The following is a 55667-nucleotide window of genomic DNA, read 5'->3' as shown; positions in this document are numbered from 1 at the left end:
CTCGGCCAGTTGCAGGAATTTCATGGTGCCCCACGGCGTTTCGTTGGACAGGCCGATATGACGGATCTTGCCCGCACGTACCTGCTCGTCGAGCACCTGGAGGGTTTCTTCCAGTGGGGTGAAGTGATCCTGCGGCAGGTGCTGGTAGCCCAGCTTGCCGAAGAAGTTGGTGCTGCGCTCTGGCCAGTGCAACTGGTACAGGTCGATCCGGTCGGTCTGCAGGCGCTTCAGGCTTTCGTCCAGCGCCGCGACGATGTGCTGACGGTTGTGCTTGAGCTGCCCGTCGCGGATATGGCTGATGCCGTTGCCCGGGCCTGCAACCTTGCTGGCCAGGATCCACGCGTCGCGGTCGCCATGTTCACGGAACCAGTTGCCGATGATGCGCTCGGTGGCTGCGTAGGTTTCCGGGCGTGGAGGGACCGGGTACATCTCGGCGGTGTCGATGAAGTTGACCCCGGCGGCCTTGGCCCGGGCAATTTGTGCGAAGGCCTCGGCCTGGATGTTCTGCTCGCCCCAGGTCATGGTGCCCAGGCACAGGGCGCTGACGTTGAGATCGGTACGGCCGAGCTGGCGGTATTCCATCGGTTAGTCACTCCTTGGCAATAGATGCTCATCAAAGCAGGTTGAAATTTTTCGCGCAATCTGGATAATTCAGCCCCTCTCCGCGTGGCGGAAGTGATGCACCATCACGCAGGAAGAACCCCGTCGAACATTGGCGTGCCCGACCCGAGCCCCCAAAAGCGTCTGTGTTCGGCTGCGCGCTTGCCCTTGGCAAGCTGTGCACTATCCAGTAAGATTCGCCGTCTATTTTTCGCTGGGCGGCCTCTGAGGCTTTAGAGAATGAAAACTTTTACTGCTAAACCGGAAACAGTAAAGCGCGAGTGGTTCGTAGTCGACGCCGCTGGCCAGACCCTGGGTCGTCTGGCTACCGAAATCGCTACCCGTCTGCGTGGCAAACACAAACCAGAATACACCCCTCACGTTGACACCGGCGACTACATCGTCGTTATCAACGCCGAGCAGGTTCGTGTAACTGGTGCCAAGTCTTCCGACAAAATGTACTACTCCCACTCCGGTTTCCCAGGCGGTATCAAGGAAATCAACTTCGAGAAGTTGATCGCCAAGGCCCCTGAGCGTGTTATCGAAACTGCGGTCAAGGGCATGCTGCCTAAGAACCCGCTGGGTCGCGACATGTACCGCAAGCTGAAAGTGTACGCGGGTGCTGCTCACCCACACACTGCTCAGCAGCCTCAAGAACTGAAGATCTAACGGGATAGTTCATTATGTCGGCGACTCAAAATTACGGCACTGGCCGTCGCAAGACCGCAACCGCTCGCGTATTCCTGCGTCCGGGTACTGGTAACATTTCCATCAACAACCGTTCTCTGGACGTGTTCTTCGGTCGCGAAACCGCTCGCATGGTTGTTCGCCAGCCGCTCGAGCTGACTGAATCCGTTGAGAAATTCGACATCTACGTCACCGTTTCCGGTGGTGGTGTCAGCGGTCAAGCCGGTGCGATCCGTCACGGTATCACCCGCGCTCTGATGGAATACGACGAAACCCTGCGTGGCGCTCTGCGTCGTGCTGGCTACGTCACCCGCGACGCTCGTGAAGTTGAGCGTAAGAAAGTGGGTCTGCGTAAAGCGCGTAAGCGTCCTCAGTACTCCAAGCGTTAATACCGCTTCGGCAGTCGAAAAAAGCCCGGTTCCTTGGAACCGGGCTTTTTTTTTAGGCTTGAACTAACCTGTCAGCAGTCAGTGGCCGCTTGTCGCATAGACGCAGATCAAGCAAAGCGCGGGTTGTCGCCCTTGCCGGGGTAATCACCTTGTCAGTGTGTGGATTTGTTTCTTACCATGGCGGCCAATTTTTAGTGCCATTGACACAACCTAAGTACAGGCCAGGTCCAACTGGCCAAGCAAGCTGATGGGAGAGGACTGAATGAGCAATGACGGCGTCAACGCAGGCCGGCGCCGCTTCCTCGTAGCCGCGACATCCGTGGTCGGGGCAGCGGGGGCAGTGGGGGCTGCGGTACCGTTCGTGGGGTCATGGTTTCCCAGTGCCAAGGCGAAAGCCGCAGGTGCACCGGTGAAGGTCAACGTCGCCAAGGTCGAGGCAGGGCAGCAGATGGTGGCCGAGTGGCGTGGCCAGCCCGTATTCATCGTGCGGCGAACTGAGGAAATCCTTGGCAATCTGAAAAAAATCACGGCTGACCTGTCCGATCCCGAGTCCAAGGCCTCGGTACAGCCGGCGTACGTCGACCCTGAGGTTCGCTCGATCAAGCCGGAAATTCTCATTCTCGTCGGCCTGTGCACGCACCTGGGCTGTTCGCCCCTCTTTCGGCCGGAAGTGGCACCCGCTGACCTCGGGCCGAAATGGGTAGGTGGTTATTTCTGCCCGTGCCACGGCTCCCGCTATGACCTGGCTGGTCGTGTCTACAAGTCCCAGCCGGCGCCTCTCAACCTGCCCGTGCCACCGCACTCTTATGAGTCGGACGAGATCATCGTCATTGGCGTCGACCAGGAGAAAGCATGATGAGCAAGTTCATGGACTGGATTGATGCTCGCTTCCCCGCCACCAAGATGTGGGAAGACCACCTGAGCAAGTATTACGCACCCAAGAACTTCAACTTCCTGTACTTCTTTGGCTCGCTGGCATTGCTGGTGCTGGTCAACCAGATCGTGACCGGCGTGTGGCTGACCATGAGCTTCACGCCCTCGGCGGAAGAGGCGTTTGCCTCGGTCGAGTACATCATGCGTGACGTGGAATACGGCTGGATCCTGCGCTACCTGCACTCCACGGGTGCGTCAGCGTTCTTCATCGTGGTCTACCTGCACATGTTCCGCGGCCTGCTCTACGGCTCTTATCAGAAGCCGCGCGAGCTGGTCTGGCTGTTCGGTATGCTGATCTATCTGGCGCTGATGGCTGAAGCGTTCATGGGCTACCTGCTGCCATGGGGGCAAATGTCGTACTGGGGCGCCCAGGTGATCATTTCGCTGTTCGGTGCCATTCCGGTGATCGGTGGTGACCTTACTCAGTGGATCCGCGGTGACTACCTGATCTCGGGTATCACCCTGAACCGCTTCTTCGCCCTGCACGTGGTTGCCCTGCCAATCGTGATTCTTGGCCTGGTGGTGCTGCACATCCTCGCCCTGCACGAAGTGGGTTCGAACAACCCTGATGGTGTCGACATCAAGAAGAAAAAGGACGAAAACGGTATTCCGCTGGATGGCATTCCGTTCCACCCGTACTACACCGTCAAGGACATTGTCGGCGTGGTGGTTTTCCTCTTCGTGTTCTGCGCCGTGGTGTTCTTCTTCCCTGAAATGGGCGGTTACTTCCTGGAGAAACCGAACTTCGAGCAGGCCAACGCTTTCAAGACGCCAGCGCACATCGCGCCGGTGTGGTACTTCACACCGTTCTACGCAATCCTGCGCGCGGTGCCTGACAAGTTGATGGGCGTCATTGCCATGGGTGCGGCCATCGCCGTGCTGTTCGTGCTGCCCTGGCTCGACCGCAGCCCGGTACGTTCCATGCGTTACAAGGGTTGGATCAGCAAGGCCTTCCTGCTGGTGTTCTGCGTGGCCTTCGTCATCCTCGGTGTGCTGGGCGTACTGGCACCGACACCTGGGCGTACCTTGTTGTCGCAGGTGTGCACGGTGCTGTACTTCGCCTACTTCCTGCTGATGCCGTTCTACACAAGGCTCGAGAAGACCAAACCGGTTCCGGAAAGGGTGACTGGCTGATGAAAAAGTTGATTGCAGTATTGTTGCTGGCAGTGATGCCTGCCTTTTCCTTCGCTGCCGAAGAGGGCATGGAGCTGGACAAGGTCGATATCGACCTGACTGACAAAGCCGCCATGCAGGACGGTGCGCGCACCTTCGCCAACTATTGCATGGGTTGCCACAGTGCCAAGTTCCAGCGTTACGAGCGGGTGGCTGATGACCTGGGCATCCCGCATGAACTGATGCTCGAGAAGCTGGTGTTCACGGGTGCCAAGATTGGTGACCACATGCAGATCGGCATGAAGCCCAGCGATGCCAAGACCTGGTTCGGTGCCGCGCCGCCCGACCTGACCCTGGTGGCCCGCGTACGCGGTACCGACTGGCTTTACACCTACCTGCGCAGCTTCTATGAGGATCCATCGCGCCCTTACGGGGTGAACAACAAGGTGTTCCCGAACGTCGGCATGCCTAACGTGCTGGTTGGTCTGCAAGGCAATCAGGTGGTAGGTTGCAAGCAGGTGCAGACTGTGGTCGATGGCAAGAAGCAATTCGACCCGTTGACCGGCAGCCCGTTGACCCATGAAGCTTGCGATCAGCTGACCATTACGCCGAATTCCGGTACCCTGACGACCGAGCAGTTCGACGAGAAGGTCAAGAACCTTGTGACCTTCCTGGCCTATTCGGCCAACCCAGTCAAGCTGGAAAGCCAGCGCATCGGTACCTATGTGCTGCTGTACCTGGCTTTCTTCTTCGTATTCGCCTACTTGCTCAAGCGTGAATACTGGAAGGACGTGCACTGATCACGCAGTAGTTTCTGGTTGTTGAACGCGCCCGGGGTGGCCTAGCAGTATTGCCAGGCCACCCCGGGCGCGTTTTCATTTAAAGTTGCACAAGCATCCGTGCGAGGAGCCGCTACATGGGCGCAACCAACAGGTTAGCCTGCTATTCCGATCCCGCTGATCACTATTCTCATCGGGTGCGCCTGGTTCTGGCCGAGAAGGGCGTCAGCGTGCAGTTTATCGATGTCGATCCCGCCCGCCTGCCGCCGAAGCTGGCCGAGGTCAATCCTTACGGCAGCGTGCCGACCTTGGTCGACCGTGACCTGGCGTTGTATGAATCGACCGTGGTAATGGAATACCTTGAGGAACGTTACCCGCACCCGCCGCTGATGCCGGTATACCCGGTTGCGCGTGGCAACAGCCGTCTGCTGATGCACCGCATCCAGCGCGACTGGTGTGCCTTGGCTGATACCGTGCTTGACCCGCGTAGCAGTGAAGCTGCCCGAACCGAGGCGCGCAAGGCCTTGCGCGAAAGCCTGACCGGGGTCTCGCCGTTGTTCAGCGAGTTCGCCTGCTTCATGAGTGATGAGCAAAGCCTGGTCGATTGCTGTCTATTACCCATACTCTGGCGTTTGCCGGTGTTGGGTATCGAGTTGCCGCGGCAAGCCAAGCCGCTGCTGGATTACATGGAGCGCCAGTTCGCCCGCGAGCCTTTCCAGGCGAGCCTGTCCTCCGTAGAACGTGAAATGCGCAAGCTTTAAGGAGCCGTTGATGAACTCCAGTCGCCCCTATCTGGTTCGAGCACTGTACGAGTGGATCGTCGACAACGATTGCACGCCCCATATGCTGGTCAATGCCGAATTCCCGAGAGTTCAGGTGCCGGATGGTTTCGCCAGTGATGGCCAGATCGTCTTGAATATCTCGCCAAGTGCCGTGCGCAGCCTGCACATGGACAATGACGCGGTCAGCTTTGAGGGGCGCTTCAGTGGCGTGGCTCACTCGCTGTTCGTGCCGGTTGGTGCCATCCTGGGTATCTACGCCCGCGAAAATGGCCAGGGTATGGTCTTCGAGCTGGAGCCGTCTTTGATGGATGGCGACGAGCTGGAAGACGATGATGTGCAGCCGGATGACGATGGCCCGCCAGACGATGGAGGGCAGCCGCCGCGTCCGAGTGGTCGGCCAAGCCTGAAAGTGGTCAAGTAACAAAAAAGGCGATCCAGAAGGATCGCCTTTTTGCTGGCAGTGAGTTTTCTGGCGCCTGTGAGCCCGGGCGTCGCCCGCGTGGCGCATCGCGCGCAGCCGCCTTGGTAGCACAGGACGCAATATCGAGTCATGCGCCAAGGCGTTCGCGTGCAGATCCCACAGGGTTAATTGGCCCGAAACAAACGTAGGAGCGAGCGCCAGCTCGCGATGCGCCGCGCGGGCGGCGCCCGCTCTCACAGGCGCTATAAATCTCAACGCAGACCAATCAGTCGATGTACTCAAACAGCTTGACGATCTTCTGCACCCCCGACACGCCCTGCACTACGGCAGTGGCCGAGTTGGCTTCTTGGCGGGTGACCAGGCCAAGCAGGTAGACGATGCCGTTTTCGGTAATCACCTTGATGCGCGAGCTGGGCACGGCACTGTCAGTCAGCATCTGGGTCTTGATCTTGGTAGTCAGCCAGGCGTCGTTGTTGCGCGCCAGAATGGAGGAAGGCTGCATCACTTGCAGCTCGTTGTGCACTCTCTTGACTCGCTGTACCTGGCTGGCGGTTTGCTCAGCGAGGCTCTTGAGGTCGGCGCGCGGGGTCTGGCCGGCCAGCAGGACGATGCCGTTGTAGCTGCTGACAACGATGTGCGAGCCCTTGTCCAGGTCTGGGCTGGCCTTGGAAATGTTCACGGCGGCCTTGGTTTCGATCAGCGAGTCGTCGATCTTGCTGCCAATGGTGCGCGTGCCGCGATCGTCCTCGATCGGCGAATTGCGGGTAGAGGTGAGTACCGAGCTGCAACCAGTGACGCTCAGGCACAGGGTCAGGGCCATCAGGCCGAGGCGCATAGGGGTCATTCTTCACTCCCGAACAGTTGGCTGTCGATCAGATCGCAAAGGCAGTGGATCGCCAGCAGGTGGACTTCCTGGATGCGCGCAGTAACTGTCGAAGGCACGCGGATTTCCACGTCCTCGGGCAGCAGCAGCGAAGCCATGCCGCCGCCGTCGCGACCAGTCAATGCTACGACAATCATTTCACGGTCATGCGCGGCCTGGATCGCCTGGATCACGTTGGCCGAATTGCCGCTGGTGGAGATCGCCAGCAGAACGTCACCGGGCTGGCCCAGGGCGCGGATCTGCTTGGAAAAGACTTCGTTGTAGCTGTAGTCGTTGGCGATCGAGGTCAGGGTCGAGCTGTCAGTGGTCAGCGCGATGGCTGGCAGGCTGGGACGCTCGCGCTCGAAGCGGTTGAGCAGCTCCGATGAAAAGTGCTGGGCATCGCCGGCCGAGCCGCCGTTGCCGCAGGCGAGCATCTTGCCCTCGTTGAGCAGCGCATTGACCATGACCAGGCTGGCCTGCTCGATGTGCGGTGCCAGGATGTCCATTGCCTGTTGCTTGGTTTCGATGCTGGCCTCGAACAGCCGGCGAATTCGGGATTGCATGTCCATCTGGTGACCTTAAATGGGGCGGTGGCCTTTGCTACGCGCAACTACGACCAGCCCGCGATACATAGAGCAAAAAAAACGAAGTGGGTTCAGCATTCGAAGGCGTTTTTCAGCCATTGAAGCGGTCTGCCTGCATGGTGGCTGCCCTGCAGGGCGACTACGTCGAAGCGGCAGGGGTGGTTGCCCCAGTGGGGCTCCTTCTGCAGGAACAGGCTGGCGGCGAGCACCAACCGTTTCTGCTTGCGCCAGTCGATACTGTCGAGGGCGCCTCCGAAGCCCGCGTGCAACCGGTAGCGGACTTCGACGAATACTACTGTATCGGCGTCGAGCATGACCAGATCAAGCTCGCCGCCTTTGCATCGCCAGTTACGCACCAGCAACTGCAGCCCTTGCCCCTGAAGGTACTCAAGGGCTTGGGTTTCTGCCGCTTGCCCGGCACGGGTAGGCGATGCTGCGGCCATCAACGCACGGTGTCAGGCAGGCGCTTGACTTGGCCGCCGGTAAACTCGGCCCATGGCAACTGGCGCTCGACGCGCTGGTTGGCATTGATGCTCAGGCTGCCCGAAAGCCCCAGGATGCGGTTGTCCGGAAGCGCTTTCAGTTGGCCCAGGCGCGGCGCCAGGCTGTAGGCATCGACGCCCATGGCGTACAGGCGGCCGAGGCTGCCAGCGGCTTGCGGCCACTGCTGTACAACCTGTTGACGCAGACTGTTGCTGGTGTCGAGCAGCCACGGTGTTTCGCAGAAGCGGATGCCGTTCATGTCATTGTACTGGTTGACGTCACCGCTGGCGCTGTACAGGTTCGAGGTGGCATAGACCGGCACGTCACCGGCGTACTGGAAGTTCAGGGTCGGCTTGATCTGCTGCGCCTGTTGCGGGGTCGAGGCGAGGAAGATGAAGTCGATGTCCTGGCGGCGCGACGGTTGTGCCGCGATGCTGCCGCCCACCGTGCTTTGCAGGCTTTTGGCGCGGCCTTCGCTTTGGCGCAACTGGAATAGGTCGGCAATCTGTTGGGCCAGGGCGACCGGCTGAGCGATACGCTCGGCGGCGAGCAGGGTTCCGCCATTGCCTTCCCAGTCCTGACGGAAGGCGGCCAGGACACGGTCACCCCATTCGCCGCTCGGTACCAGGGCTACGGCGCGGACCATGCCGTCGGCGCGGGCGCGGCGGGAGACTTCACGGGCTTCGTCTTCGGCAGCCAGGCCGAACTGGAACAGTTGCGGCGGGGCTTTCTGGCCGGCGTCGGCGTAGTTCAGGGCCAGTGTGGTGATCGGCAATTGCGGTTTGGCGGCCAGCTGCTTGACCAGCGGTTTTTCCAGCGGGCCAATGACCAGTTGCACGCCGGCGGCCTGCGCTTGGCGATAGAAATCGTCCAGCGAGCCGATGCGCGAGCTGTCGAATACCTGCACGGCAGGTGCCGGCTGGCCGGTCTGCTGGGCTTGGAAGTGGGCGGCCATGAAGCCATCGCGCAGGGCGCGGGCAACGCCGGCCAGTGGGCCTTCCTGAGGCAGCAGCAGGGCGATCTTGGTCAGCGGCTGGCTGGCAAGTTCCTTGAGCTTGATCAGGGCCAGCGGCAGTTGCTGAGCGGCAGGGTGGTCCGGATGCTGTTTGACCCAGGTCTCGATGGCCGCTTGCTGCTGCTCCAGGGTGCCGGCGCTTTTCACGGCGAACGCCAGGCTGGTCCAGCCTGCCAGGGCCTGATCGTTGGTTGGTTGCTGCAGTTGCTCTGCAGGCAGCGAGGCGATCAGGGCCCAGATGGCGTTATTGTTGGCGCTGGCGGCCTGGCCGCTGAGCAGTGGCGCCAGCAGTATGCGCTGTTGTGCGGCAGCCAGGGCCTGGCCATCGGCTTCGAGCGCGGCGGCGTGCACGGTGTAGGTACGCGCTTGCAGCTCTGGCGGCAGCTCGGCAAGGCGCTGCAGGCTGGGGTGGGCCAGGGCGGTCAGCGCTGCTTTGGGCTGGTTGCGGCTCATGGCCAGTTCAGCCGCTAGGGTGCTGGCGAACACTTGCTGGGCCGGCTTGAGCGTGTCCAGCGGGACCTGCTCGAGAATGCGTGCGGCGCGTGGGAAGTCCTTCTGCTTGAAGGCCAGGTCGGCCGCGCTCAGGCGCAGCAGGGCGGCGTCTTCTGCAGACTTGCTGGAGGCGGCCTTTTCAAGCAGTTGCTCGATGCTGGCGTCCGGGGTGCGTGGCAGTTCGCCCAGGCTGGATGAGGGCGAGCTGGCGCAGGCTGCCAGCAGGGCGGCGAGGCAGAGGGCTGTGAGCAGCCGCAGGCAAGCGATCATGTAAAGGTCCTGTTACTCGATCAAGTTGGCCGACAATTGTACCCAAGCACTGGCCGGGGCGCGATGTTGCTGTGTCGATCCTTCACTATAGGTGGCTTGTTCCTGATCGCCGGCGAAGTTCTTTACGCCCTGTTGCAGGCGCTCGGGCTACAATGGCGCCTTTGATCCGAATGACAGGTGTGCGCAGTGACTGATGTGGCAGGGGCTTCGAAATCCACGGTGGGGACGCTTTATGTGGTGGCAACTCCCATCGGCAACCTCGACGACATGAGCGCCCGGGCGCTGAAAGTGCTGGCGGACGTGGCCCTGATCGCCGCCGAAGACACCCGTCATTCGATCCGCCTGCTGCAACACTTTGGCATCGACACGCCGTTGGCCGCTTGTCATGAGCACAACGAGCGCGACGAAGGCGGGCGTTTTCTCTCCAAACTGCTGGCGGGTGAAAATGTGGCATTGGTCTCCGATGCCGGCACACCTCTGATTTCCGACCCAGGCTACCACCTGGTGCGTCAGGCGCGTGCCGCAGGGGTGAGCGTGGTGCCGGTGCCTGGCGCCTGTGCCTTGATCGCCGCACTATCGGCGGCAGGCCTGCCGTCGGACCGCTTCATCTTCGAAGGCTTCCTGCCGGCCAAGCAGGCAGGGCGCCGGGCGCGCCTGGAGCAAGTGAGGGAAGAGCCGCGCACGTTGATCTTCTATGAAGCCCCGCATCGAATCCTGGAGTGTCTTGAAGACATGGAGGCGGTATTTGGTGGCGATCGCCCGGCGTTGCTGGCGCGCGAACTGACCAAGACCTTCGAGACCCTCAAGGGCTTGCCGCTGGCTGAGTTGCGGGCTTTCGTAGCTGGCGACAGCAACCAGCAGCGCGGTGAATGCGTGGTGCTGGTCGGCGGTTGGAGCGCGCCGGAGGGCGAGCAGGCCATCAGTGCCGAAGCTCAGCGAGTGCTCGACCTGCTATTGGCGGAGTTGCCACTGAAGCGGGCCGCGGCGCTTGCAGCGGAAATTACCGGGGTGCGCAAGAACCTGTTGTATCAACTTGCCCTGGAAAAGCAGAAAGCTGAGTAGTGGCAGTTTGACATAGATGTCGGTATCGCTTGTTCTTGCGCGCGCGTGCCGGTAACCTTGGCGGCGGAGAGTCGATCGGACAGTCGCTGCCTGTTTTTGTTCCGCAACTTTTTGTTGTGTGAGCAGCAGGGGGAGGAAAGTCCGGGCTCCATAGGGCAGAGTGCCAGGTAACGCCTGGGAGGCGTGAGCCTACGGAAAGTGCCACAGAAAATAACCGCCTAAGCACTTCGGTGCCGGTAAGGGTGAAAAGGTGCGGTAAGAGCGCACCGCACGGCTGGCAACAGTTCGTGGCTAGGTAAACCCCACTCGGAGCAAGACCAAATAGGGTTCCATCAGGCGTGGCCCGCGTCGGAACCGGGTAGGTTGCTAGAGGCGTCCAGTGATGGCCGTCGTAGAGGAATGACTGTCCTCGACAAAACCCGGCTTACAGATCGACTCTCCACCTTTCTTCCCCTGCTTGAATCGATAGCAGAACCCCTCTGGTAATACCGAAAAAATCTTACTCTTAATAAATTACTTTAACTTCGAACTCCATTTGCTTGCGTGGGTTTGATTTTTCTCGTGTTTTTTTCTCTCTGGCAGTCCTTCCACATTCTGTTGTTGCGCTAAATCTCGGTCCTGTAAGGCTTTTCCTTATGAACGTGCCTTGACGGTGCTGCGGGCGGATTCCTATAGTGTGCGCAAGTGGCAGAAAGTGGGATGAAGTGGGTTTTCTGGCACAAAAAAGCTAACATTGTGGGGAATCACAGCCGTGTTCCGCGGAGCCAACGCCGTCAGCCTCGATGCCAAGGGCCGTCTCGCCATGCCGAGCCGGTACCGTGACGAGCTCGACTCACGTTGCAATGGCCAACTGATCGTGACCATTGACGCCGTAGACCCCTGCTTGTGTGTTTATCCCCTCGATGAGTGGGAACAGATAGAAGCCAAGTTGCGTGCCTTGCCATCGTTGCGTGAGGAAAACCGCCGCCTGCAGCGTTTGCTGATCGGTAATGCGGTTGACCTGGAGCTCGATGGCAGCGGGCGTTTCCTGGTGCCGCCCCGCCTGCGTGAGTACGCCAAGCTCGACAAGAAGGCGATGCTGGTGGGGCAACTGAACAAATTCCAGCTGTGGGATGAAGATGCCTGGAACGTGGTTTCGGCAGCCGACCTTGCAGCTATTCAACAACCGGGCGCCATGCCCGACGAATTGCGTGACCTGATCCTGTGACCATAGATAGCGGCTTCAACCACATTACCGTCCTGCTCGACGAAGCTGTCGAGGCATTGGCCCTGCGCCCCGACGGTTGCTATCTGGACGGCACTTTCGGCCGTGGCGGACACAGTCGTCTGATCCTCAGCAAGCTCGGGCCGCAAGGGCGGCTCTTGGGCTTCGACAAAGATCCACAGGCGATTGCCACGGGGCAAGCGCTGGCGGCCGAAGACGGCCGCTTTGTCATTGTGCAGCGCAGTTTTGCCGAACTGGGCACGGAAGTGGCAGCGCGCGGCCTGCACGGCAAGGTCAGTGGTGTATTGCTGGACCTGGGCGTGTCCTCCCCGCAGCTGGATGACCCAGAGCGTGGCTTCAGCTTCCTCAATGATGGCCCGCTGGACATGCGCATGAACCCGGACCAAGGCATCAGTGCCGCCGAGTTCATCGCCACTGCGCCTGTGGAAGAAATCGCCCGGGTCTTCAAGGAGTACGGTGAGGAACGCTTTGCCGGGCGCATGGCGCGTGCAGTGGTCGAGCGCCGCGAAAAACAGCCCTTCACCCGTACCGCCGACCTGGCGGAGGTGCTCAAAGTGGCCAACCCGGCCTGGGAAAAGGGCAAGAATCCGGCTACCCGTGCCTTCCAGGGCCTTCGTATTCACGTCAACAACGAGCTGGGTGATCTGGAGGCTGGCCTTGAGGCTGCGCTGGATGCGCTCGAAGTCGGTGGTCGCTTGGCGGTCATCAGTTTCCACTCGCTGGAAGATCGTATCGTCAAGCTGTTCATGCGCAGGCTGGTGAAGGGGGAGGCCGACAACCTGCCGCGGAACCTGCCGGTTCAGCACAAGGTCTTCGAGCCGAAAATCAAGCTCATCGGCAAGGCCCAGTTCGCTTCCGAGGCCGAGCTCAAGGCCAACCCACGCTCGCGTAGCGCCGTAATGCGCGTGGCGGAGAAGCTGCGGTGAGCAGGCTATTTGCCAAACCCTTGCCAGGCGGAAGCTTCCTGATGCTTCTGCTGTTCATCAGCGTACTGGTTTCGGCCATTGCCGTGTCCTACAGTGCGCACTGGAACCGTCAGCTGCTCAACACCCTGTACGGTGAATTGAACGAGCGCGACAAGGCTCAGGCCGAATGGGGCCGGTTGATTCTTGAGCAGAGTACCTGGACCGCTGCCAGTCGCATCGAGAGCCTGGCCTCCGAGCAATTGAACATGCGCGTGCCGTCAGCTGACGAAGTCCGGATGGTGGCGCCATGATGAAGCTCGAAGGCGCACTCTACCCGTGGCGCTTCCGTGTAGTGATCGGCTTGCTGGCGATCATGGTCGGTGCCATTTGCTGGCGCATCATCGACCTGCAGGTAGTTGACCGTGACTTCCTCAAGGGCCAGGGCGATGCGCGCAGCCTGCGTCACATCCCCATCCCGGCGCACCGCGGTTTGATTACCGACCGCAACGGTGAGCCATTGGCCGTGAGCACCCCGGTCACCACCTTGTGGGCCAACCCCAAAGAGATGCAGGCCTCCAAGGAGCGCTGGCCGCAATTGGCCGCAGCGCTGGGGCAAAACCCGCAGCAGTTGACCGAGCGCCTGACCCAGCAGGCCAACAAAGAGTTCATCTACCTGGTCCGGGGTCTGACCCCCGAGCAAGGCCAGCACGTGCTCGACCTCAAAGTGCCGGGTGTGTATGGCCTGGAAGAATTCCGCCGCTTCTATCCGGCCGGTGATGTGACTGCGCATATGGTCGGCTTTACCGACCTCGATGACCACGGTCGCGAAGGGGTGGAGCTGGCCTATGACGAGTGGCTGGCCGGTGTGCCCGGCAAGCGCCAGGTAATCAAGGACCGGCGCGGCCGGCTGATCAAGGACATTCAGGTAACCAAGAACGCCAAGGCCGGGAAGACCTTGGCGTTGTCCATAGACCTGCGCCTGCAGTACCTGGCTACCCGCGAGCTGCGCAACGCCATTGCCGAGCAGGACGCCAAGGCCGGCAGTCTGGTGATCATGGACGTCAAGACCGGTGAGGTCCTGGCCATGGTCAACCAGCCGACCTACAACCCCAACAACCGCCGTAGCATGTTCCCGTCGGCCATGCGTAACCGGGCGATCATCGACGTGTTCGAGCCGGGCTCCACGGTCAAGCCGATCTCCATGAGTGCAGCGCTGCAGAGCGGCCGCTGGAAGCCGAGCGACAAGGTCGAGGTTTACCCTGGCAGCCTTCAGATCGGTCGTTACACCATCAGGGATGTGTCGCGCAGCGAGGGTCCGATTCTTGATTTGACCGGCATCCTGATCAACTCCAGTAACGTTGGCATGAGCAAGATCGCCTTCGACATCGGCGGCGAGGCCATCTACCGGGTCATGTCCCAGGTCGGCCTGGGCCAGTACACCGGCCTTGGCTTCCCGGGCGAGCGTGTCGGCAACCTGCCCAACCACCGTGAGTGGCGCAAGGCCGAGACCGCGACCCTGTCCTATGGCTACGGCGTATCGGTCACCGCCCTGCAGCTGGTGCATGCCTACGCGGCGCTGGCCAACGACGGCAAGATGGTGCCGCTGTCGATCATCAAGCTCGATAAGACACCAGAAGCGGTGCAGGCCATCCCGAAAGAAGTCGCCGAAACTGTTCAGGGCATGCTGCAGCAGGTGATCGAAGCCCCGCGCGGCGTCTTCCGTGCCCAGGTGCCGTTCTATCACGTGGCCGGCAAGTCCGGCACCGCGCGTAAGGCCACCGTGGGTGCCAAGGGGTACACCGAAAACGCCTACCGCTCGCTGTTCGCCGGCTTCGGGCCAATGAGTGACCCGCGCTACGCCATCGTCGTGGTCATCGACGAGCCGAGAAAGGGGGGGTACTTCGGTGGCCTGGTTTCGGCACCTGTATTCAGCAAGGTCATGTCCGGCACCCTGCGCCTGATGAACGTGCCGCCAGACAACCTGCCGCCACCTGCACCCGCGGTGCAATCGCAAGTCAATGCAGCAGCCGCCAAGGGAGGGCGTGGATGATGACAATGCCATTAAGCAAACTTTTCGCCCACGCCAGCCGTGATCCGTTGATTCGTGAGCTGACCCTGGACAGCCGCAGTGTGCGCCCGGGTGACTTGTTCCTGGCCGTACCGGGCGCCAAGGTCGATGGTCGCGAGCATATTGCCGACGCCCTGGCCCGTGGCGCTGCCGCCGTGGCCTATGAAGAGCAGGGTGCCAACGTGCTGCCGCTGACCGATGTGCCGCTGATTCCGGTCAAAGGGCTGATCGCTCAGTTGTCAGATATCGCCGGGCGCTTCTATGGTGAACCGAGCCGCCAGTTGAATCTGGTCGGCGTGACCGGCACCAACGGCAAGACAAGCGTTACCCAGCTGGTAGCCCAGGCGCTCGACCTGCTTGGCCAGCGCTGCGGCCTGATTGGCACCCTGGGTACTGGCTTCTTCGGCGAGTTGCAGAGCGGTCGCCTGACCACGCCCGACCCGATTGCCGTGCAATCAACCCTCAACGACCTCAAGAAAGGCGGCGCCAAGGCCGTGGCCATGGAAGTGTCTTCCCATGCCCTGGAGCAAGGCCGTGTTGCCGCACTGGAATTCGACATCGCGGTAATGACCAACCTGTCCCGCGACCACCTCGACTATCACGGCAGCATGGAAGCCTATGAGGCCGCCAAGGCCAAGCTGTTCGCCTGGCCGAGCCTGCGTTGCCAGGTGGTCAACCTGGATGACGCCTTTGGTCGTCGTCTGGCCGCCGACTTTGCGCGCCGCCCGAGTGTCGACCATATCGAAACCCGACTGCTGAGCTACAGCCTGGAACGCCCTGAGGCCTCGCTGTTCTGTCGCGAAGCCGTGTTCAGTGACGATGGCGTGCGCGCCACAATCGTCACTGCCCAAGGTGAGCGTATCTTGCGCAGTCAACTACTGGGCCGCTTCAACCTGAGCAACATGCTTGCCGCTGTGGCGACCCTGCTGGCGCTGGACTATGCGCTGGACGAGATCCTCAAGGTCACGCCGCAACTGCAGGGCCCGGTAGGTCGTATGCAGCGCCTGGGTGGCGGCGACAAACCGCTGGTGGTGGTCGACTACGCGCACACACCGGATGCACTTGAAAAAGTACTCGAGGCGCTGCGCCCGCACGCTCGTGGCAAGCTGTTGTGCCTGTTCGGCTGCGGCGGTGACCGTGATCGCGGCAAGCGCCCGCTGATGGCCGAAGTGGCCGAGCGCCTGGCTGACCGCGTACTGGTCACCGACGACAACCCGCGTACTGAAGACCCGTTGCGCATCTTCGATGATATCCGCCCCGGTTTCGCCAGGCCTGACGACGTCGAGTTCGTCGCCGGCCGTGGCGAAGCCATTGCGCACCTGATCGCCACTGCCGCTGCCAACGATGTGATCGTGCTGGCTGGTAAGGGGCACGAGGATTATCAGGAGATCAATGGCGAGCGCCATGATTTCTCCGATTTGACCGAAGCCGAAAAGGCACTTGCAGCCTGGGAGGCTCCACATGCTTAAGCCGCTGTCACTCAGCCAGCTGACCACTGCCCTGAATGGTCAACACATCGGTGCCGACGCCACGTTTACCGGTGTCAGCATCGATAGCCGCAGTGTCAGCGCCGGGCAACTGTTCGTCGCCCTGGCCGGCCCGCGTTTCGATGGCCATGACTACTTGGCAGACGTGAAAGCCAAAGGCGCAGTAGCTGCCCTGGTCGAGCGTGAAGTGGCCGGTGTCGACCTGCCGCAGTTGCTGGTCAAGGATTGCCGGGCAGCACTGGGTCAGCTCGGCGCCCTGAACCGCGCCGCTTTCGACAAGCCTGTAGTGGCCATTACCGGTTCCAGCGGCAAGACCACGGTCAAGGAAATGCTCGCCAGTATCCTGCGCACCCGTGGCCTGGTTCACGCCACCCGCGGCAACTTGAACAATGACCTCGGGGCGCCGCTGACACTGCTGGAGATCGCCCCGGAGCACAGCGCGGCAGTGATCGAGCTGGGCGCCTCGCGCATTGGCGAAATCCGCTACACCGTAGGCCTGACACAACCGCAGGTGGTCATCATCAATAACGCCGGTACTGCCCACGTTGGCGAGTTCGGCGGCCCGGACAAGATCGTCGAAGCCAAGGGCGAAATTCTCGAAGGCCTGGGCGAGGGCGGTATTGCCATCCTCAACCTGGACGACAAAGCTTTTGACATCTGGAAGGCGCGTGCCGGTACGCACAAAGTCGTCAGTTTCGCACGCAGCAACCCGAAGGCCGATTTCCACGCTTCAGACATTGGTCGCGATGCCCGCGGCTGCCCGTCGTTCACCCTGCATGGCGCCACGGAAACGGTAGCCGTACAACTCAATGTTCTGGGTGAACACAACGTCAGCAACGCCCTGGCCGCCGCCGCCGCTGCACATGCCGTTGGTCTGAGCCTGAGCGGCATTGCCGCAGGCCTGGCGGCCGTGCAACCGGTCAAGGGGCGCACCGTGGCGCAGATCGCGCCGAACGGGGTACGGGTTATCGACGACAGTTACAACGCAAATCCCACCTCTATGTGCGCAGCCATTGATATACTCGCCGGCTTTTCCGGGCGCACCGTTCTGGTGCTTGGGGATATCGGCGAATTGGGGCAATGGGCGGAAGAAGGCCACCGTCAGGTGGGTGACTACGCGCGTGGCAAGGTCGACGCCCTGTACGCAGTGGGTTCCAACATGACACATGCGGTCAAGGCGTTCGGCGCCAATGGCCGCCATTTCGCTACTCAAGCTGAGCTGATCGATGCGGTTAGCGCCGAGAATGCCAGTGACACCACTATCTTGATCAAGGGCTCGCGCAGCGCTGCGATGGAAAACGTCGTGGCGGCATTGTGCGGTGCCAGCGGGGAGAAACATTAATGCTGCTGCTGTTGGCCGAGTATCTGCAACAGTTCCACAAAGGCTTCGCGGTCTTTCAGTACCTGTCCCTGCGCGGGATTCTTGGTGTACTGACCGCGTTGTCCCTGGCGCTGTGGCTGGGCCCCTGGATGATCCGTACCCTGCAAATTCGCCAGATCGGCCAGGCCGTGCGTAACGACGGCCCGCAATCGCACCTGTCCAAGTCCGGTACCCCGACCATGGGCGGTGCGCTGATTCTGTCGGCCATTGCCATCAGCACCTTGCTGTGGGCCGACCTGAGCAACCGCTATGTATGGGTTGTGCTGATCGTCACCCTGGCGTTCGGTGCCATTGGCTGGGTCGATGACTACCGCAAGGTGATCGAAAAGAACTCCCGTGGTCTTCCGAGCCGCTGGAAGTACTTCTGGCAGTCGGTGTTCGGCCTGGCGGCGGCGGTGTTCCTGTACAAGACCGCGCCAACCAGCGTCGAGACCACGCTGATCCTGCCGTTCATCAAGGATGTCACCATTCCGCTGGGCGTTGGCTTCGTCGTACTGACCTACTTCGTCATTGTCGGTTCGAGCAACGCGGTCAACCTCACTGATGGCCTCGACGGCCTGGCAATCATGCCGACGGTGATGGTCGGCGGCGCGCTGGGCATCTTCTGCTACCTGTCGGGTAACGTGAAGTTCGCCGAGTACCTGCTGATCCCCTACGTGCCGGGCTCGGGCGAGCTGATCGTGTTCTGCGGCGCGCTGATCGGTGCCGGCCTGGGCTTCCTGTGGTTCAACACTTACCCGGCGCAAGTGTTCATGGGTGACGTCGGCGCGCTGGCGCTGGGCGCCGCGCTGGGCACCATTGCCGTCATCGTGCGCCAGGAAATCGTGCTGTTCATCATGGGCGGCATCTTCGTGGTGGAAACCCTGTCGGTGGTGATACAGGTCGCCTCCTTCAAGCTGACCGGCAAGCGCGTGTTCCGCATGGCGCCGATCCACCACCACTTTGAACTCAAGGGCTGGCCAGAGCCTCGGGTGATCGTCCGATTCTGGATCATCACTGTAATCCTGGTGTTGATTGGCCTTGCAACCCTGAAATTGAGGTAGATGAGCGTGTCTTTGATCGCTTCCGACCAATTCCGCATCGTTGTCGGCCTCGGCAAGAGCGGCATGTCCCTGGTTCGCTTCCTGGCGAGCCGGGGCATTGCCTTTGCGGTCGCCGATACCCGCGAGCAACCGCCGGAACTGGAAACCCTGCGCCGTGATTACCCGCAGGTGGAAGTGCGCTGTGGTGAGCTGGACGTGGACTTCCTGTGCCGCGCCAACGAGTTGTATGTGAGCCCCGGTCTGGCCTTGGCCACGCCGGCCTTGCAGCAGGCGGCCGCGCGAGGGGTGAAGCTGTCTGGCGACATCGAGCTGTTTGCTCGCCATGCCAAGGCGCCGATCATTGCCATCAGCGGTTCCAACGCCAAGAGCACCGTCACAACGCTGGTCGGTGAAATGGCCGCCAAGGCCGGTAAACGTGTGGCCGTGGGCGGTAACCTCGGTACTCCGGCGCTCGACCTGCTGGCCGATGACATCGAGCTGTACGTGCTGGAGCTTTCCAGCTTCCAGCTGGAAACCACTGACCAGCTCAACGCCGAAGTGGCGACCGTTCTGAACATCAGCGAAGACCACATGGACCGCTATAGCGGCCTTCCGGCCTACCACCTGGCCAAGCACCGGATCTTCCGCGGGGCCAGGCAGGTGGTGGTGAACCGTCAGGATGCCCTCAGCCGGCCATTGCCTGTGGAAGGCCGCCCATGCTGGACCTTTGGCCTCAGCCAGCCGGACTTCAAGGCCTTCGGCCTGCGCGAAGTGGGCGGTGAAAAATACCTGGCGTTCGAGTTCCAGGCACTGATGCCGGCGCGTGAACTGAAGGTTCGTGGCGCCCACAACCAGAGCAACGCCCTGGCGGCACTGGCCTTGGGCCATGCTGCCGGTCTGCCGTTCGAGCCGATGCTCGAGGCCCTGCGCGAGTTTGGTGGCCTGGCCCACCGTTGCCAGTGGGTGCGCGAGCGTAACGGCGTCAACTGGTACGACGACTCCAAGGCCACCAACGTCGGTGCTGCCCTGGCCGCCATTGAAGGCTTGGGCGCCGATATCGAAGGCAAGCTGGTGCTAATCGCGGGTGGTGATGGCAAAGGTGCCGAGTTCACTGCGTTGCGCGAACCGGTCAAGCGTTACTGCCGCGCCGTGGTGTTGCTTGGCCGTGATGCCGAGCGCCTGGCCGAGGCCTTGGGCGATGCCGTGCCGCTGGTTCGGGTCAAGACCCTTGACGATGCCGTGCAGCGATGCGCCGAGCTGGCCCAGGACGGCGATGCCGTGCTGCTGTCGCCTGCATGCGCCAGCCTCGACATGTTCAAGAACTTCGAGGAGCGTGGACGCCTGTTCGCCCAGGCAGCGGGAGGTCTTGCATGATCTTCGGCATCTTCAAACCCTATCCGTCGCCGCTGATCAGCGGCCGTGGCGTCGACCTGGACTTCCCGATGCTCGCCGGTTGCCTGGCCTTGCTGGGCCTGGGCCTGGTGATGATCACTTCGGCATCCTCGGAAGTGGCTGCTGTACAGTCGGGCAACCCGCTGTATCACATGTTCCGCCACCTGGTGTACGTGTTCCTTGGCCTGGTGGCCTGTGGTGCGACCCTGCTGGTGCCGATCGCCACTTGGCAGCGCATGGGTTTCATGATGCTGATTGGTGCCTTCGGCCTGCTGGTACTGGTACTGGTGCCGGGCATCGGCCGTGAAGTCAACGGCTCCATGCGCTGGATCGGTTTCAGCTTCTTCAACGTGCAGCCTTCAGAAATCGCCAAGGTGTTCGTGGTCATCTACCTGGCCGGCTACCTGGTACGCCGACAGACTGAGGTGCGCGAAACCTGGATGGGCTTCTTCAAGCCGTTCATCGTGCTGCTGCCCATGGCCGCCTTGCTGCTGATGGAGCCGGACTTTGGCGCCACCGTGGTGATGATGGGCGCGGCGGCGGCCATGTTGTTTCTGGGTGGGGTGGGGCTGTTCCGCTTCAGCCTGATGGTGGCGCTGGCGGTGCTGGCGGTATTTGTCCTGGTACAGGCGCAGCCGTACCGGATGGCGCGCCTTATTACGTTCACCGACCCCTGGGCCGACCAGTTCGGTTCGGGCTACCAGCTGACCCAGGCACTGATTGCCTTCGGCCGTGGCGAGTGGCTGGGTGTTGGTCTGGGCAACAGCGTGCAGAAGCAGTTCTACCTGCCTGAAGCGCACACCGACTTCGTGTTCTCGGTACTGGCGGAAGAACTGGGCGTGGTCGGCTCGCTGGTGACCGTAGCACTGTTCGTGTTCGTTACCGTGCGCGCCCTGTACATCGGCCTGTGGGCCGAGAAAGCCAAACAGTTCTTTGCCGCCTACATGGCGTTCGGCCTGGCTTTCCTGTGGATTGGCCAGTTCCTGATCAACATCGGTGTGAACGTCGGCCTGCTGCCGACCAAGGGCCTGACCCTGCCGTTTCTCAGTTACGGGGGGAGTTCGCTGGTGATCTGTTGCGCCTGCGTAGGGCTGTTGCTGCGCATCGAGTGGGAGAGCCGCACGCACCTGGGCAGTGAGGAGCACGAATTTAGCGAAAGCGATTTTGCCGAGGAGACCAGTCATGGCCGCTGAAGGCAAAAATGTACTGATCATGGCCGGCGGTACCGGGGGGCACGTATTCCCGGCGCTGGCCTGCGCCCGTGAGTTCCAGAAGCGCGGTTACAGCGTGCACTGGCTGGGTACCCCGCGTGGCATTGAGAACGAGCTGGTGCCACAGGCGGGTTTGCCACTGCATCTGATCCAGGTCAGCGGTTTGCGCGGCAAAGGCAAGCTGTCGTTGCTCAAGGCACCGTTCACGTTGGTCAAGGCCGTGCTGCAGGCACGGCGCATCATTCGCCAGCTCAAGCCCGTATGTGTCCTGGGCTTTGGCGGCTATGTGACCGGCCCCGGCGGCGTGGCCGCGCGGCTGTGCGGCGTGCCACTGGTGATCCATGAGCAGAACGCCAGGGCCGGTACCGCCAATCGGTTGCTGGTGCCACTCTCGGCGCGGGTCTGCGAAGCTTTCCCGAACACCTTCGAGGCCAGCGACAAACGTCGCACCACCGGTAACCCGGTGCGCCCGGAGCTCTTCATGGAGGAGCAACGCGCGCCCTTGGGCGAGCGCCGTGCACGCCTGTTGGTACTGGGTGGCAGCCTGGGTGCGGAACCATTGAACAAATTGTTGCCTAAGGCCCTGTCCGAAGTGCCCGCCGCGCTGCGGCCAGAGGTATTCCACCAGGCCGGCAAGCAACACGCGCCGATCACCGCCGAGCGTTATCACGAGGCGGGCGTCGCGGCTCAGGTAGAGCCTTTCATCAAAGACATGGCCCAGGCTTATGGCTGGGCCGACCTGGTGGTGTGCCGGGCCGGTGCCCTGACTGTCAGCGAACTGGCGGCAGCAGGCCTGCCTTCGATGCTGGTGCCTTTGCCCCATGCGATCGACGATCACCAGACCCACAACGCCCAATATCTGGCCCGCGAAGGCGCTGCCTTCCTGATGCCACAAGCGACAACTGGCGCAGCGCAACTCGCTGAACGCCTGAACGAGGTGCTGATGCAACCCGAGAAACTCAACGTCATGGCAGGCACCGCACGGCGCCTGGCCAAACCTGCTGCAACCAGCACCGTGGTCGATATCTGCCTGGAGGTGGCCCATGGTTGAGAGCCAGAAAGCCATGCCCCAGCCGAAGATGGGCCGTATTCGCCGCATTCACTTCGTCGGCATCGGCGGCGTGGGTATGTGCGGTATTGCCGAAGTGTTGCTGAACCTGGGCTATGAAGTGTCCGGTTCGGACCTTAAAGCCTCGCCAGTTACCGAGCGCCTGGAGTCCTTCGGCGCTGAGATCTTCGTCGGCCACCGCGCCGAGAACGCCGCCACCGCCGATGTGCTGGTGGTCTCCAGCGCCATCAACCCGGCCAACCCGGAAGTTGCCACCGCACTGGAGCGGCGCATTCCGGTGGTGCCGCGTGCCGAGATGCTCGCCGAGCTGATGCGTTACCGCCATGGCGTGGCCGTTGCCGGTACTCACGGCAAGACCACCACGACCAGCCTGCTGGCTTCGGTGTTCGCCGCCGGTGGCCTGGACCCGACCTTCGTCATCGGTGGCCGCCTTACCGCTGCCGGTACCAATGCGCAGCTGGGCACCAGCCGCTACCTGATCGCCGAAGCAGACGAAAGCGATGCCAGCTTCCTGCACCTGCAGCCGATGGTGGCGGTGGTCACCAACATCGATGCCGACCACATGGCGACCTACGAAGGTGACTTCAACAAGCTGAAGAAAACCTTCGTCGAGTTCCTGCACAACCTGCCGTTCTATGGCCTGGCGGTGATGTGCCTGGACGACCCGGTGGTTCGCGAGATCCTGCCGCAGGTGAAGCGCCCGACCGTGACCTATGGCTTCAGCGAAGAGGCCGACATCCGCGCCATCAATGTGCGTCAGCAGGGCATGCAGACCCACTTCACCGTGCTGCGCCGTGATCGCGAGCCGTTGGAGGTTTCGGTGAACATGCCCGGCAACCACAACGTGCTCAACGCCCTGGCCACCATTGCCATCGCCACTGACGAAGGCATTACTGACGAGGCCATCATCCAGGGCCTGTCCGGCTTCCAGGGTGTCGGCCGTCGCTTCCAGGTGTACGGCGAGCTGCCGGTCGAAGGCGGCAGTGTGATGCTGGTCGACGACTATGGCCATCACCCGACCGAAGTGGCGGCGGTAATCAAGGCTGTGCGCGGTGGCTGGCCAAGCCGCCGCCTGGTGATCGTCTACCAGCCGCACCGCTACAGCCGCACCCGCGACCTGTACGACGATTTCGTCCAGGTGCTGGGTGATGCCAACGTGCTGCTGCTGATGGAGGTCTACCCGGCCGGCGAAGAGCCGATCCCCGGTGCCGACAGCCGTCAGCTGTGCCACAGCATCCGCCAGCGCGGCAAGCTGGACCCGATCTACATCGAGCGCGGCGCCGAGCTGGCACCGCTGGTCAAGCCACTGCTGCGCGCTGGCGACATCCTGATCTGCCAGGGTGCCGGTGATGTCGGCGGCCTGGCCCCGCAGTTGATGAAAAGCCCGCTGTTCGCAGGCGCCAAGCAGGAGAAGTCGAAATGACCAGCGCCTACGACAAGCTGCACTCGACCCTGGACGTCAAGGCGTTCGGACGCGTCGCCGTGCTGTACGGTGGCAAGAGCGCCGAGCGTGAAGTGTCGCTGAAATCCGGCGCCGCAGTGATCGATGCGCTGAGCACTGCCGGCGTCGACGTGGTCCCCATCGACGTCGGTGATGACCTGCTCGCACGCCTGCAAAGCGAGAAGATCGACCGCGCCTTCATCATTCTTCACGGCCGTGGCGGTGAAGACGGGAGCATGCAAGGCTTGCTGGAGTGCCTGGGCATCCCTTACACCGGCAGCGGCATCCTGGCTTCGGCGCTGGCGATGGACAAGCTGCGCACCAAGCAGGTGTGGCAGAGCCTGGGCATTCCCACACCACGCCACGCGGTGCTGGCGAGCGAAAGCGATTGTTTGCAGGCCAGTACGGAACTGGGCTTCCCGCTTATCGTCAAACCCGCCCATGAAGGCTCTAGCATCGGCATGGCCAAGGTGAACAGCGCCCAGGAACTGGTCGCCGCCTGGCAGGACGCCGCCAAATACGATTCCCAGGTACTGGTGGAGCAGTGGATCCACGGCCCGGAGTTCACCATCGCGGTACTGCGCGGCCAGGTGCTGCCGCCGATCGCCTTGGGTACGCCGCATGTGTTCTACGACTACGACGCCAAGTACATCGCCAACGACACCCAGTACCGCATTCCCTGCGGGCTGGATAGCGTCAAGGAACAAGAGCTGATCGACCTGACCGCGCGCGCCTGCAATGCCATTGGCATTGAGGGCTGGGGGCGGCTGGACGTGATGCAGGACGAGCAGGGCCGGTTCTGGCTGCTCGAAGTCAACACTGCACCGGGCATGACAGATCACAGCCTGGTGCCCATGGCGGCCCGCGCGGCTGGCCTGGACTTCCAGCAACTGGTGCTGGCAATCCTGGCCGAAAGCGTGGCGACGCGAGGCTAATAATCATGCAAGGCGCGATGATACGTCAGCAGCAACCCGTTACCGGCCGTAGCAAGCCGGTGCCGCGTGGTGCCAGCCGGCTGGTGGCCGACGAGCCCGTATCGGCGCGCCTGCCCAGGCCAAGCCTGGGCGGCCTCAAGCGCTTGCTGTGGCCGGTGTTGCTGGTGGCGGCCGGCTTTGGTGCCTACGAGGGCGCCGTTCGCCTGATGCCTTACGCCGACCGCCCGATCACCAAGATCGATGTGCAGGGCGACCTCAGCTACATCAGTCAGCAGTCGGTGCAGCAGCGTATCGCGCCCTATGTGGCGGCGAGCTTCTTCAGCGTCGACCTTCCGGCGATGCGGGCCGAGCTGGAGCAGATGCCGTGGATCGCCCACGCCGAAGTGCGCCGGGTATGGCCCGACGAGGTGGTAATCCGCCTTGAAGAACAGCTGCCGGTGGCACGCTGGGGTGATGCAGCCCTGCTCAACAACCAGGGTCAGGCTTTCGCCCCGCGCGAGCTGGCCAATTATGAGCATTTGCCGCAGCTGGCCGGGCCGCAGCGTGCTCAGCAACAAGTCATGCAGCAGTATCAGGTATTGAGCCAGATGCTGCGCCCCCTGGGCTTTTCCATCGCTCGCCTGGAGCTGCGCGAGCGAGGCAGCTGGTTCCTGACCACCGGTGCGAGCAGTGCCGGGCCAGGCATCGAGTTGCTGCTGGGGCGCGATCATCTGGTGGAGAAGATGCGCCGTTTCATTGCCATTTACGACAAGACACTCAAAGACCAGATCACCACTATCGCCCGCATTGATCTGCGTTATTCCAACGGACTTGCCGTTGGTTGGCGGGAACCGATTGCACCGACGACGGCCCAACCCGCCGTTGCGAAGAATTAGAGAGAGACAGGACCATGGCAAACGCGCATAGCGGCAAAATGATCGTCGGGCTGGACATTGGCACCTCCAAGGTGGTGGCGCTGGTGGGCGAAGTGGGCGAAGACGGCACCCTGGAAATCGTCGGGATCGGCACTCATCCGTCCCGTGGCCTGAAAAAAGGCGTGGTGGTGAACATCGAGTCCACCGTGCAGTCGATCCAGCGCGCCGTGGAAGAGGCGCAACTGATGGCCGGCTGCCGTATCCACTCGGCGTTCGTCGGTGTGGCCGGTAATCACATCCGCAGCCTGAACTCCCACGGCATCGTCGCCATCCGTGACCGCGAGGTCAGCCTGGCCGACCTGGAGCGCGTACTCGACGCCGCCCAGGCCGTGGCGATTCCGGCGGACCAGCGCGTGCTGCACACCTTGCCGCAGGACTACGTGATCGACAACCAGGAAGGCGTGCGCGAGCCGCTGGGCATGTCTGGCGTGCGCCTGGAAGCCAAGGTTCACGTGGTCACTTGCGCAGTCAACGCCGCCCAGAACATCGAGAAGTGTGTGCGCCGCTGCGGCCTGGAAATCGACGACATCATCCTCGAACAGCTGGCTTCGGCCTACTCGGTACTGACCGATGATGAAAAAGAGCTGGGCGTGTGCCTGGTGGACATCGGTGGTGGCACCACCGACATCGCCATCTTCACCGAGGGCGCCATCCGCCACACGGCGGTCATCCCGATTGCTGGCGACCAGGTGACCAACGACATCGCCATGGCCCTGCGTACCCCGACCCAGTACGCCGAAGAAATCAAGATCCGCTACGCCTGTGCCCTGGCCAAACTGGCTGGCGCGGGCGAGACCATCAAGGTGCCGAGCGTGGGCGATCGCCCACCGCGCGAGCTGTCGCGCCAGGCCCTGGCCGAGGTGGTGGAGCCACGTTACGACGAGCTCTTCACCCTGATCCAGGCCGAACTGCGCCGCAGCGGCTACGAAGACCTGGTGCCCGCCGGCATCGTCCTCACCGGCGGCACCGCGAAGATGGAAGGTGCCGTGGAACTGGCCGAAGAAATCTTCCACATGCCGGTACGCCTGGGCGTGCCGCACAGCGTTCGGGGGCTGAGCGACGTGGTGCGCAACCCGATCTATTCCACTGGTGTGGGCTTGCTCACCTACGGCCTGCTCAAGCAGTCCGAGGACTTGGCCCTGACCGGTAACAGCAACAGCAGCAGCAACAGCTATGGCGATGAACCGAAGGCCCCAGTGCTTGAACGTTTCAAGAAGTGGGTCCAGGGCAACTTCTAAGTTTCAAAGCAGTAGTGGTAGGCGCAACAACTAGAGAACTGTAAGGAGAGGGAAAATGTTCGAGCTCGTAGACAACGTCCCGCAAAGCCCGGTCATCAAGGTGATCGGCGTTGGTGGTGGTGGCGGCAACGCCGTCAATCACATGGTCAAGAGCAGCATCGAAGGCGTGGAATTCATCTGCGCCAACACCGATGCCCAGGCGCTGAAAAACATTGGCGCGCGCACCATCCTGCAATTGGGCACTGGCGTGACCAAGGGCCTGGGTGCCGGTGCCAATCCGGAGGTCGGCCGTCAGGCCGCGCTGGAAGACCGTGAGCGCATCGCTGAAGTGCTGCAGGGCACCAACATGGTGTTCATCACCACCGGCATGGGTGGCGGTACCGGTACCGGTGCTGCGCCAATCATTGCCGAAGTGGCCAAGGAAATGGGTATCCTCACCGTTGCAGTGGTGACTCGTCCGTTCCCGTTCGAAGGCCGCAAGCGCATGCAGATCGCCGATGAAGGCATCCGCATGCTGGCTGAAAGCGTCGACTCGTTGATCACCATCCCCAACGAGAAGCTGCTGACCATCCTGGGCAAGGATGCCAGCCTGCTGTCCGCCTTCGCCAAGGCTGACGATGTACTGGCTGGTGCCGTACGCGGTATCTCCGACATCATCAAGCGCCCCGGCATGATCAACGTCGACTTCGCCGACGTGCGTACCGTGATGGGTGAAATGGGCATGGCCATGATGGGTACTGGCTGCGCCAGCGGCCCGAACCGTGCGCGCGAAGCCACCGAGGCAGCTATCCGTAACCCGCTGCTGGAAGACGTCAACCTGCAGGGCGCCCGCGGTATCCTGGTGAACATCACCGCAGGCCCGGACCTGTCGCTGGGTGAGTACTCCGACGTGGGTAGCATCATCGAAGCCTTCGCCTCCGACCACGCGATGGTCAAGGTCGGCACCGTGATCGACCCGGACATGCGCGACGAATTGCACGTGACCGTGGTGGCCACTGGTCTGGGCGCACGCATCGAGAAGCCTGTGAAGGTGGTCGACAATACCCTGCAGACTGCCCAGCAGGCATACGAGGCGTCCAATCCTGCGCCGGTGCGCCAGGAGCAGCCAGCGGTCAACTACCGTGACCTGGAGCGCCCGACCGTCATGCGCAACCAGGCGCATGCAGGTGCTGCCGCAGCCGCTAAACTGAACCCTCAGGATGACCTGGACTACCTCGATATCCCGGCATTCCTGCGTCGTCAGGCTGATTAATGGAATTTATCAGGGGTATAAAGGTGATTGGTATTCATCAAAGGTTGGGTCTGTTATCATCCCCAGCCTTTGTTGATACCTGTTCGCAATTTGCGCTGAAGCGGCCAATGCCATGATTAAACAACGCACCCTGAAGAATACCATCCGTGCCACAGGTGTCGGTCTGCACTCCGGGGAGAAGGTTTACCTGACCCTCAAGCCTGCACCTGTTGACACCGGCATCGTCTTCCGCCGCGCCGACCTCGACCCTGTGGTCGAAATCCCTGCGCGTGCGGCCAACGTCGGCGAGACAACCATGTCGACGACGTTGGTCAACGGTGACGTCAAGGTCGATACGGTCGAGCACCTGCTCTCCGCCATGGCGGGCCTGGGCATCGATAACGCCTACGTCGAGCTCTCCGCCTCGGAAGTGCCGATCATGGATGGCAGCGCCGGTCCTTTTGTATTCCTGATTCAGTCTGCCGGCCTGGAAGAACAGGACGCAGCCAAGAAGTTCATCCGCATCCTGCGTGAGGTAACCGTGGAAGAGGGCGACAAGCGCGCCACGTTCCTGCCTTTCGAAGGTTTCAAGGTGAGCTTCGAGATCGATTTCGATCACCCGGTGCTTCGCAACCGGACCCAGAGCGCCAGCGTCGACTTTTCCAGCACCTCGTTCGTGAAGGAAGTCAGCCGCGCGCGTACTTTTGGCTTCATGCGTGACATCGAGTACCTGCGCAAGCACAACCTTGCGTTGGGTGGCAGTGTCGAGAACGCCATCGTGGTCGATGAGGACGGCGTGCTCAACGAAGACGGCCTTCGTTACGAAGACGAATTCGTCAAGCACAAGATCCTCGACGCCATCGGCGATCTGTACCTGCTGGGCAACAGCTTGATCGGCGAGTTCAAGGGCTTCAAGTCCGGCCACGCGCTGAACAACCAGCTGTTGCGCAAGCTGATTGCTGAAACCGATGCCTGGGAAGTGGTCACTTTCGAAGATGCCAGTACGGCACCGATCTCGTACATGCGCCCTGTTGCGGCCGTGTAAGTTCGAACACTCTCTAGTTCATTAAGGCCACCTTCGGGTGGCCTTTTTTATGGCTTGTCCTGAGCGTGGGCGGCCAAGCGTTCCAGTGCTGCGCGCAGTTTGGGGTCGGTAATGCCCTCGGCGGTGTCGCGCAGGCTCTCGGCCGCGCTGTTCGAAAGCTCGGCAGCATGCCCACCACGCTTGGCCGGCACCAGCGGCGGCTGCACTTTGTACAGGATGCGCCTGAGGTTGCCGAATGCTTCCATGGCCTGCAGTGCCGCCAGCAAACGCTTCTGCTGGTAGCGCAGGCGGGTTGCCCAATGGCCGTCGGTTACCACCAGCAACAAAGTGCCATCGCGCCAGGACGCCACATGGCAGTGCTCGCGGGCGGCCGGTTGCAACTGGCTTTCCAGCAGGCGCTGCAAATGCTCCAGGCGCTCGGCCTGGTTCAGCAGCAGGCGCAGCGGGCGCACCTGGCGCAACAGGGCGGAGGGCGGCTGGGCGGGGGAAGGTTTATAGGCCATGGGGGTACGCGTGAGGTGACGTGGGCACAGTCTAACATCTCCGTTGCCTGTGCCGGCCTCTTCGCGGGTGAACCCGCTCCTACCAGGGTTATCGATATCTTGTAGGAGCGGGTTCACCCGCGAAGAGGCCGGCACAGGCAGCCAAAGACAAGACTGGTTCTCGATAGCTTTCATGTTGCCAAGCCTTGAACTCAGTGAAAATGCCCCTATCTAAAACAGGCCCCTGCCAAAACGCTGTATCAGCATCGTGGAAAACCACCACTTTCCTCACCATCGTTTCCGGGTAGAATGCTCGTTCGCATGCGGCCTATGGGCTGCACGGGCGACTCATGGGGCCGCCCTCCATCCCTACGTGTGGAAGATCCTGCCGATATGTTTGCGCCTTTGTTAAAAAAACTTTTTGGAAGCAAGAACGAGCGTGAAGTCAAACGCATGCTCAAGACGGTGAGTATCGTCAATGCCTTCGAAGAGAAGATGGTGGCCCTCTCCGACGAGCAACTGCGGGGCAAGACCGTAGAGTTCAAGGAGCGCCTGGCCAAAGGCGAGACACTGGACCAATTGCTGCCCGAAGCCTTCGCCGTGGCCCGAGAGGCCGGTAAGCGCGTAATGGGCATGCGCCATTTCGATGTGCAGTTGATCGGCGGCATGACCCTGCACGAGGGTATGATCGCAGAAATGCGCACCGGTGAAGGCAAGACCTTGGTCGGTACCCTGGCCGTTTACCTCAATGCATTGTCCGGCAAGGGCGTGCACGTGGTCACCGTCAACGACTATCTGGCGCGCCGTGACGCCAACTGGATGCGCCCGCTGTACGAATTCCTCGGTCTGTCGGTCGGTATCGTCTCGGCCTTCCAGCCGCCGGAAGAAAAGCGCGCTGCCTATGCCGCCGACATCACCTACGGCACCAACAACGAATTCGGTTTCGACTACCTGCGCGACAACATGGCGTTCAGCCAGGACGAGAAGTTCCAGCGTGAACTGAACTTCGCCGTGATCGACGAAGTCGACTCCATCCTCATCGACGAAGCGCGTACCCCGCTGATCATTTCCGGTCAGGCCGAGGACAGCTCCAAGCTGTACATCGAGATCAACCGCCTGATCCCGCGCCTCACCCAGCACATCGAAGAGGTCGAAGGCCAGGTCACCCAGGAAGGCCACTTCACCATCGACGAGAAGAGTCGCCAGGTGGAATTGAACGAAGCCGGCCACCAGTTCATCGAAGAGATGCTGGCCCAGGCGGGCCTGCTCGCCGAAGGCGAGAGCCTGTACTCCGCGCACAACCTGGGCTTGCTGACACATGTCTACGCCGGTCTTCGTGCACACAAGTTGTTCCACCGCAACGTCGAGTACATCGTTCAGGACGGCCAGGTCCTGCTGATTGACGAACACACCGGCCGTACCATGCCAGGTCGTCGTCTCTCCGAGGGCCTGCACCAGGCCATCGAAGCAAAAGAGAACCTGAACATCCAGGCCGAGAGCCAGACCCTGGCTTCGACCACGTTCCAGAACTATTTCCGCCTGTACACCAAGCTGTCCGGCATGACCGGTACCGCCGACACCGAAGCGTTCGAGTTCCAGTCGATCTACGGCCTGAACGTGATGGTCATTCCGCCGAACAAGCCACTGGCGCGTAAGGACTACAACGACCTGGTGTACCTGACCGCTGACGAGAAATACGCCGCGATCATCGCCGACATCAAGGAAAGCATGAAGCTGGGCCGCCCGGTGCTGGTGGGTACCGCGACCATTGAAACTTCCGAGCACATGTCCAACCTCCTGAAAAAGGAAGGTATCGACCACAAGGTGCTCAACGCCAAGTATCACGAGAAGGAAGCCGAGATTATTGCGCAGGCAGGCGCGCCCGGTGCACTGACCATCGCCACCAACATGGCTGGCCGTGGTACCGATATCCTGCTGGGCGGTAACTGGGAAGCCGAAGTGGCTGCCCTGGAAAACCCGACCGCCGAGCAGATCGCCCAGATCAAGGCCGACTGGCAGAAGCGTCACCAGCAAGTGATCGAAACGGGTGGCCTGCATGTAATCGCTTCCGAGCGCCACGAATCGCGCCGTATCGACAACCAGCTGCGTGGCCGCTCCGGTCGTCAGGGCGACCCGGGCTCCAGCCGCTTCTACCTGTCGCTGGAAGACAGCCTGATGCGCATCTTCGCCTCTGACCGGGTGAAGAACTTCATGAAGGCACTGGGCATGCAGTCGGGCGAGGCCATCGAGCACCGCATGGTCACCAACGCTATCGAGAAAGCCCAGCGCAAGGTCGAAGGCCGCAACTTCGACATTCGTAAGCAATTGCTCGAATATGACGACGTCGCCAACGAGCAGCGCAAGGTGATCTACCACATGCGCAACAGCCTGCTGGCCGCCGAGAACATTGGCGACACCATCGTCGAATTCCGCAAGGAAGTACTGGACGCTACCATCAGCCAGCACATTCCGCCGCAGTCGCTGCCAGAGCAGTGGGACGTAGCCGGCCTGGAGGCTTCGCTGGCCAGCGATTTCGCCATCAAGTTGCCAATCCAGCAATGGCTCGACGAGGACGATCACCTCTACGAAGAGACCTTGCGCGAGAAGCTGCTGAGCGAGATCACCGCTGCCTACACAGAGAAGGAAGACCAGGCTGGTCTCGAAGCCCTGCGAACCTTCGAGAAGCAGATTCTGCTGCGCGTGCTGGACGACCTGTGGAAAGACCACCTGTCGACCATGGACCACCTGCGTCACGGTATTCACCTGCGTGGTTATGCGCAGAAGAACCCGAAGCAGGAGTACAAGCGCGAGTCGTTCAGCCTGTTCCAGGAACTGCTGGAGTCGATCAAGCGCGACACCATCCGTGTGCTGTCGCACGTACAGGTTCGCCGCGAAGACCCAGCCGAAGAAGAAGCCCGCCTGCGCCGCGAGGCCGAAGAGCTGGCTAGCCGCATGCAATTCCAGCACGCCGCTGTATCGGGCCTGGAAAGTGAGCAACTGAGCGAGGAGGGGGCCGAAGTAGCGGTAGCCTCGGCGCCAATACGCAATGACCAGAAGCTGGGCCGCAACGAGCCGTGCTGGTGCGGCTCGGGCAAGAAGTTCAAGCATTGCCATGGTCAGATCGAGTGATCTGAACCGTACGTTGTACAAGCCTGGGGCCGCTTTGCGGCCCTTTCGCGACACAAGGCCGCTCCCACAGGTACCGCGCTCGTCCATCAACGGGCGCGATCCTTGTGGGAGCGGCCTTGTGTCGCGATGGGGCGCGAAGCGGCCCCTTTTTCGAAATCATCGTTTTTTCTAGGAGCGCTCTAATGGCTGTTGGTCTTGGTCCTTTGCCCACCCTGCACCCGGTTCCGGGTTTTGAACTCGGTATCGCTTCTGCCGGTATCAAGCGCCCGGGGCGCAAGGATGTGGTGGTCATGCGCTGTGCCGAAGGCTCCAGCGTGGCGGGTGTGTTCACCCTCAACGCCTTCTGCGCCGCGCCGGTGATCCTGTCCAAGCAGCGTGTACAGGGCACCGTGCGCTACCTGCTGACCAACACAGGTAACGCCAACGCCGGCACCGGCGCGCCGGGCCTGGCCGCCGCCGAGCGTACCTGCGCCAAGCTGGCCGAACTGGCTGGCGTACCGGCCGAGTCGGTACTGCCGTTTTCCACCGGCGTGATCGGTGAGCCGCTGCCGGTCGAGAAGATCGAAGGCGCGCTGCAGGCGGCGCTCGACAACCTGTCGGAAAACAACTGGGCTGAGGCCGCTACCGGCATCATGACCACCGACACCCTGCCCAAGGGGGCCAGCCGCCAGTTCCAGCACGATGGCGTGACCGTTACCGTCACGGGCATCAGCAAGGGGGCAGGCATGATCCGCCCGAACATGGCGACCATGCTGGGTTACATCGCCACCGACGCCAAGGTGGCGCCAAAGGTACTCAAGGACCTGATGCTCGACGGCGCCAACAAGTCGTTCAATCGCATCACTATCGATGGTGACACCTCGACCAACGATTGCTGCATGCTGATCGCTACCGGCAAGGCCGACCTGCCGGAAGTGACCGAAGCCAGCGGCGCGCTCTTCGAAGCGCTGAAAAAGGCCGTGTTCGAGGTGTGCATGGAAGTGGCCCAGGCCATCGTCCGTGACGGCGAAGGCGCGACCAAGTTCGTGACCGTGCAGGTCAACGGTGGTGGCAACCACCAGGAGTGCCTGGACGTCGGTTACGCCGTGGCCCACTCGCCGCTGATCAAGACCGCGCTGTTCGCCTCCGACCCGAACTGGGGCCGCATCCTCGCCGCGGTTGGCCGTGCCGGTGTGCCGGAACTGGATGTGAGCCTGATCGACGTTTACCTGGACAACGTTTGCATTGCGAGCCAAGGCGGCCGCAGCCCGAGCTATACCGAGGCGCAGGGTTCGGCAGTGATGGCCCAGGAAGAGATCACCATCCGTATCGAGCTGGGCCGTGGCCAGTGCAGCGAAACCATCTGGACGACCGACCTGTCCCACGAGTACGTGAAGATCAACGCCGAGTACCGTACCTGATCTACTGATCCGAAAGCCTCTTCGCGGGCACGCCCGCTCCCACAGGTGTTGCAATGCCTGCAGGAGCGGTGCGGTCCCTGTAGGAGCGGGCTTGCCCGCGAAAGGCCGCGCAGCGGCCTGCGGGTTTTGCAATACAAACCTGATGGAGCCGAACCATGAGCTATCACCTGATCATCGGCGACAAGCTGTACTCCTCCTGGTCGCTGCGTGGCGCCTTGGCCCTCGAGCTGGCTGGCATGCCCTACGAAGAAACCCTGATCAAGCTGAACCAGCCTGATACCCGCCAGCGCATCCTCGCTTTCTCCTCCACCGGCAAGGTACCGCTGCTCAAGACCGAGCACGGTGTGATCGCGGACTCGCTGGCCATTGCCGAATACCTCAACGAACGCCACCCCGAAGCCCAGATGTGGCCTGCCGATGTGGCGGCGCGAGCCCAGGCCCGTTCGGCCTGTGCGCAGATGCATAGCGGCTTTTTTGCCCTGCGCGGCGCCATGCCGTTCGACTTGTCGCGCGACCAGGCGCTGGACAACGTGCCGCTGGACGTGCAAATCGACATCGACCGTATCGTTGCGCTGTGGTCCGAATGCCGTCTGGTGGCCAAGGACAGCGGCCCGTTCCTGTTCGGCAAGGCAAGCCTGGCCGATGCCTTCTTTGCCCCGGTGGCCGTGCGCCTGCGCACCTACCGCGTAGAAGTCCCCGCTGAGGCGGCAGCCTACATCGAGACCATTTATCAGTGGCCAGCCTTCCAGGCATGGCAACAGGCAGGCCTGGAGGAGCGTGAAGCGTGAAACGGATTCATGTAGTAGCGGCCGTCATTCGCGGTGCTGATGGCCGTATTCTGATCGCACGTCGTGCCGATACCCAGCACCAGGGCGGCTTGTGGGAGTTTCCCGGTGGCAAGGTGGAGGAAGGCGAGAGCGTCGAAGCGGCGCTTGCCCGCGAGTTGCGCGAGGAGCTGGGCATTGAGGTAACCCGGTCGCGTGCGCTGATCAAGGTCAGCCATGACTACCCGGACAAGCAGGTGCTGCTGGATGTGCGCGAGGTCGAAGCGTTCACTGGCGAACCCCACGGTGCCGAAGGCCAGCCGCTGGAGTGGGTTGCCCCGCGCGATTTGCCGCAGTACGAATTCCCCGAGGCCAACAAGCCGATCGTCGCCGCTGCGCGCCTGCCGGACCAGTACCTGATCACCCCGGATGGCCTGGAGGTGCCGCAGCTGCTCAAGGGCATCCAGAAGGCGGTGGCCAACGGCATTCGCCTTATCCAGTTGCGTGCTCCGGACATGTACGACCCCAAGTACCGCGACGTGGCGGTGGATGCGGTCGGGCTGTGTGCGGGCAAGGCGCAGTTGATGCTTAAAGGGCCACTGGAATGGCTGGGTGATTTCCCAGCGGCAGGTTGGCACCTGACGGCCGCGCAACTGCGCAAGTACGCTGCCAGGGGCCGGCCGTTCCCCAAGGAACGCTGGTTGGCCGCGTCCTGCCACAGTGCCGAGGAGCTGGCGCTGGCTGAGCAGATGGGCGTGGACTTTGTCACCCTGTCGCCAGTGCAGGCAACCCAGACTCATCCGGATGCGGTGCCGCTGGGCTGGGATGAGGCGCAGCGCGTGATTGCCGGGTTCAACAAACCGGTGTATCTGCTGGGTGGGGTAGGGCCGAGTGAGCGCGAGCAGGCTTGGGAAGCGGGTGCACAGGGTGTGGCCGGCATCCGGGCGTTCTGGCCCGAGGTTTGAGTCCCCTGTAACAGGGGCCGCTGCGGGGCCCATTCGCGGGCTTGCCCGCTCCCACAGGAAACTCACAAGCTCCAAGCCTGCTCGAAACCTGTGGGAGCGGGCAAGCCCGCGAATGGGCTGCAAAGCAGCCCCAGAAGTATCAGCCTTGGGGTTTCTCGGCGGGCTGCCACAAAACCTCAGCCACCCCTTGGCGCCGCCCGATGATCCGCGCCGCCACGAACAATAGATCGGAAAGCCGGTTGATATATGTCATCCCAACGCCTTCCAGCGGCTCCATGGCATTCAACTGCTGGCACCGGCGCTCTGCACTGCGCGCCAGGCTGCGGCACACATGCGCCTGCGCCACCAGCGCCGAACCACTGGGCAGAATGAAGTTCTTCAGCGGCCCCAGCTCTTCGTTCCACACATCGATGGCCGCCTCCAGGCGTTCCACTTCCGCCAGGTTCAACGCCTGGTAACTGGGCATCGCCAGCTCGCCACCCAGGTCGAACAAGCGGTGCTGACACGGCGCCAGCACCTCGGTCACTTCATTCAGCCCGTGCTCGGCAAGCCCCGCCAGCAGCAACCCCAACTGGCTGTTCAGGCTGTCCACCTCGCCAATCGCTTCGATCCGCGGGTGGTCCTTGGGCACCCGACGGCCGTCGCCGAGGCCGGTTTCGCCTTTGTCGCCGGTGCGGGTATAGATCTTCGAAAGGCGGTAGCCCATGTCATTGCTCCGTTCTGGCCGGCACCGCCGCTGCCGGCTGGCTGAGGGGCAGGCGCAGGGTAAAGCAGGTGCCTTGGCCTGGCGTGGATTGCACTTCCATCTGCCCCTTGTGGTTGTTGGTGATGATGAAGTACGAGACTGACAGGCCCAGCCCGGTGCCCTGGCCGATTTCCTTGGTGGTGAAGAACGGCTCGAAGGTGCGCTTGCGCACTGCCTCGGGCATGCCGACGCCATTGTCCTCGACCTGGATTTCCGCCCATGGCGGGTTCAGCCGGGTGCGCAGTGTGATGCGCCCGGGCTCGCTGGGTTGCGGGCGCTGGTGGATGGCTTGGGCCGCATTCTTCAGCAAGTTGAGCAGTACTTGTTCCAGCTCGTTGGCGGTGCAGGGCACCGGCCCCAGGTTGGGGTCGAACTGGCGCACGATGGCTTGACCCTTGAAGTCGAAGCCGATGGCCAGGTCGAAGTCATTGCCGGCAATTTCAAGGGCCTGATCGATCAGTGCCGGCAGCTCACATGGCACCAGTTGGCGGTCGCTGCGGCGGCTGAAGCTGAGCATGTGGGTGACGATCTTCGCCGCCCGGGCTCCGGCCTGCTGAATGCCGTCGAGCAGTTGCGGCACCTCGCGGCTGTCCAGATAGCGGTTGATCGTGGCCAGGTCGATGCCCAGCTCTTCGGCCTGTTCCTGGTTGCGCGGCAGGTCGGACGACAGGCGCCGGCGAATGTTCTGCACGTTGTGCAGGATAGCGCCCAGCGGGTTGTTGATTTCATGCGCCATGCCGGCAGCCAGGCCACCGACCGAGAGCATTTTTTCCGACTGCACCATCATCTCTTCCAATGACAGACGCTGGGTGATGTCGTCGATACGAATGACCACGCCGCGCCCACCGCCGCCGGTCAGTGGGTAGAAGGTCAGGGCGTAGTGGCGTAGGTCGTCGCCCTTGGGCCAGGTTACCCGCTCGATCTTCGCCACTCGATGTTTTTCCACGGTCTCCTTCAGCTGCGGGAGGAACGGCTTCAGCGGTTCGAAAGCAATGAACACGGGCTGGTTAAGTGCCTCGTCCAGTGGCGTGCCGGAAAGCACCGTGGCTTCGTGGTTCCATTGGGTCACGTAAAGCTGTTCGTCGAGGGCAATCAGCGCCGAGGGCATCGAGTCGATGATGCTGTTGAGGTAGTTCTGGAAACCGGTGAGTTTTTTCTCGATCTTGCTGCGTACCTGCACTTCCAGTTCCAGCTTGCGGTTGGTGTGGCGGGTTTCCTCAGCAAGGCCCTGAGCCTGGTCGTAGGCGCTCTGGAATTCATCGCGGGCGCTCTTGAGCTGCTGCTCGCGGGCCTCGATGCGCGACAGCATGGTGTTGAAGGCCTCGGCCAGGCTGCCGATTTCATCGTCGTTGCCGCGCTGGGCGCGCAAGGCGTAGCTCTCTTCACGGGTAACCTGGCGGCTGAGTTCCTCAAGCTGGTTGATCGGTTGTGTGATCAGGCGCTTGATCTGCCGGGCGATGACGATCCATAGCAGGACACTGAATACCAGGATACCCAGGCTGGCGCTGAGTGTGCCGGTGTAGAAGGCCATGGGCAGTTCGCTGCTGGCTACCAGCAGCAAGTGTGCCGGTGGGTTGGCATCGCGGGGGATGCGGATCAACTGAGTGCTGCGAAACTCCATCAGGCGCCAGCCGTCGATGTTTCGAAAACGCTTGGGCAGGGCCAGCGGCTCACCATGCTGCAACTGCGCCAGCATCTGCCCATCGCCACCGTAGACGGCGGCGGCACGCAGCGGTGTGTAATTGTCCAGTTCCTTGAGCAGGGCACGGGCGGTGTCCGGGGTGTCGCCGGCGCGGGCTGCAAGCTGTGGATTGGCCACCAGCCGGCCGATGGTCTGCAACGCCTGCGGCGCCATGCTTTCCTGGGTAATCCAGTAGGCGGCGCTGATGAAGGTGAGGTTGGCCACCAGCAAGATGGTCACCAGCAGTACCAGCAGGGCCGCCAGTAGCTTCTGCCCGACCGGGAGGTTTTCCAGGCGTTGGCGCAAGGTCATGGGCAAGGCAATGTCCGTATCCGGTTGAAGGGCCGCGTCAGTCGCAGGGCAAACCACGCACGCGCAGGTTTTCGACCAAGCGCTGCAGCAGGTGTTCCAGCTGCGGCAGCTGCAGGCCATGACGTGTGGCCGCGCGGCAAGCATGGCCGAGCAGGTAGTGCAACTCGGTGCGCCGTCCTGCATGCACGTCCTGGTACATGGAAGAATAGTTGCCTGCGGTGGCGAGGATTACCCGCTGCACTTCTTCGTCCAGCCCCTCGGCTGCTTGCGGCTGGCCGCAACGGTGCAGCAGCCGGGCCAGCTCGACGCACAGGGCCTGAACTTCACCCAGGTGCCCCAGCAGCCCGCCATTCTGGCAATCGTGAAGCACGGTCAGCGGGTTGATGGCGCAATTGAGCGCCAGCTTGCGCCACAGGCGGGTGAGTATGTCCACTGTCCATTCAGCAGGGATACCGGCTTCGTGCAGGTCATCGAACCAGGCGGGGATCATGGGGTTACGTGGGTCGCCCAGCCAGTTGAAGCCATGGCCGGCAAAACGCACCTGCCAGTCCCCCTCGCGGAAGGCGCCTTCGGTGCTGGAGACGAAGATGCAGCGAGCGTGCGGCACAACGTCGGCGACTTCATCCTGGCTGCCCAGGCCATTCTGCAACAGCAGCACTTCGGCGCTCTCGGCCAGCCGCGGCGCTACACCGGCAATCGCCGGGGCTGCGTCATAGGCTTTGCAGGCCACCAGCAGGCGGTGGATCGGGCCTTGCGCCTGGGCGGTTTCGGCAGGTATGGCGTAGTGCCGTGTTTGCTCTTGCTCGACCAAGGTCAGGCCGCCAGCCTGCTGATAAGCCTGCAACCGTTGCCCGTCACGCAGGATCAGGCGCACAGCCTTGCCTGCGCGTGCCAGGCGGCAGGCCCACAGACTGCCCAGGCTACCGGCGCCGAGAATATGCCAGGTGCTGCTCATATGCGTTTCGCAACCCGTTATAATGAGCCCGCATTTTAACCTTCAAACCCAGCGCGCTCCATCTTCAGCCTGAGCGCGCTTTTATTTTGGGAGAACAACCATGCCTTCGTTCGACGTGGTATCGGAACTGGACAAGCACGAAGTGCAGAACGCGGTCGACAACGCCATCAAGGAACTGGACCGCCGCTACGACCTCAAGGGCAAAGGCACCTTCGAGTTCAAGGACAAAGAGCAGACCGTGATGCTCACCGCCGAGGAAGAGTTCCAGCTCGAGGCGATGCTGGAGATCCTGCGCCTGGCGCTGGTCAAGCGCAAGATCGACGTGAAGTGCCTGGAAACCAAGGACCCGTACGCCTCCGGCAAGGAAAAGAAACAGGAAGCCAAGTTCCGCGAAGGCATCGACAAGGACCTGGCGAAAAAGATCGTTGCCACCATCAAGGATGGCAAGTTGAAAGTACAGGCCGCCATCCAGGGTGAGCAGGTACGGGTAACCGGCAAGAAGCGTGACGACCTGCAGGAAGCCATTGCCCTGCTGCGCACCAAGGAATTCGACATGCCGCTGCAGTTCAACAACTTCCGCGACTGATGTGGGGTCGCCCGGAACCCCGATGGCCAAATGATGTCCATGGGGGCCGGGGTTGCGTAATAACACGCGCGGCCTGTTCTACCGTGTACTTGCCGCTCGGCATCAGGAGATGAATATGGATTTGAACGCTGAGGTCGATCAGCTCGTCCGCCAATCCCAGACGTGGATCCCTTTGATCATGGAATACGGCAGCCGTGTGCTGCTGGCACTGCTGACCCTGGCGGTTGGCTGGTGGATCATCAACAAGGTCAGCGCCCGCCTCGGCAAGCTGGTTGGCCTGCGCAACGCCGACCTGGCGCTGCAGGGCTTCATCAGCTCTCTGGCGAACATCGTGCTGAAGGTGCTGCTATTGGTCAGCGTGGCCTCGATGATCGGCATCGAGACCACCTCGTTCGTCGCAGCCATCGGTGCCGCAGGCCTGGCCATCGGCCTGGCCTTGCAGGGCAGCCTGGCGAACTTCGCCGGTGGTGTGCTGATTCTGATGTTCCGCCCGTTCCGTATCGGTGACTGGATCGAGGCGCAGGGCGTTGCCGGCACCGTCGACAGTATCCAGATCTTCCACACCGTGCTCCGCACCGCTGACAACAAGACAGTCATCATGCCCAATGGCAGCCTGTCCAACGGCATCATTACCAACACCAACCGCCAGCCGACGCGCAAGGTGGTGTTCGATGTGGGCGTTGACTACGAGGCCGACCTGCAGACTGCCCGCAATGTGTTGCTGGAGCTGGCGAAGGACCCACGTGTTCTGCAAGACCCGGCACCGCAGGCGGTCGTGTCGACGCTGGGCGACAGCTCGATCACCGTATCGCTGCGCTTGTGGACCAAGACCTCCGATTACTGGGACGTGATGTTCATGCTCAACGAGTATGCGCGTGACCGGTTGAAGGCCGAAGGGATCGACATTCCGTTTCCGCAGCGGGTTATTCGCGTGGTGCAGGAGACTGCAACGCAGTAATACCGCGTCAAAGCCGGGGCCGCAAAGCGGCCCCGACTTTTTTCCTGCCCTGATTACACTTGTTCACAGCAATTTCCGACCATTTCTGGCATATAGCCTGACCCCGCCTGCCACACCCGATACGCCATCATGAAACCACTGCTGTATATCACCCCTCTGCGCGCCTTGCTGTTCGGCCTGACGCTGGCCCTGTTCGAGCTACTGACCTACCTGGCCAGCGACGCGGTCATGCCGGCCATGCCGATTGTGGTCGGCGACCTCGACGCCAGCCCTGAGTACATTCCCCATGCCCTCAACCTTTACCTGCTGGGGGGCGTGGTACTGCAATGGCTGATCGGCCCGCTGGCCGACCGCTATGGACGGCGCCCGCTGCTGCTGGTCGGCTGCGCGTTCTTTGGCTTGGCGTGCCTGGCGACTTTCTGGGTCCAGGACATCGGCCTGTTCAACCTGTTGCGCCTGTTGCAGGGCATTGGCCTGGGTTTTGTGGTCACTGTCAGCTACCCGGCCCTGAACGAGGCTTTCAGCGAGGCTGATGCCGTACGCATGATGGCCCTGCTGGCCAACATCGCCTTGCTGTCGCCCCTGCTCGGGCCGCTGGTGGGCACCTTGCTGCTGCAATGGCTGGACTGGCGCTGGCTGTTCGTGGCGTTCGCCATCGGCGCAGTGCTGGCCTGGCTGCTGTTGTATCGCCTGATGCCGGAAACCCTGGGTGTGGAACGCCGTGACGGCTCGCGGCTGGCGTTCACGCCGATTCACCTGCTGCCACTGTTGGCGGGCTATGGCCAGTTGCTGGCCAACCGCCGCTTCGTTGCAGGGAGCGCCGCCCTTGGGTTGGTCGGTTTACCGCTGATTGGCTGGATCGGTCTGTCGCCGGTGCTGCTGATTCATGATGAGGGATTGAGTACCCTGGAGTATGCGTTGTGGCAGTTGCCTGTGTTTGGCGGGCTGATCCTCGGTAACCTGATCATCAACCGTATTGCTGATCGCTACCCGCTGCCAGCCTTGGTGCGTGGTGCGCTCTGGCCATACCTGGCCGGCCTGTGCCTGATGGTGCTGGCGACCTGGTACTGGCCCAGCGTGACCAGTGTGGTGGCCGGCATGTCGCTGTACGCGCTGGGGTTAGGCGTGGCCAATGCGGTGCTGTACCGCATGACGCTGTTCTCCAGTGAACAGAGCAAGGGGCTGGTTTCGGCCATGCTGGGGATGATCACCATTGCCTTGCTTGGGCTCGGCGGGGCGCTGCTGGCGATGATTGGCGCTGGTGCCAGCTTGCTGCATTTTGCCCTGGCGGCGGGCGTAGCAGGGGCGTTGGCGCTGTGGCCGCTGTGGTTTGTGGTGGGTGGGCGGCCCGGGGAAGGGGCTGTAGCTCGATAATCGGTATTGCCTGTGCCGGCCTCTTCGCGGGTAAACCCGCTCCTACAAGGCAACGCGGCCCGGCCTCTTCGCGGGTAAACCCGTTCCTACAAGGCGACGCGGCCCGGCCTCTGCGCGGGTAAACCCGCTCTTACAAGGCAACGCGGCCCGGCCTCTTCGCGGGTGAACCCGTTCCTACAAGGCGACGCGGCCCGGTGTAGGAGCGGGTTCACCCGCGAAGAGGCCTGCACAGGCAACACAAACCTTCAGGGCCGCTCAGCTGCGGAGTGTTCCTCCGCCACCGGGGTTCCCCGCCCGGCTTCCTGATGCCACTGCAGGGCGATCAGGATCAGCGTAGGCACACCCAGCAAAGCAGTGATCAGGAAGAAGTCGTGGTAGCCGAACTTCTCCACAATAACGCCCGAATACCCGCCGATCAGCCGCGGCAACAGCAGCATGATCGAACTGAGTAGTGCGTACTGGGTCGCCGAGAACTTCAGATTGGTCAGGCTTGACAGGTAGGCCACAAAGGCCGAGGTAGCCATGCCGGAGCTGAAGTTGTCCAGTGAGATGGTCACCACCAGCATTTCCAGGTTCGGACCCATGTCAGCCAGCATCAGGAACAGGATGTTGGTGCCGGCAGAGGCTACGCCGCCGATGAACAGGATGGGCATGATGCCGAAACGTACGATCAGCAGGCCCCCAACTCCGGCGCCGACCAGGGTCATGATCAGACCGAAGATCTTGCTGACGCTGGCAATCTGGTCCTTGGTGAAGCCCATGTCGATATAGAACACGTTGGCCATCACCCCCATCACCGTGTCCGACATGCGATAGGTGGCGATCAGGCCTAGCAGCAGCAGAGCTTGCCAGCGGTAGCGGGTGATGAAGTCGTTGATTGGGGTCAGCACGGGGGCCAGGCCGCGACGACCGAGGCTCGACAGGCAGGCCCAGGACAGCAGCACGTACAGGATCAGGCGCAGGAAGGCGCGGTCTTCCAGCAGCAGGTCGAGCGGCGTGGCATCACCGGAGATCACGCTGGACCAGCCGGTGTTGAACATCTGGGTGAAGCTGGCCGGTACCGAGACCAGCAGGATGATCAGCACGAACACCGAGGCCATCTGGTGCACCAGCCCGTAGCGCGCTGCCGACAACTGGGTGCGCATGGGCACTGGCGGTTCGCGCATGACCAAGGTGGTGAACAGGGCGGGCAGCATCATCACCCCGAACATCACGTACGTGCCGGCCCACGCCTTGTGCAGGTAGCTGAAGCCGGTAGAGCCGAACCACTCGGCGAAGAACAGGGCACCGGCCGTGGCGAGCAAGGCAGCCACCCGGTAGCCGGCCATGTAGCTGGCAGCGAGCGCGGCCTGGCGCTGGTCATCAGCGATTTCCAGGCGGTAGGCGTCGACAGCGATGTCCTGGGTAGCCGAGGCGAAGGCCACCAGTACGGCCATGGCAATCAGCCAGGAGAGGTGTTGTTGCGGGTCGCACAGGCTCATGCCGACCAGCCCGATCACCACCAGCGCTTGCGACAACAGCAGCCACGAGCGCCGGCGCCCGAGGCCGCCAAGCAACGGCAGGCGCCATTGGTCGAGCAGCGGTGACCAGACCCACTTGAAGGCGTAGGCCAAGCCAATCAGGCTGGCGTAACCGATGGTTTCACGGGCAACGCCGGCTTCGCGCAACCATACCGACAGGGTCGAGAACACCAGCATGTACGGCAGGCCGGCGGCGAAACCGAGTAGCAAAAGTACCAAGGTTGACGGGCTGGCATAGGCAGCAAGCGCAGCGCGCCAGGTTTTACGGGGCATGGGCCAACATCTGCCTCAAGTTTTCGAAAACAAAGCGCGCACTCTAACCGCTGTGCTCCATTGGGCGCCAGCCATGGCGCGTCATATCCACACGATTGTTGCTTACATTCACACCTTCCCCGCGTAATCGCGCCCTTTGCTCATCGCCTGACGGTGTACCCAGCGCCAGGCTCAGCCGGCCACCCGCGCCGAGCACCCGATGCCAAGGCAGGCGAGTGTCTGCAGGCAACTGCCCCAGAGTGCGCCCAACCCAGCGCGCCGCACGGCCAAGCCCAGCCAGCTCGGCCAGTTGGCCATAGCTCACCACCTTGCCAGGTGGTACTTGGCCAAGTACGGAATACAGCGCCGTTCGTCGGCCCTCGGCCGAATCAAGGGCGTGCTCATATCCATCAGACATCTCGCCCGCCTTGGGCTGCAGATGAAACCGGACCGGTGGTCCGGCAAATGAGAGTTGAACTCAACGGCATGCTCCCGGTCTGTCCTTGCTCTGGTCGTGGGTATCTGGATAATGCCCGGCTTTTTCGTCAAATCGAACCTTAGTCCGCAAACAAAGCCTGTTTATGAATTCTAGATCCTTGTTGTGCCTTCTTGCTGTTTCCCTGTGCGCCTCTCCGGTGTTCGCCGACACTGTGTGGATGAAGAACGGTGACCGGCTGAGTGGCAAGATCAAGGTCTTCGACGGCGGCAAGCTGCTGCTGGAAACCCCTTATGGCGGGTCCATCGCCCTGGACTGGAAACAGGTCCAGACGCTGGAAAGCGATCAGGAGATGCTGGTCAAGCAGGACGCCTACAGCGGAGAGAAAGCCAAGTCGCTCAAGGCCGCCGAGCCAGGCAAGGTGACCTTGGCCAATGGCGATTCACCGAAGACGGTGGAGCTGGCCAGCATCGAGCAGATCATGAAGCCCAAGCCGTTGGTCGAGGATTTCGTGTGGAAAGGCAATGTCGACGTGGCGCTGGACTACAAGCGCGCCGAGAACGACACCGACGATTATGACGTGGGCTTCAAGACCACTGCCCGCCATGGCCGCTGGCGGCACAACGCCGAGGGTGAGTACAACCGCGAGACCAAGGACGACGTTACCACCACCGACAACTGGAGCGCCGAGTACGCTCTGGACCGCTTCATGACCGAGAAGTGGTTCTGGCAGGGGCGTGCGGAATACAAGCGCGATCACATCGAAGACCTGGCCCGCCAGCGCACCGTGGGTACCGGCCCGGGTTACCAGTTCTGGGACGATGAGCTGGGCGCGTTCTCGCTGGGCTCACTGATCAACCGTACTGACTTCGAGTATCAGGACGGCGGCAAGGACAATTTCTATTCTGCGGCCGTGAAGTGGGATTACACCCGCTACCTGATCGGCAAGAACGTGCAGCTGTTCACCAACGGCGAGTTCGCCAAGCCGCTGGGTGGCGTGGCCGACTACTCGCTGGATGCCGAGGTTGGCCTGCGCTACAAGGTCACCGAGTGGGCCTCGCTCAACCTCAAGGCAGAGAAGGATATCATCACCGGCACGCGTGAAAGTGACCTGGACAAGACACGCTATACCGCGGGCTTTGGCGTTACCTGGTAAGGCATCAGGATGCAGGTCATTGGCACAGGCAGCTGATAATGCTTATCTTGTCCCCAACCCGTCCGCCAGGAGCCGCCCTCAAGTGAGTACCAACGCCATCCGCCCCGCCCGGGAACTGCTGCTCAAGGAATACCGAGGCGTGCTTTCGACCCATTCCAGGTCGATGCCTGGCTACCCCTTTGGTTCGGTCGTGCCGTACTGCCTGGACGCCCAGGGCAACCCGCTGATCCTGATCAGCCGCATTGCCCAGCACACCCATAACCTGCTGAAGGACCCCAAGTGTTCGCTGCTGGTGGGTGAGCGCGGGGCTGAAGATGTGCAGGCGGTAGGGCGCCTGACGGTGATGGCCGAAGCGCACAAGCTGGTCGACGAGGCCGTCATCGAGGCCGCCGCCGAACGCTATTACCGCTATTTCCCGGACGCGGCCAACTACCACAAGGCCCACGACTTCGATTTCTGGGTGCTGCAACCGGTGCGCCACCGCTACATCGGCGGCTTCGGTGCGATCCACTGGCTTGACCATGTGACCTTGGCCAACCCGTTCGCCGGCAAGGCCGAGGGGAGCATGATCGAACACATGAACAGCGATCACGCCAATGCCATTGCCCACTACGTCGAACTGGCCGGGTTGCCACAGCATGTAACGGCGCAGATGGTCGGGGTAGACAGCGAAGGCATGCACCTGCGCATCGGCCAGGCAGTGCACTGGTTGCCTTTCCCGACAACTTGCAACACGCCGACACAAGTCCGCGAGGCCTTGGTTTTGCTGGCTCGCGCTGACAAATGGCCGGTTGTGATGCAAACCGAGGGTTGAAATCCGGAGCGCAGGCATCCATCTGAGGTCTTATTGGAAGGTTATCTTCCGTCGAGGAACCCTTGATGCGTGCTTTTCTACTGCTGTTTCTGATTTTTCCTGTGCTGGAGCTGTTCGTCTTCGTGAAGGTCAGCGCGGCAATCGGTTTCTTTCCGGCGTTGCTGCTGATCATCGCCGGCTCCGCCTTGGGCGTACTGGTCATGCGGGTGGCCGGCCTGGCGACTGCATTGCGCGCCCGTGAAAGCCTGCAGCGCGGTGAATTGCCCGCCGAGGACATGTTCCAGGGCATGATGCTGGCCGTGGGTGGTGGCCTGTTGCTGCTGCCAGGCTTCATCAGCGACGTGTTGGGTGTGCTGTGCCTGCTGCCGTTCACCCGTCGCCTGGCTGCGCGCAAGATGCGCGAGCGTGCCGAGGCCCAGGCCATGCGCCAGCGTGCATTCCAGGACGACCCCTTCCAGGCGCAGCCGCGTGATGGCGGCCACCGCCCGAACGTGATCGAAGGCGAGTACGAGCGCCGCGACAAGTAAAAAGGACCGGGGCCGCACAAGCGGCCCCGGTTTTTTTTGGCCTGATGAAAATTTTTCTATCTCGAGCCTTGTAATTGGATGTGGCGGCCTCATGTATGTGGTCACCGCAAGGTTTCTGGTGGCAACACCAGACATTACACAGGTGGTTCGCTCACAGCGGGCCACCCCCGGCAACGCCGGACAGCATCAAAACCGCCGGTGTCGAACCGGCCGATGAAAACCACAATTTGGGAGAGATCGACAATGAAACTTCGTCCTCTGCATGACCGCGTAGTCATCCGTCGCAGCGAAGAAGAATCGAAAACCGCTGGCGGTATCGTCCTGCCGGGTTCGGCCGCTGAAAAACCAAACCGCGGCGAAGTTGTAGCCGTCGGCACCGGTCGCGTTCTGGACAACGGCGAAGTTCGCGCGCTGGCCGTGAAAGTGGGTGACAAAGTGGTTTTCGGCCCGTACTCGGGCAGCAACACCGTGAAAGTCGATGGCGAAGACCTGCTGGTCATGGCCGAGAACGAAATCCTCGCCGTTGTCGAAGGCTGATTTCCCCCCGACTTCCCGTTACTCCAAAGTTTTTCAAGGATTAAACGATCATGGCTGCTAAAGACGTAAAATTTGGTGATTCCGCTCGTAAGAAAATGCTGGTTGGTGTCAACGTTCTGGCTGACGCGGTAAAAGCGACCCTGGGCCCGAAAGGCCGTAACGTGGTACTGGCCAAGAGCTTCGGCGCCCCGACCATCACCAAGGACGGCGTTTCCGTCGCCAAAGAAATCGAGCTGAAAGACGCTTTCGAAAACATGGGCGCCCAGCTGGTCAAGGAAGTTGCTTCCAAGGCCAACGACGCTGCCGGTGACGGCACCACCACCGCTACCGTTCTGGCTCAGGCCATCGTCAACGAAGGCCTGAAAGCCGTCGCTGCCGGCATGAACCCGATGGACCTGAAGCGCGGTATCGACAAGGCCACTGCTGCCGTTGTTGCCGAGCTGAAGAACCTGTCCAAGCCATGCGCCGACTCCAAGGCCATCGCCCAGGTTGGTACCATCTCTGCCAACTCCGACAACTCCATCGGTGAAATCATCGCCGAAGCCATGGAAAAAGTCGGTAAAGAAGGCGTGATCACCGTTGAAGAAGGCTCGGGCCTGGAAAACGAACTGTCCGTCGTAGAAGGCATGCAGTTCGACCGTGGCTACCTGTCGCCGTACTTCGTCAACAAGCCGGACACCATGGTTGCCGAGCTGGAAAGCCCGCTGCTGCTGCTGGTCGACAAGAAAATCTCCAACATCCGTGAGCTGCTGCCAGTTCTGGAAGCCGTTGCCAAGGCCGGCCGCCCACTGCTGATCGTTGCCGAGGACGTTGAAGGTGAAGCGCTGGCTACCCTGGTAGTCAACAACATGCGCGGCATCGTCAAGGTTGCTGCAGTCAAGGCTCCGGGCTTCGGCGATCGCCGCAAGGCCATGCTGCAGGACATCGCCGTCCTGACTGGCGGCCAGGTCATCTCCGAAGAAATCGGCCTGTCCCTGGAAACCGCTACCCTGGAGCACCTGGGTAACGCCAAGCGCGTCATCCTGTCCAAGGAAAACACCACCATCATCGACGGTGCTGGTGCTGACACCGAGATCGAAGCACGCGTCAAGCAGATCCGTGCCCAGATCGAAGAAACTTCCTCGGACTACGACCGTGAGAAGCTGCAAGAGCGTCTGGCCAAGCTGGCTGGCGGTGTTGCCGTAATCAAGGTGGGTGCCGGCACTGAAGTTGAAATGAAAGAGAAGAAAGCCCGCGTTGAAGACGCCCTGCACGCTACCCGTGCAGCCGTTGAAGAAGGCGTGGTGCCTGGCGGTGGTGTTGCCCTGGTTCGCGCCCTGGCAGCCATCGTCGACCTGAAAGGCGACAACGAAGACCAGAACGTCGGTATCGCGCTGCTGCGTCGCGCTGTTGAATCCCCGCTGCGCCAGATCACAGCCAACGCCGGTGATGAGCCAAGCGTGGTTGCTGACAAGGTCAAGCAAGGTTCGGGCAACTACGGCTACAACGCTGCTACCGGTGAATACGGCGACATGATCGAGATGGGCATCCTGGACCCAGCCAAGGTTACTCGCTCGGCGCTGCAAGCTGCTGCTTCGATCGGCGGTCTGATGATCACCACCGAAGCCATGGTTGCCGACCTGCCGGAAGACAAGCCAGCTGCTGGCATGCCTGATATGGGCGGTATGGGTGGCATGGGCGGCATGATGTAAGCCAGCCTTACCCCCTGCACCATCAAAAAGCCCCGGTTCGCGAGAACCGGGGCTTTTTGTTGTTCCTGTCGGGGCCTCTTCACAGCACAAGGCTGCTCTTGAGCCTTGTGCTGTGAAAAGAGTGGATCAACCGACCAGCGGATCACCGACGTGCAGGATCTTCATGCCGTTGGTGCCACCGATGGTGTGGTAGCTGTCACCCTTGGTCAGGATCACCCAGTCACCTTGCTCCACCAGGCCACGTTTGAGCAGCTCGTCGACCGCTGCCTGGCTCACCTTGTCGGCCGGCAGCGCGGCCGGGTCGAAGGCAATCGGGTACACACCACGGAACATCGAGGCGCGCGCCTGGGTAGCGCGACGCGGCGACAGGGCGAAGATCGGTACATGCGAACGCAGGCGCGACATGATCAGCGGGGTGTAGCCGCTTTCGGTCAGGGCGATGATCGCCTTTACGCCCGGGAAGTGGTTGGCAGTGTACATGGCCGCCAAGGCGATGCTTTCGTCGCAGCGCTCGAAGGTGGTGTGCAGGCGATGGCTGGACTTCTGGCTGGTCGGGTGCTTTTCGGCACCCAGGCAGATGCGTGCCATGGCCTGGACCGCTTCGATCGGGTAGGAACCGGCGGCGCTTTCGGCCGACAGCATCACCGCATCGGTGTTGTCCAGCACGGCGTTGGCCACGTCGGACACCTCAGCGCGGGTCGGCATCGGGTTCTGGATCATCGACTCCATCATCTGGGTCGCCACGATCACTGCCTTGTTGTTGCGGCGGGCGTGCTGGATGATCTTCTTCTGGATGGCGATCAGCTCGGCGTCGCCGATTTCCACGCCGAGGTCACCACGGGCAACCATCACCGCGTCGGAGGCGGCGATCAGCTTGTCGAGGGTCTCGTCATCGGCAACTGCTTCGGCGCGTTCGATCTTGGCCACCAGCCAGGCGCTGCCGCCGGCTTCGTCACGCAACTTGCGCGCGTATTCCATGTCGCTGGCGTCACGCGGGAAGGACACGGCCAGGTAGTCCAGGTCCATTTCCGCAGCCAGCTTGATGTCGGCCTTGTCCTTTTCGGTCAGGGCCGGTGCGGTCAGGCCACCCCCTTTACGGTTGATGCCTTTGTGGTCCGACAGCGGGCCACCGATGATCACCACGCAGTGCAGGGCGTCTGCAGTGGCGGTTTCGACGCGCATGACCACGCGGCCATCGTCGAGCAGCAGTTCGTCACCAACGCCGCAGTCCTTGACCAGGTCGGGGTAGTCGATACCGACGATGTCCTGGTTGCCTTCGGTCAGCGGGTGGGCGGTGGAGAAGGTGAACTTGTCACCGATCTTCAGTTCGATGCGCTTGTTGGCGAACTTGGCGATGCGGATCTTCGGACCCTGCAGGTCGCCCAGCAGTGCAACATGGCGGCCGTTCTTGGCGGCGATGTCACGAATCAGGCGCGCGCGGGCCTTGTGCTCGTCCGGCGTGCCGTGGGAGAAGTTCAGACGTGCCACGTCCAGGCCGGCGAGGATCAGTTGTTCGATCACTTCCGGCGAGTTGCTGGCGGGGCCAAGGGTGGCGACGATTTTGGTGCGGCGGATGCTCATGCACAGACTCCTATAGTGAAGCGCAGCGAAAGGCTACTCCTGAATCTCGCTGTAGTCATTGTTCCGTTGCACTACCTACGCCCAGGGCAGGGTGGCATTTGAACGGGGCAGGGTATCCTTGCAAAAGGGTGTGAAGATTTGCAGGCAAACGCCGATACACTGGCATCAAAGGAGATCCCCATGCGAGCCCTGATCGTTTTAGCCCTGGCCGCCAGCACCGTCGGCTGCACCCGCTGGTCCATGGACCACCACCTGAACAATGCCTACCGCGCCTACGACCGCGGCGATTGCGCGCGGGTCATGCTCGAACTGTCGCAGGTTGATCGCACCAGCCGTGCCCGGCCGTTCATCCACCCCGAAGTGTCATTGCTGCGCGGCCAGTGCCTGGAGCGCCAGGCGTTGTACGTGGATGCGGCGCAGACCTATCAGTACCTGATCCAGCAGTACCCGGGCAACGAGTATGCCTATCGCGCCCAGGCGCGCCTGCAGACCCTGGAAAAACTCGGCCATTTGCGCGGTGCGGGAACAGCCGTGGCCAACCCGGTGACGAGCGTACCTTGGCGCTAACACAAAGGTGTGGTTAATTTCACGAGATTTGCTGCGCGTGCTGCGCTAATCTGTAACTCAGTTGTTACAACAACCGCCAGTACTTTGTATTCCTGGCATCAGGTACGGAATACACTCGCGATCATGTTCAACAAGCGCCACATCGAACGTCATCAGCTACCTTGTGTCCTCAAGGTATTCAACCGCTTTACCGGTCAGGAGATCGGTCAGCTAGGCAATGCCTCTGAAAATGGGCTGATGGTCATCAGCCAGCTACCTGTGTTGGTCGGGCCCGATTACGAGCTGCAACTGCGTATGCCCCTGCCTGGCGGCGGGCACCAGTTCGTCAACCTCACTGCCAGTTGCCTGTGGTGCCGTGAGGACCAGACACCTGGGCATTACGATTCGGGCTTCATGCTGCTGCAGTCTCCGCGCGAGTACGATGATTTCGTTCGTTCATTGCGCGACTATTTCAGTTTCCGCCCCGCCAACGCGCCCGTCTGAACGTTCATTTTTCAGAATCGCGCTAGAATCGGGTCGACCTCGATACAGGACGACCCCGTGACCTCCAGCATTTTCTGGCACGACTATGAAACCACCGGCATCAACCCGCGCTGCGATCGGCCGCTGCAGGTGGCCGGCGTGCGCACTGACTTCGACCTCAACGAGATCGACGAGCCGATCAGTCTCTATTGCCGGCCGTCGGACGATATCCTGCCGCACCCGGCGGCCTGCCTGGTGACTGGCATCACGCCGCAACTGCTGGCGGAGCAGGGCTTGTGCGAAGCCGAGTTCATGACCCGTGTGCATGCCCAACTGGCGCAACCGGGCACCTGTGGTGCCGGCTACAACACCCTGCGCTTCGACGATGAAGTGACCCGCTACAGCCTTTACCGCAACTTTTTCGATCCGTACGCCCGTGAATGGCAGGGAGGCAATAGCCGCTGGGACCTTATCGATATTGTGCGTACCGCCTATGCCCTGCGCCCGGAGGGTATTCAATGGCCACAACAGGACGGGCGCACCAGTCTGCGTCTTGAACTGCTGAGCAAGGCCAATGGCATTGACCATGGGCATGCCCACGAAGCGCTTTCCGACGTGCGGGCAACCATTGCCTTGGCCCGCCTGATTCGGCAGAAACAACCCAAGTTGTATGACTGGCTGTTTCAGCTGCGCAGCAAGCATAAAGTGATGGAGCAGGTCCGTTTGTTGCAGCCACTGGTGCATATATCCGGACGTTTTTCGGCGGCGCGCAATTACCTGGGTGTCGTATTGCCACTGGCCTGGCACCCGCGTAATCGCAATGCACTGATTGTCTGCGACCTGCATCAGGAAACCCTACCGTTACTACGGGAAAGTGCTGAAGTTTTGCGTCAGCGTTTGTACACCCGGCATGATGAATTGGCTGAAGGTGAATTGCCGGTACCGCTCAAATTGGTGCAGATCAATCGTTGCCCGGTAGTGGCGCCGCTGTCGGTATTGCGCCCGGTCGATCAACAACGATTGGGCCTGGACTTGACGTTGTTACAATCGCGCGGCGAACAATTGGCCAATCAACAGGCGCAATGGCAAGAAAAGCTGGAGCACATCTATGGCAAGGACGAGTTCGCCCCGAGTGAGGACCCGGAACAGCAGTTGTATGAGGGTTTTATAGGTGACCGCGACCGGCGCTTATGCGAGCAAGTTCGTGCGCTGGAACCGGCGCAGTTGAGCCATGGCCACTGGATGTTCGATGATCCGCGTTTGCCGGAGCTGTTGTTCCGCTACCGGGCACGTAACTTCCCTGAAACCTTGACCGGCGAAGAGCGGCAACGTTGGTATGGCTTCTGCCAGCAACGCCTGAGCGACCCGCAGTGGGGCGCGCCGAATACCTTGGGCGACTTCGAACAGGCACGCCAGCAAGCCTGGGAGGGCGCCGACGAGGCGGGCAGGCGGGTGTTGGAGGCCTGGCAAATGCATGCTCGACAATTGCAGGAAAACTATTCAATCGGCTGATGGCAGGTAAACAAAAACGCCGGCAGTGTGCCGGCGTTTTTGTTGTGCGAAGCAAGAGGCGTATGCGGATAATCAGTCCAGCAGGGTTGCCCAGCTTTCAACCACATCGCCGCCCCAAGTGGCTTTCCACTCTTTCAGGGTCTTGTGGTTGCCGCCTTTGGTTTCGATCACTTCACCGTTGTGCGGGTTCTTGTATTGCTTGACCTTGCGTGCGCGCTTGGTGGCGGTAGTCTTGACCGAACCACGAGGTGCCTTGCTCAGTTTCGACTCTGGGTCGAGCAGGGCAATCACGTCGCGCAGCGACTTGGAGTATTCGCCCATCAGTGTGCGCAGTTTGCCTTCGAACTCCAGTTCTTTCTTCAGCTTGTCATCCTGCGACAGATTGGCCAGGCGGGCCTGAAGTTCCTTGATGGCTTCTTCGGTAGCGCGGTACTCGTTGATCAGGGACATGGAGTGTTCCTTAATGCGTGTTCAGAAATGTGTGGGCCAATAATAGACAGGCAATACTCGCAAGTAAACATAAGAATGGGCAATTAACTGTTAATTAAGCTGTGACAGCATTTCTCTACGTGAACAAAATTTTACATACGGCCCAGACGATTCGTCATGTCTGTCAGACAGAGCCCCTGCTGCGTTTTCGCGCCTGCATATGCCATCGTGGCAGCGATCAATACTGCGTTTTTTCTGGCGGGCCGCTAGAATAGGCGCCTTTGCGAAGTTCTGGAGTCTCATTCATGCGCACCTATCGTCTGGTGATCGCCTGCCCCGACCGTGTAGGCATCGTGGCGAAAGTCAGTAATTTCCTGGCCTTGTACAATGGCTGGATCAACGAAGCCAGCCACCACTCCGATGAGCAGAGCGGTTGGTTCTTCATGCGTCATGAAATCCGCGCTGAATCGCTGCCGTTCGGTATCGAAGCTTTCCGTGAAGCGTTTGCGCCGATCGCCGAAGAGTTCTCTATGACCTGGCGCATTACCGACTCGGCTCAGAAAAAACGCGTGGTATTGATGGCCAGCCGTGAGTCGCACTGCCTGGCAGACTTGCTGCACCGCTGGCACACCGATGAGCTGGACTGCGAGATCCCTTGCGTGATTTCCAACCACAACGACCTGCGCAGCATGGTCGAGTGGCACGGTATTCCGTTCTTCCATGTTCCGGTCGACCCCAAGGACAAGGCCCCGGCCTTTGCCGAAGTGTCGCGCCTGGTGCAGGAGCATGCCGCCGACGTCGTGGTACTGGCCCGCTACATGCAGATCCTGCCGCCACAACTGTGCCGGGACTATGCCGAGAAGGTGATCAACATCCATCACAGCTTCCTGCCGTCGTTCGTCGGCGCCAAGCCTTACCATCAGGCCGCCCTGCGGGGCGTGAAGCTGATTGGCGCGACTTGCCACTACGTCACCGAAGAGCTGGACGCCGGCCCGATCATCGAACAGGATGTGGTACGTGTCAGCCATGCTGACAGCATCGAGGACATGGTCCGCTTTGGCCGTGATGTGGAGAAGATGGTGCTGGCCCGTGGCCTGCGTTATCACCTGGAAGACCGCGTGCTGGTGCATGGTAACAAGACTGTGGTGTTCGACTGACACCACTTGGTTTGCTGTGAGATTCTGGGCTGCGGTGCAGCCCTGTCGCGACAGGGGTGCACAGCGCCCCGGCAATCTTGGGTGAAACGCCAATGGCCAGGCAACGCAACAACCCCGCCGCCTCACCTCCACCGACCCTTGGCGAAGGCTGCCTGGCCCGCTACGACCCTGAAGCCCTGGATGACACGGATGGCACCGAATTCCCCGGCGCCGCCGAGCTCTGGCAACAGCTCAACCCGCCTGACGCCGCCAGCGCTCCAGCAGCGGACGCCCAAGCAGGCACACAAACACCGGCCCACCAGCCAGCAGATAAAAGTAGTAAGTAACCGCCCGCCATATCAGGATTGCCGCAGCCGCGGTCGAACTGCCCACCAATGGCGTCAACAGGCTGGCCGACGTCAGCTCGGCGGCCCCGGCTCCGCCAGGCAGCAGGCTGAATTGGCCGGCGCTGAGCGACAGCATCTGCACCAGGAAGCTGGGAATCCACTGCAGGTCCACCCCCAAGCCCCGCAGCACCAGGTACAACACGCTGTAGCGCAGCCCCCAGTGGGCGCAAGTCAGGGTGAATACCAGGCTCAACGTGCGCTTGGGCAGGCGCCAGGTCTGCGCCAGTGCTGCGACGAAGTGCAGCAGTTT

General features: G+C 61.6%; 55 protein-coding genes and 1 other RNA gene (2 of these 56 cut by a window edge). 42 read left to right on the top strand and 14 right to left on the bottom strand.

Annotation, left to right across the window (positions count from 1 at the left end; genetic code table 11):
* Window positions 1-582 carry the 5' portion of an NADP(H)-dependent aldo-keto reductase gene (locus tag QCL51_RS20655; RefSeq protein WP_021784138.1) on the bottom strand. 459 nt of this gene lie to the left of the window's left edge, so only the first 582 of its 1041 coding nucleotides appear in the window; it begins with the start codon at window positions 580-582; its stop codon lies beyond the left edge, outside the window.
* A 258-nt stretch (window positions 583-840) separates the two neighbouring features.
* Between QCL51_RS20655 and rplM the strand changes: the two genes are divergently transcribed.
* The 7 genes from rplM to QCL51_RS20620 all read left to right on the top strand — a co-directional run bounded on the left by rplM (window position 841) and on the right by QCL51_RS20620 (window position 5704).
* Complete coding sequence (gene rplM / locus QCL51_RS20650) at window positions 841-1269, top strand: 50S ribosomal protein L13 (protein ID WP_003251819.1); 429 nt, start codon at window positions 841-843, stop codon at window positions 1267-1269.
* A gap of 14 nt (window positions 1270-1283) precedes the next feature.
* Window positions 1284-1676 (top strand): 30S ribosomal protein S9, encoded by a 393-nt coding sequence (gene rpsI / locus QCL51_RS20645; protein ID WP_003251821.1) that lies wholly within the window; start codon window positions 1284-1286, stop codon window positions 1674-1676.
* 262 nt (window positions 1677-1938) lie between these two features.
* Entirely contained in the window at window positions 1939-2532 is a 594-nt protein-coding gene (petA, locus tag QCL51_RS20640) for a ubiquinol-cytochrome c reductase iron-sulfur subunit (protein WP_028697484.1), read from the top strand.
* Window positions 2532-3743 carry a cytochrome bc complex cytochrome b subunit gene (locus tag QCL51_RS20635; protein WP_028697485.1) on the top strand — a complete coding sequence of 404 codons (1212 nt, stop codon included), beginning with the start codon at window positions 2532-2534 and terminating at the stop codon, window positions 3741-3743. The genes petA and QCL51_RS20635 overlap by 1 nt, the downstream gene beginning before the upstream one ends.
* Window positions 3743-4522 carry a cytochrome c1 gene (locus QCL51_RS20630; protein ID WP_021784141.1) on the top strand — a complete coding sequence of 260 codons (780 nt, stop codon included), beginning with the start codon at window positions 3743-3745 and terminating at the stop codon, window positions 4520-4522. The genes QCL51_RS20635 and QCL51_RS20630 overlap by 1 nt, the downstream gene beginning before the upstream one ends.
* A gap of 116 nt (window positions 4523-4638) precedes the next feature.
* Complete coding sequence (locus tag QCL51_RS20625) at window positions 4639-5262, top strand: glutathione S-transferase N-terminal domain-containing protein (RefSeq protein ID WP_021784142.1); 624 nt, start codon at window positions 4639-4641, stop codon at window positions 5260-5262.
* Window positions 5263-5272: 10 nt separating this feature from the next.
* A complete protein-coding gene (locus QCL51_RS20620; protein ID WP_021784143.1) occupies window positions 5273-5704 on the top strand; it encodes a ClpXP protease specificity-enhancing factor in 432 nt (143 codons plus the stop codon).
* 265 nt (window positions 5705-5969) lie between these two features.
* On the opposite strand, the gene QCL51_RS20615 is transcribed toward QCL51_RS20620, so the two are convergent.
* From QCL51_RS20615 to QCL51_RS20600, 4 genes are all read right to left on the bottom strand, one after another.
* Complete coding sequence (locus QCL51_RS20615) at window positions 5970-6548, bottom strand: BON domain-containing protein (protein WP_021784144.1); 579 nt, start codon at window positions 6546-6548, stop codon at window positions 5970-5972.
* Window positions 6545-7138 carry a phosphoheptose isomerase gene (locus QCL51_RS20610; protein ID WP_012053657.1) on the bottom strand — a complete coding sequence of 198 codons (594 nt, stop codon included), beginning with the start codon at window positions 7136-7138 and terminating at the stop codon, window positions 6545-6547. Before QCL51_RS20610 ends, QCL51_RS20615 begins: the two co-directional genes overlap by 4 nt.
* Before the next feature lie 86 nt (window positions 7139-7224).
* Window positions 7225-7596, bottom strand: a complete 372-nt coding sequence (locus QCL51_RS20605; RefSeq protein ID WP_021784145.1) for a YraN family protein — start codon at window positions 7594-7596, stop codon at window positions 7225-7227.
* The gene (locus tag QCL51_RS20600) at window positions 7596-9413 is read right to left on the bottom strand and encodes a penicillin-binding protein activator (RefSeq protein ID WP_275966809.1); all 1818 of its coding nucleotides are present in this window, start codon (window positions 9411-9413) and stop codon (window positions 7596-7598) included. The genes QCL51_RS20605 and QCL51_RS20600 overlap by 1 nt, the downstream gene beginning before the upstream one ends.
* 186 nt (window positions 9414-9599) lie before the next feature.
* Between QCL51_RS20600 and rsmI the strand changes: the two genes are divergently transcribed.
* The 18 genes from rsmI (at window position 9600) to lpxC (ending at window position 29039) form a co-directional block, all read left to right on the top strand.
* Window positions 9600-10475, top strand: a complete 876-nt coding sequence (gene rsmI, locus QCL51_RS20595; RefSeq protein WP_014592287.1) for a 16S rRNA (cytidine(1402)-2'-O)-methyltransferase — start codon at window positions 9600-9602, stop codon at window positions 10473-10475.
* A gap of 67 nt (window positions 10476-10542) precedes the next feature.
* Window positions 10543-10918: RNase P RNA component class A (gene rnpB / locus QCL51_RS20590), an RNA gene on the top strand.
* Between the two features lie 308 nt (window positions 10919-11226).
* Window positions 11227-11682 carry a division/cell wall cluster transcriptional repressor MraZ gene (mraZ, locus tag QCL51_RS20585; RefSeq protein WP_021784148.1) on the top strand — a complete coding sequence of 152 codons (456 nt, stop codon included), beginning with the start codon at window positions 11227-11229 and terminating at the stop codon, window positions 11680-11682.
* Between the two features lie 2 nt (window positions 11683-11684).
* Window positions 11685-12626 (top strand): 16S rRNA (cytosine(1402)-N(4))-methyltransferase RsmH, encoded by a 942-nt coding sequence (gene rsmH / locus QCL51_RS20580; protein ID WP_274118875.1) that lies wholly within the window; start codon window positions 11685-11687, stop codon window positions 12624-12626.
* Window positions 12623-12916, top strand: coding sequence for a cell division protein FtsL (gene ftsL / locus QCL51_RS20575; protein ID WP_021784150.1), 294 nt, complete (start codon window positions 12623-12625; stop codon window positions 12914-12916). Before rsmH ends, ftsL begins: the two co-directional genes overlap by 4 nt.
* Window positions 12916-14655, top strand: a complete 1740-nt coding sequence (locus QCL51_RS20570; RefSeq protein ID WP_162149598.1) for a penicillin-binding protein 2 — start codon at window positions 12916-12918, stop codon at window positions 14653-14655. Before ftsL ends, QCL51_RS20570 begins: the two co-directional genes overlap by 1 nt.
* Window positions 14655-16142 carry a UDP-N-acetylmuramoyl-L-alanyl-D-glutamate--2,6-diaminopimelate ligase gene (locus tag QCL51_RS20565; protein ID WP_103444818.1) on the top strand — a complete coding sequence of 496 codons (1488 nt, stop codon included), beginning with the start codon at window positions 14655-14657 and terminating at the stop codon, window positions 16140-16142. The genes QCL51_RS20570 and QCL51_RS20565 overlap by 1 nt, the downstream gene beginning before the upstream one ends.
* Entirely contained in the window at window positions 16135-17502 is a 1368-nt protein-coding gene (gene murF / locus QCL51_RS20560; RefSeq protein ID WP_021784153.1) for a UDP-N-acetylmuramoyl-tripeptide--D-alanyl-D-alanine ligase, read from the top strand. The genes QCL51_RS20565 and murF overlap by 8 nt, the downstream gene beginning before the upstream one ends.
* The gene (gene mraY / locus QCL51_RS20555; protein WP_016498046.1) at window positions 17502-18584 is read left to right on the top strand and encodes a phospho-N-acetylmuramoyl-pentapeptide-transferase; all 1083 of its coding nucleotides are present in this window, start codon (window positions 17502-17504) and stop codon (window positions 18582-18584) included. Before murF ends, mraY begins: the two co-directional genes overlap by 1 nt.
* A gap of 6 nt (window positions 18585-18590) precedes the next feature.
* Entirely contained in the window at window positions 18591-19937 is a 1347-nt protein-coding gene (gene murD, locus QCL51_RS20550) for a UDP-N-acetylmuramoyl-L-alanine--D-glutamate ligase (protein ID WP_028697489.1), read from the top strand.
* A complete protein-coding gene (gene ftsW, locus QCL51_RS20545; RefSeq protein WP_173401668.1) occupies window positions 19937-21148 on the top strand; it encodes a putative lipid II flippase FtsW in 1212 nt (403 codons plus the stop codon). The genes murD and ftsW overlap by 1 nt, the downstream gene beginning before the upstream one ends.
* Entirely contained in the window at window positions 21138-22217 is a 1080-nt protein-coding gene (murG, locus tag QCL51_RS20540; protein WP_021784156.1) for an undecaprenyldiphospho-muramoylpentapeptide beta-N-acetylglucosaminyltransferase, read from the top strand. Before ftsW ends, murG begins: the two co-directional genes overlap by 11 nt.
* Window positions 22210-23658, top strand: coding sequence for a UDP-N-acetylmuramate--L-alanine ligase (murC, locus tag QCL51_RS20535; RefSeq protein ID WP_016713564.1), 1449 nt, complete (start codon window positions 22210-22212; stop codon window positions 23656-23658). Before murG ends, murC begins: the two co-directional genes overlap by 8 nt.
* Window positions 23655-24611 carry a D-alanine--D-alanine ligase gene (locus QCL51_RS20530; RefSeq protein ID WP_103443781.1) on the top strand — a complete coding sequence of 319 codons (957 nt, stop codon included), beginning with the start codon at window positions 23655-23657 and terminating at the stop codon, window positions 24609-24611. Before murC ends, QCL51_RS20530 begins: the two co-directional genes overlap by 4 nt.
* A gap of 5 nt (window positions 24612-24616) precedes the next feature.
* Window positions 24617-25486, top strand: a complete 870-nt coding sequence (locus QCL51_RS20525) for a cell division protein FtsQ/DivIB (RefSeq protein ID WP_084850851.1) — start codon at window positions 24617-24619, stop codon at window positions 25484-25486.
* Window positions 25487-25500: 14 nt separating this feature from the next.
* Window positions 25501-26763: a cell division protein FtsA gene (ftsA, locus tag QCL51_RS20520; protein WP_003251867.1), complete on the top strand. Its 1263-nt coding sequence runs from the start codon at window positions 25501-25503 to the stop codon at window positions 26761-26763.
* Between the two features lie 55 nt (window positions 26764-26818).
* Entirely contained in the window at window positions 26819-28015 is a 1197-nt protein-coding gene (gene ftsZ, locus QCL51_RS20515) for a cell division protein FtsZ (protein WP_003251871.1), read from the top strand.
* Window positions 28016-28127: 112 nt separating this feature from the next.
* A complete protein-coding gene (lpxC, locus tag QCL51_RS20510; RefSeq protein WP_003251873.1) occupies window positions 28128-29039 on the top strand; it encodes a UDP-3-O-acyl-N-acetylglucosamine deacetylase in 912 nt (303 codons plus the stop codon).
* A 47-nt stretch (window positions 29040-29086) separates the two neighbouring features.
* On the opposite strand, the gene QCL51_RS20505 is transcribed toward lpxC, so the two are convergent.
* Entirely contained in the window at window positions 29087-29542 is a 456-nt protein-coding gene (locus QCL51_RS20505) for a DciA family protein (protein ID WP_021784159.1), read from the bottom strand.
* Window positions 29543-29914: 372 nt separating this feature from the next.
* Here QCL51_RS20505 and secA point away from each other — a divergent pair, with 372 nt between their 5' ends.
* The 4 genes from secA to QCL51_RS20485 all read left to right on the top strand — a co-directional run bounded on the left by secA (window position 29915) and on the right by QCL51_RS20485 (window position 35779).
* The gene (secA, locus tag QCL51_RS20500; protein WP_103463042.1) at window positions 29915-32650 is read left to right on the top strand and encodes a preprotein translocase subunit SecA; all 2736 of its coding nucleotides are present in this window, start codon (window positions 29915-29917) and stop codon (window positions 32648-32650) included.
* Window positions 32651-32832: 182 nt separating this feature from the next.
* Complete coding sequence (gene argJ, locus QCL51_RS20495; RefSeq protein WP_021785812.1) at window positions 32833-34050, top strand: bifunctional glutamate N-acetyltransferase/amino-acid acetyltransferase ArgJ; 1218 nt, start codon at window positions 32833-32835, stop codon at window positions 34048-34050.
* A 155-nt stretch (window positions 34051-34205) separates the two neighbouring features.
* Window positions 34206-34838, top strand: coding sequence for a glutathione S-transferase family protein (locus tag QCL51_RS20490; protein WP_021785811.1), 633 nt, complete (start codon window positions 34206-34208; stop codon window positions 34836-34838).
* Entirely contained in the window at window positions 34835-35779 is a 945-nt protein-coding gene (locus QCL51_RS20485) for a Nudix family hydrolase (protein WP_021785810.1), read from the top strand. Before QCL51_RS20490 ends, QCL51_RS20485 begins: the two co-directional genes overlap by 4 nt.
* A gap of 139 nt (window positions 35780-35918) precedes the next feature.
* On the opposite strand, the gene QCL51_RS20480 is transcribed toward QCL51_RS20485, so the two are convergent.
* Genes QCL51_RS20480 through QCL51_RS20470 form a run of 3 tightly spaced genes read right to left on the bottom strand, consistent with a single transcriptional unit; the run spans window position 35919 to window position 39472 of the window.
* Window positions 35919-36485 carry a cob(I)yrinic acid a,c-diamide adenosyltransferase gene (locus QCL51_RS20480; RefSeq protein WP_021785809.1) on the bottom strand — a complete coding sequence of 189 codons (567 nt, stop codon included), beginning with the start codon at window positions 36483-36485 and terminating at the stop codon, window positions 35919-35921.
* A 1-nt stretch (window position 36486) separates the two neighbouring features.
* The gene (locus tag QCL51_RS20475) at window positions 36487-38517 is read right to left on the bottom strand and encodes an ATP-binding protein (protein WP_021785808.1); all 2031 of its coding nucleotides are present in this window, start codon (window positions 38515-38517) and stop codon (window positions 36487-36489) included.
* Between the two features lie 37 nt (window positions 38518-38554).
* Entirely contained in the window at window positions 38555-39472 is a 918-nt protein-coding gene (locus QCL51_RS20470) for a putative 2-dehydropantoate 2-reductase (protein WP_021785807.1), read from the bottom strand.
* Between the two features lie 100 nt (window positions 39473-39572).
* On the opposite strand from QCL51_RS20470, the gene QCL51_RS20465 reads away from it, so the two are divergent.
* The 3 genes from QCL51_RS20465 to QCL51_RS20455 all read left to right on the top strand — a co-directional run bounded on the left by QCL51_RS20465 (window position 39573) and on the right by QCL51_RS20455 (window position 42390).
* Complete coding sequence (locus QCL51_RS20465) at window positions 39573-40058, top strand: YajQ family cyclic di-GMP-binding protein (protein ID WP_003251890.1); 486 nt, start codon at window positions 39573-39575, stop codon at window positions 40056-40058.
* 115 nt (window positions 40059-40173) lie between these two features.
* Window positions 40174-41016, top strand: coding sequence for a mechanosensitive ion channel domain-containing protein (locus tag QCL51_RS20460; protein ID WP_021785806.1), 843 nt, complete (start codon window positions 40174-40176; stop codon window positions 41014-41016).
* A gap of 129 nt (window positions 41017-41145) precedes the next feature.
* Window positions 41146-42390 (top strand): MFS transporter, encoded by a 1245-nt coding sequence (locus QCL51_RS20455; protein ID WP_084850847.1) that lies wholly within the window; start codon window positions 41146-41148, stop codon window positions 42388-42390.
* 245 nt (window positions 42391-42635) lie between these two features.
* Here the strand turns inward: QCL51_RS20455 and QCL51_RS20450 are convergent, their stop codons facing one another.
* A complete protein-coding gene (locus QCL51_RS20450) occupies window positions 42636-44183 on the bottom strand; it encodes an AmpG family muropeptide MFS transporter (RefSeq protein WP_021785804.1) in 1548 nt (515 codons plus the stop codon).
* Window positions 44184-44226: 43 nt separating this feature from the next.
* The gene (locus QCL51_RS20445) at window positions 44227-44580 is read right to left on the bottom strand and encodes an MGMT family protein (RefSeq protein WP_014592266.1); all 354 of its coding nucleotides are present in this window, start codon (window positions 44578-44580) and stop codon (window positions 44227-44229) included.
* Between the two features lie 163 nt (window positions 44581-44743).
* Here QCL51_RS20445 and QCL51_RS20440 point away from each other — a divergent pair, with 163 nt between their 5' ends.
* From QCL51_RS20440 to groL, 5 genes are all read left to right on the top strand, one after another.
* Window positions 44744-45754, top strand: coding sequence for a DUF481 domain-containing protein (locus QCL51_RS20440; RefSeq protein ID WP_021785803.1), 1011 nt, complete (start codon window positions 44744-44746; stop codon window positions 45752-45754).
* 82 nt (window positions 45755-45836) lie between these two features.
* The gene (locus tag QCL51_RS20435) at window positions 45837-46568 is read left to right on the top strand and encodes a HugZ family protein (protein ID WP_274118874.1); all 732 of its coding nucleotides are present in this window, start codon (window positions 45837-45839) and stop codon (window positions 46566-46568) included.
* A 65-nt stretch (window positions 46569-46633) separates the two neighbouring features.
* Window positions 46634-47095 carry an FxsA family protein gene (locus QCL51_RS20430; protein ID WP_003251903.1) on the top strand — a complete coding sequence of 154 codons (462 nt, stop codon included), beginning with the start codon at window positions 46634-46636 and terminating at the stop codon, window positions 47093-47095.
* Window positions 47096-47338: 243 nt separating this feature from the next.
* The gene (locus QCL51_RS20425) at window positions 47339-47632 is read left to right on the top strand and encodes a co-chaperone GroES (protein WP_003251905.1); all 294 of its coding nucleotides are present in this window, start codon (window positions 47339-47341) and stop codon (window positions 47630-47632) included.
* A 50-nt stretch (window positions 47633-47682) separates the two neighbouring features.
* Entirely contained in the window at window positions 47683-49323 is a 1641-nt protein-coding gene (groL, locus tag QCL51_RS20420; protein ID WP_021785801.1) for a chaperonin GroEL, read from the top strand.
* 126 nt (window positions 49324-49449) lie between these two features.
* On the opposite strand, the gene pyk is transcribed toward groL, so the two are convergent.
* Entirely contained in the window at window positions 49450-50904 is a 1455-nt protein-coding gene (gene pyk / locus QCL51_RS20415; RefSeq protein ID WP_021785800.1) for a pyruvate kinase, read from the bottom strand.
* 180 nt (window positions 50905-51084) lie between these two features.
* On the opposite strand from pyk, the gene QCL51_RS20410 reads away from it, so the two are divergent.
* From QCL51_RS20410 to sbcB, 3 genes are all read left to right on the top strand, one after another.
* Window positions 51085-51471, top strand: coding sequence for a hypothetical protein (locus tag QCL51_RS20410; RefSeq protein WP_021785799.1), 387 nt, complete (start codon window positions 51085-51087; stop codon window positions 51469-51471).
* A 123-nt stretch (window positions 51472-51594) separates the two neighbouring features.
* On the top strand, window positions 51595-51954 hold the full coding sequence (locus QCL51_RS20405) for a PilZ domain-containing protein (protein ID WP_012053641.1): 360 nt from the start codon (window positions 51595-51597) through the stop codon (window positions 51952-51954).
* A 57-nt stretch (window positions 51955-52011) separates the two neighbouring features.
* Window positions 52012-53445 carry an exodeoxyribonuclease I gene (sbcB, locus tag QCL51_RS20400; protein ID WP_338444126.1) on the top strand — a complete coding sequence of 478 codons (1434 nt, stop codon included), beginning with the start codon at window positions 52012-52014 and terminating at the stop codon, window positions 53443-53445.
* A 72-nt stretch (window positions 53446-53517) separates the two neighbouring features.
* Here sbcB and mvaT read toward each other — a convergent pair whose 3' ends face one another.
* On the bottom strand, window positions 53518-53895 hold the full coding sequence (gene mvaT / locus QCL51_RS20395; protein ID WP_003251920.1) for a histone-like nucleoid-structuring protein MvaT: 378 nt from the start codon (window positions 53893-53895) through the stop codon (window positions 53518-53520).
* Window positions 53896-54179: 284 nt separating this feature from the next.
* Between mvaT and purU the strand changes: the two genes are divergently transcribed.
* Window positions 54180-55031, top strand: a complete 852-nt coding sequence (gene purU / locus QCL51_RS20390; RefSeq protein WP_003251921.1) for a formyltetrahydrofolate deformylase — start codon at window positions 54180-54182, stop codon at window positions 55029-55031.
* Window positions 55032-55123: 92 nt separating this feature from the next.
* Window positions 55124-55357, top strand: a complete 234-nt coding sequence (locus tag QCL51_RS20385) for a hypothetical protein (RefSeq protein ID WP_080671185.1) — start codon at window positions 55124-55126, stop codon at window positions 55355-55357.
* Here QCL51_RS20385 and QCL51_RS20380 read toward each other — a convergent pair.
* A protein-coding gene (locus tag QCL51_RS20380; RefSeq protein WP_021785797.1) for a lysylphosphatidylglycerol synthase transmembrane domain-containing protein crosses the window boundary here: on the bottom strand, window positions 55263-55667 show its 3' portion. 588 nt of this gene lie beyond the right edge of the window; the window shows 405 of its 993 coding nt (coding positions 589-993); its start codon lies beyond the right edge, outside the window — the gene reads right to left on this strand; its stop codon occupies window positions 55263-55265. The genes QCL51_RS20385 and QCL51_RS20380 overlap by 95 nt on opposite strands.

This window comes from Pseudomonas sp. LTR0 (assembly GCF_036630035.1).
Lineage (GTDB): Bacteria > Pseudomonadota > Gammaproteobacteria > Pseudomonadales > Pseudomonadaceae > Aquipseudomonas > Aquipseudomonas putida_Y.
This window is presented reverse-complemented; position numbering and strand designations above follow the sequence as displayed.

Bases quoted from the DNA above. Each gene is read 5' to 3' on its own strand.
- rplM (WP_003251819.1), top strand. From the start codon at position 841: ATGAAAACTTTTACTGCTAAACCGGAAACAGTAAAGCGCGAGTGGTTC.
- rpsI (WP_003251821.1), top strand. From the start codon at position 1,284: ATGTCGGCGACTCAAAATTACGGCACTGGCCGTCGCAAGACCGCAACC.
- petA (WP_028697484.1), top strand. From the start codon at position 1,939: ATGAGCAATGACGGCGTCAACGCAGGCCGGCGCCGCTTCCTCGTAGCC.
- QCL51_RS20635 (WP_028697485.1), top strand. From the start codon at position 2,532: ATGAGCAAGTTCATGGACTGGATTGATGCTCGCTTCCCCGCCACCAAG.
- QCL51_RS20630 (WP_021784141.1), top strand. From the start codon at position 3,743: ATGAAAAAGTTGATTGCAGTATTGTTGCTGGCAGTGATGCCTGCCTTT.
- QCL51_RS20625 (WP_021784142.1), top strand. From the start codon at position 4,639: ATGGGCGCAACCAACAGGTTAGCCTGCTATTCCGATCCCGCTGATCAC.
- QCL51_RS20620 (WP_021784143.1), top strand. From the start codon at position 5,273: ATGAACTCCAGTCGCCCCTATCTGGTTCGAGCACTGTACGAGTGGATC.
- QCL51_RS20615 (WP_021784144.1), bottom strand. From the start codon at position 6,548: ATGACCCCTATGCGCCTCGGCCTGATGGCCCTGACCCTGTGCCTGAGC.
- QCL51_RS20610 (WP_012053657.1), bottom strand. From the start codon at position 7,138: ATGGACATGCAATCCCGAATTCGCCGGCTGTTCGAGGCCAGCATCGAA.
- QCL51_RS20605 (WP_021784145.1), bottom strand. From the start codon at position 7,596: ATGGCCGCAGCATCGCCTACCCGTGCCGGGCAAGCGGCAGAAACCCAA.
- QCL51_RS20600 (WP_275966809.1), bottom strand. From the start codon at position 9,413: ATGATCGCTTGCCTGCGGCTGCTCACAGCCCTCTGCCTCGCCGCCCTG.
- QCL51_RS20570 (WP_162149598.1), top strand. From the start codon at position 12,916: ATGAAGCTCGAAGGCGCACTCTACCCGTGGCGCTTCCGTGTAGTGATC.
- QCL51_RS20565 (WP_103444818.1), top strand. From the start codon at position 14,655: ATGACAATGCCATTAAGCAAACTTTTCGCCCACGCCAGCCGTGATCCG.
- murF (WP_021784153.1), top strand. From the start codon at position 16,135: ATGCTTAAGCCGCTGTCACTCAGCCAGCTGACCACTGCCCTGAATGGT.
- mraY (WP_016498046.1), top strand. From the start codon at position 17,502: ATGCTGCTGCTGTTGGCCGAGTATCTGCAACAGTTCCACAAAGGCTTC.
- murG (WP_021784156.1), top strand. From the start codon at position 21,138: ATGGCCGCTGAAGGCAAAAATGTACTGATCATGGCCGGCGGTACCGGG.
- murC (WP_016713564.1), top strand. From the start codon at position 22,210: ATGGTTGAGAGCCAGAAAGCCATGCCCCAGCCGAAGATGGGCCGTATT.
- QCL51_RS20530 (WP_103443781.1), top strand. From the start codon at position 23,655: ATGACCAGCGCCTACGACAAGCTGCACTCGACCCTGGACGTCAAGGCG.
- QCL51_RS20525 (WP_084850851.1), top strand. From the start codon at position 24,617: ATGCAAGGCGCGATGATACGTCAGCAGCAACCCGTTACCGGCCGTAGC.
- ftsA (WP_003251867.1), top strand. From the start codon at position 25,501: ATGGCAAACGCGCATAGCGGCAAAATGATCGTCGGGCTGGACATTGGC.
- ftsZ (WP_003251871.1), top strand. From the start codon at position 26,819: ATGTTCGAGCTCGTAGACAACGTCCCGCAAAGCCCGGTCATCAAGGTG.
- lpxC (WP_003251873.1), top strand. From the start codon at position 28,128: ATGATTAAACAACGCACCCTGAAGAATACCATCCGTGCCACAGGTGTC.
- QCL51_RS20505 (WP_021784159.1), bottom strand. From the start codon at position 29,542: ATGGCCTATAAACCTTCCCCCGCCCAGCCGCCCTCCGCCCTGTTGCGC.
- secA (WP_103463042.1), top strand. From the start codon at position 29,915: ATGTTTGCGCCTTTGTTAAAAAAACTTTTTGGAAGCAAGAACGAGCGT.
- argJ (WP_021785812.1), top strand. From the start codon at position 32,833: ATGGCTGTTGGTCTTGGTCCTTTGCCCACCCTGCACCCGGTTCCGGGT.
- QCL51_RS20490 (WP_021785811.1), top strand. From the start codon at position 34,206: ATGAGCTATCACCTGATCATCGGCGACAAGCTGTACTCCTCCTGGTCG.
- QCL51_RS20480 (WP_021785809.1), bottom strand. From the start codon at position 36,485: ATGGGCTACCGCCTTTCGAAGATCTATACCCGCACCGGCGACAAAGGC.
- QCL51_RS20475 (WP_021785808.1), bottom strand. From the start codon at position 38,517: ATGACCTTGCGCCAACGCCTGGAAAACCTCCCGGTCGGGCAGAAGCTA.
- QCL51_RS20470 (WP_021785807.1), bottom strand. From the start codon at position 39,472: ATGAGCAGCACCTGGCATATTCTCGGCGCCGGTAGCCTGGGCAGTCTG.
- QCL51_RS20465 (WP_003251890.1), top strand. From the start codon at position 39,573: ATGCCTTCGTTCGACGTGGTATCGGAACTGGACAAGCACGAAGTGCAG.
- QCL51_RS20460 (WP_021785806.1), top strand. From the start codon at position 40,174: ATGGATTTGAACGCTGAGGTCGATCAGCTCGTCCGCCAATCCCAGACG.
- QCL51_RS20455 (WP_084850847.1), top strand. From the start codon at position 41,146: ATGAAACCACTGCTGTATATCACCCCTCTGCGCGCCTTGCTGTTCGGC.
- QCL51_RS20450 (WP_021785804.1), bottom strand. From the start codon at position 44,183: ATGCCCCGTAAAACCTGGCGCGCTGCGCTTGCTGCCTATGCCAGCCCG.
- QCL51_RS20445 (WP_014592266.1), bottom strand. From the start codon at position 44,580: ATGTCTGATGGATATGAGCACGCCCTTGATTCGGCCGAGGGCCGACGA.
- QCL51_RS20440 (WP_021785803.1), top strand. From the start codon at position 44,744: ATGAATTCTAGATCCTTGTTGTGCCTTCTTGCTGTTTCCCTGTGCGCC.
- QCL51_RS20430 (WP_003251903.1), top strand. From the start codon at position 46,634: ATGCGTGCTTTTCTACTGCTGTTTCTGATTTTTCCTGTGCTGGAGCTG.
- QCL51_RS20425 (WP_003251905.1), top strand. From the start codon at position 47,339: ATGAAACTTCGTCCTCTGCATGACCGCGTAGTCATCCGTCGCAGCGAA.
- groL (WP_021785801.1), top strand. From the start codon at position 47,683: ATGGCTGCTAAAGACGTAAAATTTGGTGATTCCGCTCGTAAGAAAATG.
- pyk (WP_021785800.1), bottom strand. From the start codon at position 50,904: ATGAGCATCCGCCGCACCAAAATCGTCGCCACCCTTGGCCCCGCCAGC.
- QCL51_RS20410 (WP_021785799.1), top strand. From the start codon at position 51,085: ATGCGAGCCCTGATCGTTTTAGCCCTGGCCGCCAGCACCGTCGGCTGC.
- QCL51_RS20405 (WP_012053641.1), top strand. From the start codon at position 51,595: ATGTTCAACAAGCGCCACATCGAACGTCATCAGCTACCTTGTGTCCTC.
- mvaT (WP_003251920.1), bottom strand. From the start codon at position 53,895: ATGTCCCTGATCAACGAGTACCGCGCTACCGAAGAAGCCATCAAGGAA.
- purU (WP_003251921.1), top strand. From the start codon at position 54,180: ATGCGCACCTATCGTCTGGTGATCGCCTGCCCCGACCGTGTAGGCATC.
- QCL51_RS20385 (WP_080671185.1), top strand. From the start codon at position 55,124: ATGGCCAGGCAACGCAACAACCCCGCCGCCTCACCTCCACCGACCCTT.